The sequence below is a fragment of the Holophagales bacterium genome (assembly GCA_016699405.1).
In the GTDB taxonomy this organism is placed as follows: Bacteria; Acidobacteriota; Thermoanaerobaculia; order Multivoradales; family JAGPDF01; genus JAAYLR01.
The window spans coordinates 5,019,287-5,075,793 of sequence record CP064972.1 but is presented as its reverse complement, the minus strand read 5'-3'; the positions used below and the strand labels follow the sequence as shown (position 1 = coordinate 5,075,793).

Annotated in this window: 48 protein-coding genes and 2 pseudogenes (1 of these 50 cut by a window edge); 30 read left to right on the top strand and 20 right to left on the bottom strand. The window is 70.8% G+C overall.

From position 1 onward, the window contains the following. Positions 1-137: 137 nt before the first annotated feature. From IPJ17_21020 to IPJ17_21010, 3 genes are all read right to left on the bottom strand, one after another. Positions 138-473 (bottom strand): acyl-CoA thioesterase, encoded by a 336-nt coding sequence (locus tag IPJ17_21020; GenBank protein QQR76244.1) that lies wholly within the window; start codon positions 471-473, stop codon positions 138-140. A gap of 80 nt (positions 474-553) precedes the next feature. Then, positions 554-1,048: a TIGR00725 family protein gene (locus IPJ17_21015; protein ID QQR76243.1), complete on the bottom strand. Its 495-nt coding sequence runs from the start codon at positions 1,046-1,048 to the stop codon at positions 554-556. Between the two features lie 29 nt (positions 1,049-1,077). Then, positions 1,078-1,704, bottom strand: coding sequence for a DUF4410 domain-containing protein (locus IPJ17_21010; GenBank protein ID QQR73914.1), 627 nt, complete (start codon positions 1,702-1,704; stop codon positions 1,078-1,080). A gap of 229 nt (positions 1,705-1,933) precedes the next feature. Between IPJ17_21010 and IPJ17_21005 the strand changes: the two genes are divergently transcribed. The 4 genes from IPJ17_21005 to IPJ17_20990 all read left to right on the top strand — a co-directional run bounded on the left by IPJ17_21005 (position 1,934) and on the right by IPJ17_20990 (position 8,582). After that, positions 1,934-2,332 carry a hypothetical protein gene (locus tag IPJ17_21005; GenBank protein ID QQR73913.1) on the top strand — a complete coding sequence of 133 codons (399 nt, stop codon included), beginning with the start codon at positions 1,934-1,936 and terminating at the stop codon, positions 2,330-2,332. A gap of 78 nt (positions 2,333-2,410) precedes the next feature. Next, positions 2,411-3,793 (top strand): TolC family protein, encoded by a 1,383-nt coding sequence (locus tag IPJ17_21000; protein ID QQR73912.1) that lies wholly within the window; start codon positions 2,411-2,413, stop codon positions 3,791-3,793. Next, on the top strand, positions 3,790-5,331 hold the full coding sequence (locus tag IPJ17_20995; protein QQR73911.1) for an efflux RND transporter periplasmic adaptor subunit: 1,542 nt from the start codon (positions 3,790-3,792) through the stop codon (positions 5,329-5,331). The genes IPJ17_21000 and IPJ17_20995 overlap by 4 nt, the downstream gene beginning before the upstream one ends. Next, the gene (locus tag IPJ17_20990; GenBank protein ID QQR73910.1) at positions 5,328-8,582 is read left to right on the top strand and encodes an efflux RND transporter permease subunit; all 3,255 of its coding nucleotides are present in this window, start codon (positions 5,328-5,330) and stop codon (positions 8,580-8,582) included. Before IPJ17_20995 ends, IPJ17_20990 begins: the two co-directional genes overlap by 4 nt. Positions 8,583-8,597: 15 nt before the next feature. Here IPJ17_20990 and IPJ17_20985 read toward each other — a convergent pair whose 3' ends face one another. The 5 genes from IPJ17_20985 to IPJ17_20965 form a co-directional block, all read right to left on the bottom strand. Continuing rightward, positions 8,598-8,825: a type II toxin-antitoxin system HicA family toxin gene (locus tag IPJ17_20985; GenBank protein QQR76242.1), complete on the bottom strand. Its 228-nt coding sequence runs from the start codon at positions 8,823-8,825 to the stop codon at positions 8,598-8,600. Beyond that, complete coding sequence (locus IPJ17_20980) at positions 8,822-9,025, bottom strand: type II toxin-antitoxin system HicB family antitoxin (GenBank protein ID QQR73909.1); 204 nt, start codon at positions 9,023-9,025, stop codon at positions 8,822-8,824. The genes IPJ17_20985 and IPJ17_20980 overlap by 4 nt, the downstream gene beginning before the upstream one ends. 9 nt (positions 9,026-9,034) lie before the next feature. Continuing rightward, complete coding sequence (locus tag IPJ17_20975) at positions 9,035-11,866, bottom strand: N-6 DNA methylase (protein ID QQR73908.1); 2,832 nt, start codon at positions 11,864-11,866, stop codon at positions 9,035-9,037. A gap of 110 nt (positions 11,867-11,976) precedes the next feature. Beyond that, entirely contained in the window at positions 11,977-12,489 is a 513-nt protein-coding gene (locus IPJ17_20970; GenBank protein ID QQR73907.1) for a hypothetical protein, read from the bottom strand. Beyond that, positions 12,489-13,784: an ImmA/IrrE family metallo-endopeptidase gene (locus IPJ17_20965; GenBank protein ID QQR73906.1), complete on the bottom strand. Its 1,296-nt coding sequence runs from the start codon at positions 13,782-13,784 to the stop codon at positions 12,489-12,491. The genes IPJ17_20970 and IPJ17_20965 overlap by 1 nt, the downstream gene beginning before the upstream one ends. Positions 13,785-14,020: 236 nt before the next feature. Between IPJ17_20965 and IPJ17_20960 the strand changes: the two genes are divergently transcribed. Both IPJ17_20960 and IPJ17_20955 read left to right on the top strand, forming a co-directional pair. Then, a complete protein-coding gene (locus IPJ17_20960; protein ID QQR73905.1) occupies positions 14,021-14,266 on the top strand; it encodes an antitoxin in 246 nt (81 codons plus the stop codon). Between the two features lie 321 nt (positions 14,267-14,587). Continuing rightward, a complete protein-coding gene (locus tag IPJ17_20955; protein QQR73904.1) occupies positions 14,588-15,379 on the top strand; it encodes an N-acetylmuramoyl-L-alanine amidase in 792 nt (263 codons plus the stop codon). A 47-nt stretch (positions 15,380-15,426) separates the two neighbouring features. Here the strand turns inward: IPJ17_20955 and IPJ17_20950 are convergent, their stop codons facing one another. Both IPJ17_20950 and IPJ17_20945 read right to left on the bottom strand, forming a co-directional pair. Next, positions 15,427-15,915: a nuclear transport factor 2 family protein gene (locus IPJ17_20950; protein QQR73903.1), complete on the bottom strand. Its 489-nt coding sequence runs from the start codon at positions 15,913-15,915 to the stop codon at positions 15,427-15,429. Between the two features lie 92 nt (positions 15,916-16,007). Next, positions 16,008-17,030: a hypothetical protein gene (locus IPJ17_20945; protein ID QQR73902.1), complete on the bottom strand. Its 1,023-nt coding sequence runs from the start codon at positions 17,028-17,030 to the stop codon at positions 16,008-16,010. A gap of 108 nt (positions 17,031-17,138) precedes the next feature. Between IPJ17_20945 and IPJ17_20940 the strand changes: the two genes are divergently transcribed. From IPJ17_20940 to IPJ17_20925, 4 genes are all read left to right on the top strand, one after another. Then, positions 17,139-17,609: an SRPBCC family protein gene (locus IPJ17_20940; GenBank protein ID QQR73901.1), complete on the top strand. Its 471-nt coding sequence runs from the start codon at positions 17,139-17,141 to the stop codon at positions 17,607-17,609. Between the two features lie 90 nt (positions 17,610-17,699). Continuing rightward, positions 17,700-19,106: a hypothetical protein gene (locus IPJ17_20935; GenBank protein ID QQR73900.1), complete on the top strand. Its 1,407-nt coding sequence runs from the start codon at positions 17,700-17,702 to the stop codon at positions 19,104-19,106. Positions 19,107-19,183: 77 nt separating this feature from the next. Then, complete coding sequence (locus IPJ17_20930; GenBank protein ID QQR73899.1) at positions 19,184-19,813, top strand: hypothetical protein; 630 nt, start codon at positions 19,184-19,186, stop codon at positions 19,811-19,813. A gap of 20 nt (positions 19,814-19,833) precedes the next feature. Next, positions 19,834-20,139 carry a YhbY family RNA-binding protein gene (locus tag IPJ17_20925; GenBank protein ID QQR73898.1) on the top strand — a complete coding sequence of 102 codons (306 nt, stop codon included), beginning with the start codon at positions 19,834-19,836 and terminating at the stop codon, positions 20,137-20,139. On the opposite strand, the gene IPJ17_20920 is transcribed toward IPJ17_20925, so the two are convergent. The 8 genes and pseudogenes from IPJ17_20920 to IPJ17_20885 form a co-directional block, all read right to left on the bottom strand. Beyond that, positions 20,136-20,822 carry a response regulator transcription factor gene (locus IPJ17_20920; GenBank protein QQR73897.1) on the bottom strand — a complete coding sequence of 229 codons (687 nt, stop codon included), beginning with the start codon at positions 20,820-20,822 and terminating at the stop codon, positions 20,136-20,138. The genes IPJ17_20925 and IPJ17_20920 overlap by 4 nt on opposite strands. A 42-nt stretch (positions 20,823-20,864) precedes the next feature. Further along, entirely contained in the window at positions 20,865-22,931 is a 2,067-nt protein-coding gene (locus IPJ17_20915) for a HAMP domain-containing protein (GenBank protein ID QQR73896.1), read from the bottom strand. Between the two features lie 2 nt (positions 22,932-22,933). Beyond that, complete coding sequence (gene cysW / locus IPJ17_20910; GenBank protein QQR73895.1) at positions 22,934-23,812, bottom strand: sulfate ABC transporter permease subunit CysW; 879 nt, start codon at positions 23,810-23,812, stop codon at positions 22,934-22,936. Then, on the bottom strand, positions 23,809-24,639 hold the full coding sequence (gene cysT / locus IPJ17_20905) for a sulfate ABC transporter permease subunit CysT (protein ID QQR73894.1): 831 nt from the start codon (positions 24,637-24,639) through the stop codon (positions 23,809-23,811). The genes cysW and cysT overlap by 4 nt, the downstream gene beginning before the upstream one ends. Positions 24,640-24,997: 358 nt before the next feature. Then, positions 24,998-25,954 carry a sulfate ABC transporter substrate-binding protein gene (locus IPJ17_20900; GenBank protein QQR76241.1) on the bottom strand — a complete coding sequence of 319 codons (957 nt, stop codon included), beginning with the start codon at positions 25,952-25,954 and terminating at the stop codon, positions 24,998-25,000. Between the two features lie 67 nt (positions 25,955-26,021). After that, complete coding sequence (locus IPJ17_20895; GenBank protein ID QQR73893.1) at positions 26,022-27,416, bottom strand: porin; 1,395 nt, start codon at positions 27,414-27,416, stop codon at positions 26,022-26,024. Continuing rightward, positions 27,413-27,691 carry a YezD family protein gene (locus tag IPJ17_20890; protein ID QQR73892.1) on the bottom strand — a complete coding sequence of 93 codons (279 nt, stop codon included), beginning with the start codon at positions 27,689-27,691 and terminating at the stop codon, positions 27,413-27,415. Before IPJ17_20890 ends, IPJ17_20895 begins: the two co-directional genes overlap by 4 nt. Positions 27,692-28,449: 758 nt before the next feature. Next, positions 28,450-29,538, bottom strand: a pseudogene (locus IPJ17_20885) (ABC transporter ATP-binding protein). 177 nt (positions 29,539-29,715) lie between these two features. Here IPJ17_20885 and IPJ17_20880 point away from each other — a divergent pair. The 3 genes from IPJ17_20880 to IPJ17_20870 are packed head-to-tail and all read left to right on the top strand — an operon-like array spanning position 29,716 to position 33,458. Beyond that, entirely contained in the window at positions 29,716-30,930 is a 1,215-nt protein-coding gene (locus IPJ17_20880; GenBank protein QQR73891.1) for a bifunctional 3,4-dihydroxy-2-butanone-4-phosphate synthase/GTP cyclohydrolase II, read from the top strand. A 36-nt stretch (positions 30,931-30,966) separates the two neighbouring features. Beyond that, the gene (locus tag IPJ17_20875; protein ID QQR73890.1) at positions 30,967-32,232 is read left to right on the top strand and encodes a glycosyltransferase; all 1,266 of its coding nucleotides are present in this window, start codon (positions 30,967-30,969) and stop codon (positions 32,230-32,232) included. Continuing rightward, a complete protein-coding gene (locus IPJ17_20870) occupies positions 32,229-33,458 on the top strand; it encodes a glycosyltransferase (GenBank protein ID QQR73889.1) in 1,230 nt (409 codons plus the stop codon). Before IPJ17_20875 ends, IPJ17_20870 begins: the two co-directional genes overlap by 4 nt. Here IPJ17_20870 and IPJ17_20865 read toward each other — a convergent pair. Beyond that, positions 33,431-36,832 (bottom strand): PAS domain S-box protein, encoded by a 3,402-nt coding sequence (locus IPJ17_20865; protein ID QQR73888.1) that lies wholly within the window; start codon positions 36,830-36,832, stop codon positions 33,431-33,433. The genes IPJ17_20870 and IPJ17_20865 overlap by 28 nt on opposite strands. A 207-nt stretch (positions 36,833-37,039) precedes the next feature. On the opposite strand from IPJ17_20865, the gene IPJ17_20860 reads away from it, so the two are divergent. From IPJ17_20860 to groL, 5 genes are all read left to right on the top strand, one after another. Next, on the top strand, positions 37,040-37,405 hold the full coding sequence (locus tag IPJ17_20860; protein ID QQR73887.1) for a hypothetical protein: 366 nt from the start codon (positions 37,040-37,042) through the stop codon (positions 37,403-37,405). Between the two features lie 86 nt (positions 37,406-37,491). Next, positions 37,492-38,526 carry a hypothetical protein gene (locus IPJ17_20855; GenBank protein QQR73886.1) on the top strand — a complete coding sequence of 345 codons (1,035 nt, stop codon included), beginning with the start codon at positions 37,492-37,494 and terminating at the stop codon, positions 38,524-38,526. A 44-nt stretch (positions 38,527-38,570) separates the two neighbouring features. Next, entirely contained in the window at positions 38,571-39,197 is a 627-nt protein-coding gene (locus IPJ17_20850) for a hypothetical protein (protein QQR73885.1), read from the top strand. A gap of 111 nt (positions 39,198-39,308) precedes the next feature. Next, positions 39,309-39,683 (top strand): co-chaperone GroES, encoded by a 375-nt coding sequence (locus IPJ17_20845; GenBank protein QQR73884.1) that lies wholly within the window; start codon positions 39,309-39,311, stop codon positions 39,681-39,683. A gap of 48 nt (positions 39,684-39,731) precedes the next feature. After that, positions 39,732-41,372 (top strand): chaperonin GroEL, encoded by a 1,641-nt coding sequence (groL, locus tag IPJ17_20840; GenBank protein QQR73883.1) that lies wholly within the window; start codon positions 39,732-39,734, stop codon positions 41,370-41,372. 205 nt (positions 41,373-41,577) lie between these two features. On the opposite strand, the gene IPJ17_20835 is transcribed toward groL, so the two are convergent. Continuing rightward, positions 41,578-42,987: an O-antigen ligase family protein gene (locus IPJ17_20835; GenBank protein ID QQR73882.1), complete on the bottom strand. Its 1,410-nt coding sequence runs from the start codon at positions 42,985-42,987 to the stop codon at positions 41,578-41,580. Positions 42,988-43,041: 54 nt separating this feature from the next. Here IPJ17_20835 and IPJ17_20830 point away from each other — a divergent pair, with 54 nt between their 5' ends. From IPJ17_20830 to IPJ17_20775, 12 genes and pseudogenes are all read left to right on the top strand, one after another. After that, on the top strand, positions 43,042-44,328 hold the full coding sequence (locus IPJ17_20830; GenBank protein ID QQR73881.1) for a hypothetical protein: 1,287 nt from the start codon (positions 43,042-43,044) through the stop codon (positions 44,326-44,328). Positions 44,329-44,368: 40 nt separating this feature from the next. Next, on the top strand, positions 44,369-45,217 hold the full coding sequence (locus tag IPJ17_20825) for a polysaccharide biosynthesis/export family protein (protein QQR73880.1): 849 nt from the start codon (positions 44,369-44,371) through the stop codon (positions 45,215-45,217). Continuing rightward, on the top strand, positions 45,214-47,631 hold the full coding sequence (locus IPJ17_20820) for a polysaccharide biosynthesis tyrosine autokinase (GenBank protein QQR73879.1): 2,418 nt from the start codon (positions 45,214-45,216) through the stop codon (positions 47,629-47,631). Before IPJ17_20825 ends, IPJ17_20820 begins: the two co-directional genes overlap by 4 nt. Next, entirely contained in the window at positions 47,628-48,365 is a 738-nt protein-coding gene (locus IPJ17_20815) for a hypothetical protein (protein ID QQR73878.1), read from the top strand. Before IPJ17_20820 ends, IPJ17_20815 begins: the two co-directional genes overlap by 4 nt. 11 nt (positions 48,366-48,376) lie before the next feature. Beyond that, positions 48,377-49,933 (top strand): tetratricopeptide repeat protein, encoded by a 1,557-nt coding sequence (locus IPJ17_20810; protein QQR73877.1) that lies wholly within the window; start codon positions 48,377-48,379, stop codon positions 49,931-49,933. A 100-nt stretch (positions 49,934-50,033) separates the two neighbouring features. Next, positions 50,034-50,900 (top strand): hypothetical protein, encoded by an 867-nt coding sequence (locus IPJ17_20805; protein ID QQR73876.1) that lies wholly within the window; start codon positions 50,034-50,036, stop codon positions 50,898-50,900. Between the two features lie 86 nt (positions 50,901-50,986). Beyond that, entirely contained in the window at positions 50,987-51,565 is a 579-nt protein-coding gene (locus IPJ17_20800; protein QQR73875.1) for a UpxY family transcription antiterminator, read from the top strand. 176 nt (positions 51,566-51,741) lie between these two features. Then, complete coding sequence (locus tag IPJ17_20795; protein QQR73874.1) at positions 51,742-53,058, top strand: nucleotide sugar dehydrogenase; 1,317 nt, start codon at positions 51,742-51,744, stop codon at positions 53,056-53,058. A gap of 149 nt (positions 53,059-53,207) precedes the next feature. Continuing rightward, positions 53,208-54,270: pseudogene (locus IPJ17_20790) on the top strand (IS110 family transposase). Between the two features lie 317 nt (positions 54,271-54,587). Beyond that, complete coding sequence (locus tag IPJ17_20785; protein QQR73873.1) at positions 54,588-55,568, top strand: NAD-dependent epimerase/dehydratase family protein; 981 nt, start codon at positions 54,588-54,590, stop codon at positions 55,566-55,568. A 78-nt stretch (positions 55,569-55,646) separates the two neighbouring features. Next, the gene (locus IPJ17_20780) at positions 55,647-56,039 is read left to right on the top strand and encodes a capsular biosynthesis protein (protein QQR73872.1); all 393 of its coding nucleotides are present in this window, start codon (positions 55,647-55,649) and stop codon (positions 56,037-56,039) included. After that, a protein-coding gene (locus IPJ17_20775; protein ID QQR73871.1) for an N-acetylneuraminate synthase family protein crosses the window boundary here: on the top strand, positions 56,039-56,507 show its 5' portion. 590 nt of this gene lie beyond the right edge of the window; only the first 469 of its 1,059 coding nucleotides appear in the window; its start codon is at positions 56,039-56,041; its stop codon lies beyond the right edge, outside the window. Before IPJ17_20780 ends, IPJ17_20775 begins: the two co-directional genes overlap by 1 nt.

The window sequence follows — 56,507 nt, the reverse complement described above, 5'->3', positions numbered from 1 at the left end:
CCTCGGCCGTTCGGTGGCCCCCCGCCCCGGAAGGTCGCTCCACGCCCCAGAGTCGCCGGTTCGCTCGGCTGCTGCGCCGCCGCTCGCCCCACGCGAGAGCGAGCGACCTGAGAGGCGTGGGGCGCGGCGTGCGCCCGCTACTGCGGGATCGGCGTCGGGCGCCCACCCTGGTCGACGTGGACGTAGACGACCTCGGCCTGGGTGACGTGGACCTTCGCCCCGCCACTCTGGCCGCGTTCGACCTCGACCGAGACGTCGACCGTGACCGACGTGTTTCCCAGCCGCTTGGTCGAGGTATAGAAGCTCACCAGGTCGCCGACGAAGACCGGCTGGTGGAAGACCACCTCGCGCATGGCGACGGTCACCAGCCTGCCGGTGCAATGGCGATGGGCCTCGACCGCGCCGGCGAGGTCGATGTAGGAGAGGATCACGCCGCCGAAGATCGTGCCGAGGGCGTTGGTGTCCTTCGGCATCAGGATCACGCGGATGGCCGGCTCGCGGCGGGCCGTCTCGGCCGCCGTCGTCGCGGCGGCCGCTGGTTCTTTCGGGTTGCTCACGTTCGTCCCTCCCTTCGCAGCTCTCCCATCCGCACCGCCATCTCGACCGCATCGTGGGGTGAGGTCGCCTGCCGCAGGAGCGGGTCGACCAAGCCGTCCGGACGCACCAGGTCCCAGCTCTCGAGCAGCACGACCGGGATGCGCTGCTTGAGCGCCATGGCGATCTCCGAGAGCGTCCCCCAGCCGCCGCCGATCGCCAGCACGGCGTGCGCCGAGAGCGTCAGCACGACGTTGCGCGCCTGCCCGAGGCCGGTGAAGAGCGTCACGTCGAGGTGCGGGTTCGGCGGCGTGGCCGTGGCGTCGGCGCCCGGCAGCAGGCCGACGACGAGCCCGCCGGCCTCACGCGCTCCGGCGCTCGCCGCGGCCATCACCCCGCCGCGGCCGCCGCAGAGCAGCACCGCCCCGGCTGCGGCCACGTCGCGACCGACGCGGCGAGCGAGCGCTTCGAGCGAACCGTCACAAGAGGCCGCACCGACGACCGCGAGTTGCAGTCGGCCGGGGGGATGGGTCGGCCTGTCGGTCACTTCTTCGGTTTCTTGCCGTGGGCGTAGTCGGAGAAGTTGCTCCGGTAGCCGGGGATGAACCCCTCGTCGAGCCACTTGACGATCTTGTCCTCGATGTCCGACATCGCCGTGCCACTGATTGCCCGGTGGTGGATCGCCACCAGGACCTCGCCACTCGCGGCGTCGGCGATCTTGAGATTCCAGGTCGCGCTCGCCGAGCCGGCTCCCATGCCGACCAGCCACTTGGCCGCCTTGCTGCCGGCCGTGCAGTCGACGAGTTGGCCGGAGAGCACCAGCTCACCCGCGTCGCTCGATACCTTGGCGACCGGGGCGAGCGCGCCCTTGAAGCGCGAGGGCATCATCTCGGTCAGCTCGTAGGCCTTGGCGGAGTCCTTGCTGTCCCGCTTCTCCCCGAGGAAGACCGGGTCGCTCCATTTGGCGAGCTTCAGTGTCTTGCCCTCGGTCGAGAAGCCGGGCTTGACCCAGAGGTAGTCGATCTCCTCCGTCGAGCGGAACTCGACGCTCTTCCCGAACCAGGCCGGGTCGAGGAGCCCTTCGTCGTGGCCGCCGCCGGCGTGGAGCGGCAGAGGAAAGGCGACGGCGAGCAGCGCGAGGGCGGCCAGCGGGAGCATCCGGAAGCGCATGAGGATCTCCTTCATCAGTCGAGGTGCTGGGAACGGGTCGCGCGGGAGGCGCGGGGTCCACCGGTGAGTCTAGCGCTACGCCGGCAGGTGGAAGGGGGGAGCTCGGTTCGCCGTCGAGCCGGGCAGGAGTTGGCGGAGAGCGCCCCCGAGCCGGCTCTCGAACCCTCGGTCGGAGCCGCCACCGGTCCCGGGGGCCGGCCGTCGGCGAGGGCGGCGTATACTCCCGGCGATGAAACGCCGGTCCGTCGCGCTCGCGCTGCTCGCTCTCCTCGCTTTCGCGGGAGCGCTTGCCTCGGCGAGCGAGCGTTCCGGCCGGGCCTGCTGCCGGATGGGCAGAGCCTGCCCGATGATGGCCTCGCGCGGTGCCGTCCGTTGTCCGGTCAGCGCCGCGTGGAGCGTCCAGCTTGGCTGCTGCGCTCCGGCACCCGCCGCCCCGGCGCCGACGGTGCCGACCCTCGCCGCCCCGGCCGAAGGCAGCGCCGCCCCGGCTCCGCTCGTCGCCACGTCGCGCCTGGCGTCGGCGTTGCCAGCGGCGCCACTCGAGGCCTGGGCGCGGAGCGAGCGCGCTTGCGCGGCACGATTGCACGATCTCGGTCTCTTCACCCTCCTTTCCGTCCTGCTGATCTGAGACCCCTCCTCGGCGAGGTGTGTCTGCCCGCAGCGCGTGGTGCGCCGCGGGATGCTCGACGTTTCCGAGGAGGCTGGCGTGAGATCGAAGGCGGTCGTTGCCGGGTTGGTCTGGTTTCTCGTGGGGAGCGCGGTGCTCCGGGCGGAGTCGCCCGCCGCGCCGGCGAGCGATGAGCTGCCGGCTCACCCCGGGATGGCGGGGGTCGAAGCGCCGCCGCTCGCCGAGCTGCTGAGCCTCGCCGAGCGCCGATCACCGCGCCTCGTCGCGTTGGCGGCGCGGCTCGCGGCGGCCGAGGAGCGCGTCGGGCCGGAAGGAGCGCTCGCCAATCCGATGGTCGAAGCGCGGCTGCAGAACGTCGGCCTCGGCCGCTGGTCGCTCGGCGACGAAGAGATGTCGATGCTCGAGCTCGGCGTGCGGCAAACGCTCCCCTGGCCGGGCAAACGCCAGGCGCGCCGCGACCTGGCGCGCGCCGAGACCGCGACGGTCGCCGCCGAGCTGGCGTCGGCCCGTCGCGAGCTGGTTCGCGAGGTGACGACCCTCGTGGCCCGCCTCTATGCCCTCGACCGCGAGCGCGGGGTGCTCGAGGAGGCGCACGAGTTGCTCGAGCTGCTGGCGGCGACGGTGACCGCTCGCTACGGCGCGGGCGAGGGCGAGCAGGAGGCCGTGCTCAAGGTCCAGCTCGAGCTGGCGATGCACGACGAGCGGCGGATCGAGGTCGCCGGCGAGCGCGCCGAAGTCGAAGCCGACCTTCGCGGGCTCCTCGATCTGCCGGCCGGCTCGCCGATCGGCGTCGTGACCACCCTGCCGCCGGTCTCGCCGCTGCCCGAGGGCGTGGCGCGACTCGCCGCGGAGCGGGCGGCCGAGGTGGCGGTTCGCCGGGCGATGGAGACGGCGAGCGAGCGGCGCCTCGCCACGGAACGGAACGAGCTCCGCCCGGACTTCACCGCCGCCGGCGGGGTCGGGCTGCGCGGCGCCAACGACCCGGTGCTGCTGCTCGGGCTCGGCATCGAGCTGCCCTTCTGGCGCAAGAGCCGCCAGGAGCCGCGGATCCGCGCCGCCGAGCACGATCTCGACGCGGTGCGGGCGGAGCGACGCGAGGCCGAGATCAGCGCTCGCGCCGCGGGCGAACGCCTGCTCGGATCCTGGTGGAGGCTCGACGGCCAGCTCCGCCTGTCGAGCGAGGCGATCCTGCCGCAGAGCTCGGCGGCCTTCGATGCCGCTCGCACCGCGTATCTCCACGGGCAGGGCGACTTCTCGACCGTGGTCGAGGACTACGGCCGCTGGCTCGACGCTCGGGTCGCCCAGGCGCGCCTCGAGGCCGAACGCCTCGCGGTTCGTGTCCAGATCGCCGCGCTGCTCGGCGAGGAAGGCGACGCTGCATCGCCTTCCCCGACCTCCCCCGCCGCGAGCCCGACCGGCTCCGGCGCCAACCGTTCTCTCGTCGAAGGACTCGTGCCATGAGCCGTCGCCCCGTCCGCCCCTTCCGCGTCGTCGTCGTGGCGCTCGTCGTTCTCGGCGCGCTGTTCGCCCTCGGCTGTCCGAGCCGCACGAGCGGCGCCGTCTACTACTGCCCGATGCATCCGACCTACGTCGCGGACCGCCCGGGCTCGTGTCCGATCTGCAACATGGACCTGGTCGCGAAGGTGCCTGCCGCGACGCCCGCGGCGACCCCGGCCGCCGCGACCTGGACCTGTCCGATGCACCCGGAGGTGGTTTCCGCCACCGCCGGCATCTGCCCGAAGTGCAAGATGGACCTGGTGCGGCGTGAGCCCGTCCCCGAGCGAGGGACGCCCTCCCCGGGTGAGCGCCACGTCCTCTTCTATCGCAATCCGATGGATCCGTCGGTCACCTCGCCGGTGCCGGCGAAGGACCCGATGGGCATGGACTACCTTCCGGTCTGGTCCGACGAGGTCGCCGGGGCGACGTCGGGGGGCGTCGCCGGCCACGCGACGGTCGACGCCGACGCGGCCGGTCTGCGCCTCGCCGGCGTGCGCAGCGAGCCGGCGCGGGCCGAGCGGCTGACGCGCTCGATCCGCACCGTCGGCTCGGTGGCGGCCGACGAGACGCGGCTCTACCGTGCGCAGGCGAAGACCTCCGGCTGGGTCGAGACGCTGCACGTCAACTTCACCGGCCAGTACGTGCGGCGCGGACAGCCGATGCTGTCGATCTACTCGCCCGAGCTCCTGGCCAGCCAGGAGGAGTACCTGCTGGCGCGACGCAACGCCGACCGCTTCCTCGCGTCCTCGATCCCCGAGGTGCGGCGCGGTGGGGAGGACCTGATGACGGCGGCACGGCGGCGCCTCGAGCTCTTCGACGTGCCGGAGAAGTTCCTCGCCGAGCTCGAGCGCAGCGGCAAGGCACGGCGCACCGTCGACCTGCTCGCCCCGGCCTCCGGCTTCGTCGTCTCCAAGGAGGTGCTGGCCGGTCGCCGGATCGAGCCCGGCATGGAGCTCTACACCGTCGCCGACCTCTCGCACGTCTGGGTCGAGGCCGACTTCTACGAATCGGAGGCGCGCTACCTCCGCGTCGGCCAGGAAGCGAAACTCACGCTCGCCTACGACCCGACCGCGGTGTTCCACGGGGTCGTCGCCTACGTCTATCCCGAGCTCAGTCCGGTGTCGCGCACGCTGCGGGTGCGCTTCGACCTGGCCAATCCGGAGATGAAGCTGCGCCCCGGGATGTTCGTCGACGTCGAGCAGACGATCGACCTCGGCGTGGGCGTGGTGGTACCGGACTCGGCGGTTCTCGACACCGGCGTCCGCCAGATCGTCTTCGTGGAGACCGCCCCCGGCCGCTACGAGCCGCGCCTCGTCACCGTCCTCTGGCGCGGCGAAGGCAAGGCGCAGCTCGCCGCCGGGGCGATCGGCGAAGGGGAGCGCGTGGCGGTGAAGGCGAACTTCCTGCTCGACTCCGAGTCGAGGTTGCGCAGCGCCCTCGCCGCTCTGGCGGGCGGCACGCCGGGGTCCGCGCCGCCGACCGAAGCCGGAGGGAGCCGATGATCGGTCGCATCATCGCCTTCTCGGCCGCCAACCGGATCCTGGTCCTGCTGGCGACGGTCGCGGCGCTGGTGGGCGCCGTCTACACCCTCGGCGTCATTCGCCTCGACGCCCTGCCCGACCTCTCCGACACCCAGGTGATCGTCTACTCGCGCTGGGACCGCTCGCCCGACATCCTCGAGGATCAGGTCACCTATCCGATCGTCTCGGCGCTGCTCGGGGCGCCGAAGGTCAAGGCGGTGCGGGGTTTCTCGGACTTCGGCTTCTCCTACGTCTACGTCATCTTCGAGGACGGCACCGATCTCTACTGGGCGCGCTCGCGGGTGCTCGAGTACCTGTCGAAGATCCAGGCCCGTCTGCCCGCCGGCGTGCAGACCGAGCTCGGGCCCGACGCCACCGGCGTCGGCTGGGTCTACCAGTACGTGCTGCGCGACCGCTCCGGCACGCACACGCTCGACGAGTTGCGCTCGTTCCAGGACTGGACGCTGCGCTACGCCCTGCAGAGCGTGCCGGGTGTCGCCGAGGTCGCCGCTCTCGGCGGCTACGGCAAGCAGTTCCAGATCACCGTCGATCCGAACCGCCTGTCGGCCGATGCGATTTCGATCGCGGATCTGGTCAAGGCGGTCACGGCATCGAACAACGAGACGGGCGGCCGGCTGATCGAGTGGAGCGGCGCCGAGTACATGGTGCGGGTCCGCGGCTATGCGCGGGAGCTCGCCGATTTCGAACAGATCGTCGTCAAGGTCGGGCCGGGCGGCGTGCCGGTGCTGCTGCGCGACGTGGCGCGGGTGGAGCTCGGGCCGGAGATCCGGCGCGGTGTCGCCGACTTCGACGGCGAGGGAGACGCGGTCGGCGGCATCGTCGTCATGCGCCATGGCGAGAACGCGCAGAACGTCATCGCCCGGGTGAAGGCGCGGCTCGAGGAGCTGGCGCCGTCGCTGCCGCCGGGCGTCGAGGTGGTTTCGACCTACGACCGCTCCGTCCTCATCGGCCGCGCCATCGAGACGCTCACCCACGAGCTCAAGGTGGCCATGATCATCGTCTCGCTGGTCATCCTGATCTTCCTCTGGCACGTGCCGTCGTCGATCGTCCCGATCCTGACCATCCCGATCTCGGTCCTGCTCGCCTTCATCCCGCTCTATCTGTTCGGCGTCTCGGTCAACATCATGTCGCTCGCCGGCATCGCCATCTCGATCGGCGTGCTGGTCGACGGCGCCATCGTCGAGGTGGAGAACGCCTACAACAAGATCCATCTCTGGCAGGTGGACGGGAGAAAGGGCGACTTCCACGCCGTGCGGCTCGCCGCCTTGCAGGAGGTCGGTCCGTCGGTCTTCTTCTCGCTCCTGGTGATCGCCGTCGCCTTCCTGCCGATCTTCGCCCTGGTGGATCAGGAAGGGCGTCTCTTCGGTCCGCTCGCCTGGTCGAAGAACCTGACCATGCTGCTCGCGGCGATCCTCGCGGTGACGCTCGACCCGGCAATGCGGATGATGTTCGCGCGCCTCGACCCGTACACCTTCCGGCCGCGCTGGCTGGCGAAGGTGGCGACCACGTTGCTGGTCGGGCGCTACTACGCCGAGGAGGAGCACCCGGTCTCGCGGGCCATCCACCGCGTCTACGAGCCGGTCTGCCGCTGGGTCCTGCGGCGGCCGAAGACGGTGATCGCCCTCGCTCTCCTCGTTCTCGCCCTCTCGCTGCCGATGTACTGGCGGCTCGGCTCGGAGTTCATGCCGCCGCTCAACGAGGGCTCCATCCTCTTCATGCCGACGACCCTGCCGGGCCTGTCGATCGCGCAGGCCCAGGAGCTGTTGCAGACCCAGGACCGCGTGCTCAAGAGCTTCCCGGAGGTCGAGTCGGTGCACGGCAAGGCCGGCCGCGCCGAGACCTCGACCGACCCGGCGCCGTTCTCGATGATGGAGACGACGGTGGTGCTCCGCCCCGAGAGCGCCTGGCGGGCGAAGAAGACCTGGTACTCGAGCTGGGCGCCGGACTTCTGCAAGCCGCTGCTGCGGCCGTTCTGGCCCGATCGCATCAGCTGGGACGAGCTGGTCGAGGAGATGGACCGGGCGCTGCGCATCCCGGGGGTCACCAACGCCTGGACGATGCCGATCAAGGCGAGGATCGACATGCTCTCGACCGGCGTGCGGACGCCGATCGGCATCAAGGTCTACGGACCCGATCTCGCCGAGATCCAGCGGCTCGGCGAGGAGCTCGAGCCGATCCTGAGCTCGGTCCGTGGCACGCGCAGCGTCTTCGCCGAGCGGGTGGCCGGCGGCTACTTCGTCGACATCGAGCCGCGCCGCGAGCGGTTGGCGCGCTACGGCCTCAGCGTCGAGGAGGTGCAGATGGTGATCGGCGCGGCGATCGGCGGCGAGAACATCACCACCGTGATCGCCGGACGCGAGCGCTACCCCGTCAACGTGCGGTATCCGCGCGAGCTCCGCGAGGACATGGACCGCCTGGCCCGGGTCCTGGTGCCGACGATGGGCGGGGCGCAGGTGCCGCTCGGCCAGCTCGCCGACATCCGGCTTGCCCAGGGTCCAGCGATGCTGCGCAACGAGAACGGCTTCCTCGCCGGCTACGTCTTCGTCGACGTCGCCGGGCGCGACATCGGCGGCTACGTCGACGAGGCCAAGGGCGTGGTGCGCGAGCGGCTGAAGCTGCCGCAGGGCTATACGCTCTCGTGGAGCGGCCAGTACGAGAACATGCTGCGGGTGCGCGAGCGCCTGCAGGTGATCGTGCCAATCACCCTCGCCCTGATCTTCATCCTGCTCTACGCCAACACGAAGTCGGCCTTCAAGGCCGGGCTGATCATGGTCGCCGTGCCGTTTTCGGCGGTCGGCGCCATCTGGCTCTTCCACCTGCTCGGCTACAACGTCTCGATCGCGGCGTGGGTCGGGATGATCGCGCTGCTCGGTCTCGACGCCGAGACGGCGGTCTTCATGCTGCTCTTCCTCGACCTGTCGTGGGAGGAGTACCGCAAGAAGGGCCTCCTGACCAGCCACGCGGGGGTCGACGAGGCGCTGATCCACGGCGCAGTCAAGCGGGCGCGGCCGAAGATGATGACCGTCGCGGCGGCCTTCATGGGCCTCGTGCCGATCCTCTTCTCGACCTCCGCCGGCGCGGACGTGATGAAGCGAGTCGCCGCGCCGATGATCGGCGGACTCGTCACCTCGTTCCTGCTCGAGCTGCTGATCTACCCGGCGGTCTACAAGCTCTGGAAGCTTCGCACGGAGCTGCGGCACCTCGACGGTTGAGAGTGTTCCCGTGTTCTAGAGCAGATTCAGGAAGGCCTCGGCGTCGAGCCGCGCCTGTTTCAGCAGGTGAGCGAGAGTCGAACGCTTGATCGGGCGATGGGCTGGTACCGTCAGCTTCATCTGCTCTGCGGCGGTGCGCTTCTGCATCCGGATGTGGCTGCCGCGCTGCCGCACGACGACCCATCCGTCGCGCTGGAACGCGCGCACCACCTCGAGATAGCCAAGGCTCGGGATCTTGGTCAGACGACAAGCTCGAGAATCTCGGCGCCGGGCTCGGCGACCATGTCGTCTTCGACCGGCTCGAGGTAGAGCTCGATCGCCTCCCGGATGTTGCCGAGCGCCTCCTCTGCCGTCTCACCTTCGCTGACGCAGCCCGGCAGCGACGGCACCCAGACGGTGTACCCACCCTCGCCGGAGGGCTCCAACACCACACGCAGCTTCATGGAAGAAGTCTACCCTTTCTCAACGATCGCGATCTCCTCCGGCGTCAGCTCGTAGAGGTCGTACACCAGCCGGTCGATCTCGGACTCTGTAGCTTCGACCGCTCGCGATATCGCGGCCCGATCATGCTGGGTCCTTGCTGCGCTGAGGCGCCGACGCGAGCCAGTTGCTTCCTGTGCAAGTCGCGTCAACTGGGACGAACCCTCCCTCCAGCGAGGTGGAAGAGGAATCCTGGAGACCTTGAAGCCACCCACCTCCATCAGCACGCCGTAGCGTTTCGAGAACCACCAATTGGCGGTTCGGGAGTTGAAGAGCGCAAGGACGGACCAGAGCGCATCGAGCGAGGTCTCAGGGCGTTGGATTAGGTTGGAGAGGGAGTGTCTATTGACCACGCCAGAAAGGTCAAGGGCTCCCACGAGTTGCACGGGCAGCTTCTTTCGTACGCGGTGAAAGAGGATCTTCGGCTGGCTGAAGAAGCGCTCGTCACGAGCACACCACAGCCACCGACCGTAGCGAATGAAGGCCTTCGCAGAGTCAATCTCGAATCGCCGCACCTGTGAAGCACTCTCCAGAAGCGGGCGCCAATCCGAGCCATGAGCGGTACCGGAGATGAAACGGTTTGCCGCGCCGTCGGCGCTGGTCTTGTAGGGGATCGCGCCTTGCGAATACTCGACCAGCGAAGCCAGGGTATCTCGCGAGCGCTCAAGCTTCTCGAGAAGAAGCGTCTGGGAGGGGTCGGCTTGTGTGTTGATGATCAGTGAATCGTCCCGTGACCAGTATCGTTGCGCAATACTGAATGCCGGTGTAAGCCGCCGGTCCCTGGTTCCGTGCAGCACTCGCACTTCATGGGCCGGACCCGCCGCTCCTTGCGCGAGGATCAGCGCTGCGGTGTCGACGACTGCGCCTGGGAACACTCGCGTTTGCTCGAGGTCGAGAACTTGAAGTATGCGACTCTCCCGGAACACGAGCTGCCGAACCTGCACGCCGTAGTGATTGGTGAGCCACGCATTCGGCATGATGAATCCAAGGAGCCCATCGGGGGCAAGTAGCAGGAGCCCCTTCTCGAGAAAGAAGAGATAGGTCTCCGGCTTGCCCTTCCTGTACGCAAAGTGAGACTGGAAGAACAACTTCCCTTGTTCGTCGTAGTCGGCCCCGTATGGTGGATTCCCGATGACGACATCGAAGCCGCCGGACTTGAAGACCTCGGGGAAGGCCTTCTGCCAGTCGAAGGGGTTGATGCGGCGGAGCTCGTCTTCGTCGGGGAAGAGGCCGCCGGTGTGGCGAAGGAGGGCGTCCGGCGAGATGAGGGAGTTGCCGCACTGGATATTCTTGTCGAGGCTGGGGAGAGCGCGCTCGCCGTAGAGGGTGAGCTGACGGAGCGATTCGTTGGTTTCGCCTTCGAGGCACTTCAAGAGCAGCGAGAGCTTGGTCACCTCGACCGCCTGCCGGTCGATGTCGACGCCGAAGATCGAGTTGAGCAGAACCTCTCGCTTCTTTGCGGTGGTCAGGCGCCAGTCGCTGCCCGGGCCTTCGAAGACCGCTTCCTTGTGCTTCTTCGGCTCGTGCTCCCGATACCAGGCGAGGTGGGCATCGAGCAGCTTCTGGTAGGCCGAGAGCAAGAAGGAACCTGATCCGCAGGCCGGGTCCACCACGCGGAGCTTCGCCATCTCTTTGGGTGACCTTCCTTCGAGCAGCTTGCCCACCGTGTTTTCCACGATGTAGTCGACGATGTAGCTGGGCGTGTAGTAGACGCCGCCCGCCTTCTTGACCTCAGGCTTCTCCTCGACCTTCGCCCGCCCGGCGGGCGTGAGACGGATGACCTTGCCGAGGAACTGCTCGTAGACGTTGCCGAGGATCTCGGCAGGTAGCACCGAGAACTCGTAGGGCGACTCCGGGTAGTAGAGGGCCTTGAGGAGTGGCCGAATGACCTTGTCGTCGAGCGCGAGCGTCAAGGTCAGCTTGTCGGCCTTGAAGTCGAAGATGCCGGAGTTATAGCGCTCGTCAGCCTCGCGATAAAGGGCTGTGAGGCGGCGATAGATCTCGCTGCCGTTGGTCAGCGCGAGGAGGCGCCCGTAGAGCTCGGCGCCGCGCCCTTCGGCGATGCGCAGGAAGAGGATGCGGTCGATCGTCGCCTGGACCGCATAGTTCAGCTCGTCGACGGTCAGTCCGGCGTTGCGGAGGGCGAGGTTCTTCGCGAGCTCCTCGCGCCACCCTTCGATCTCCTTGAGGAACTCGCCGTCGACTTCGCTTGTGCCGCGCTTCTTGAGATTCTCCTCGGCGTAAGTGTCGAACCGTCCCTCGAGCACGGCGCGCTTGGAGAAGACGCTCCAGATCTCCTCGGCGCGGCGCTCGTATTCCTCGTGGCGGAAGTAGAGCACGCGGGCTACCGAGGCCTTGTCCTTCTCCTCAGGCCGGATTCGCGTGTCGTAGACGGCCAGCTCTTCGAAGTCGGTGAGAATCGAGAGTGGCAGCTTCGCCGACCATGCGTAGCGGCGGAGCTGATAGGCGGGTGCAGAGTCGCTCTTGAGGTCGACGCCCGGTTTCTTGGCCTCGACGAAAAACTTGCGCTGGCCGCCGACGCGGAACGTGTAATCGGGTGCCTTGGTGGCATCGCCGACCTTGATCCCCTCTTCGTGGATGACGTCCCGGTACTGGAGCGCGTTGCCCTGGCGGTTGGCGAGGTCCCAGCCAAGTGCCTCGAAGAACGGCGAGATGAACTCGCTTCGGGCAGTCTCCTCGTTGTACGTCGGTGCGCGGTAGCGGGAGCTCTGGCGCGTAAAGCGCGCGGAAAGGTCTGCGAGATGCTCCCGGAACGAGTCGAGGTTTGCGCCGCCGTCAGTCATTGGCAGACTCTCCTGATCAACTGAGCGCAGCAACTCTATCCAAAGCAGGTGAGCGGAGTGGGGCGATGGTTCGCTCCAAATGGGAAGGCGCCCGTCGCCGGGTGCCCATCTCAGATGACTTCGGCGAAGGAGCGGAGCGGCATCCTGAATCGGTTCGCTTCCAGGATCGCCTTGAGCTCGTCGGCCCTGGAGACGTTGAGATGCCCCTCGCGAATCGATCGGACCAGGAGGCCCGAGGTGTTCAGGTGGCGGCCGGGACCGAGGCGCTCCTCTGCCAGTCTCGAGAAGCGGCCGCGCTCATCGCAGGCGACAGACCACCCGCGATGCTGGGCCATGGCGAGGCAGGCGGACTCCCCTCGGTCGAGGACGAGCCGAAGAGCAGCTGCCAACGCGATCTCGGCGGGCTCGGTCGACGGCTCGATCGAAAGCGATCGGAAAGCCGGAGCCTTGTCGAGTTGCCTCCGTTGTTCGGGTCGACGGATCTCCGCATCGACCTCCTGCGGGAGCACGAACCGGAGCCCTGGCCGGGTTTCGAGAAGGTCCAGTCGCTCGATGATGAGGAAGTTGATGAGGACACTGGCATCCACGACCACGACTTTCGAGGCTGCGGACGCCGCCTGCATCAGTCGGTCCCCAAGAGGATCATCGGTTCGCCGTCCGGCTCCTCGATTCCGACTTCGGAGAGGGTCGTGTCAACCTGGCCAGGGCTGACGCCGACCAGGCCAGCGAGCTCGTGGAGCTTCCCGCGCGAGATCTTGCCGCGGCGGAGGGCCTCGAAGGCCAGAGCGAGGAAGCGATGGCGAAATTCGTCACGGGCACCGTTGCCGTCGGGGTCGGTTAGGGCGAGTACGTCCGTCAGGTTCTTGCCGAAACCGGACTCTTCGAGCGTCCTGAGCTTCAGGAATTCGGGCTCGGTGATCAGCTTGAGGTTCTTCAGGCGATAGAGGGCTGACTGCCGGCTGACGCCGAAGCTGTGGGCGAGCAGCACGACGTCGTGAAGCTGGATCTTCTGGCTGCCCGGTTCCGGCCGGGACAGGACTGACACCGCTCCCTCGCCGTCGAAGACCTCGGTTCGCGAGCGGCTCGGAAGGCCCTTGGCCAAGCCGCCGAGGAACTCCTCGACTCCCTCCTTCGGCATCAGGAAGGCGGCCGCGAAGGCGTTGGCTCGGACCTCGATGAGGGAATCCCGGTCGCCGGTGCGGCTGATCGTCCCGCGCTTTTCGCGGTCGAGCAGGACGTGGCAGTACTCATGCGCGAAGGAAAACCGGCGGCGCACGAAGACATGGTCGCGGTTGGCCACGACAAAGAGGCCCACGCCGGGGTCCATGAGGGTCAGCCCGGAAACATCAGCAGGTAGTTCCGCCTGGGCGGTACGGACACCCTGCGTCTCGAGCAGTTCAGCGACGTTGGGCAATGGCGCGAGCCCCAGTCCGAGTCGGCGCCGCTCCTCGGCCGCAACCCGCTCGCCCTGTCGGATCGCCTCCCACTTCGAGCCTGACGCGCGAGCCGAGTACCTGGGAAGGGCGGCAAGGTCGCGGTCGATCTCGAGATGCTGTTCTAGATTACTGATCTCTCGCCCGAGGTTGAGGCACCGTCGCAGCGCCTCGAGGGTCTCGGCCGTCTCCTCGGTCCCGGTGTCTTCGGCGACCTCGTCTGCCGCGACGCTCTGGCGACGGAAGAGTGCGACCAAGGTGTCCTCAGCTCGGAACTCGTCTGCCAAGAGCTCCCGCAGGTCGCGACCATAGAAGTGAGCCAACCGGTCAAGCTCCAAGCTGTTGACGGCGCGGTTCCCCTGCTCGATCTGGACCACCGTCGGCCGCGAGACCCCAAGCCGTACGGCGACCTCTTCCTGAGTGAAGCCCCCGGCCTCGCGGGCGGCGCGCAGCCTGCGGGCGAGCTCCAGATGGTCAACGGGCATGACGACCTCCTGCGGAGTTGGCGAAGTCCCTTGGATTCGGTTCGCGTTCCGAGTGGCCCTGTATGTTAGGTTTCATGTCATTTCATGTCAAACTTGTCCCATCATGGAAGAACCTGATGGTCGAGCCGACTATTCCCGGCCAGCGGCCGAGGCGCGAGGGGCGGCTGTTGCGGAGGTCCAGGGCACGAGCGCCGATTGGGCAGGTCGCGGAGAATGCCCGAATGGGGAGGGGGCCGATGCGCACCTCGATCGATCTCGATGAGGACGTCCTGTTGGCGGTCAGAGAGCGGGCGCGGCGCGAAGGTCGGACCGCCGGGGCGGTCCTTTCCGAGCTCGCTCGACAGGTGCTCACCTTGGGGGCCCTGCCGACTGATCTCGACGCAGCGGAGAGCTTCTGCGGGTTCCAGCCTCTTCCGCATCGAGGGGGCGTGGTGTCGAACGAGCTGGTCGACCGCCTGCGTGAAGGCGAGCCCGCAGAGTGACCGTGCCGCCAGGCGTGAACGACCCAAGAGATCTGCTCGAGGCTCAGCTCGCGCAGCTCGGAAGCGCGCCAAGCGACGCCTGGCGTCTCCGAGCGAGTCGAGCGAGCGGGTGAAGGGGAGGCACTCGCCGAGCAGCACTTCGATTTCTTCGGCGCTCGCTCGAGGCGCTCGATCCCGGGGAAGCGGTCGGCGAACGCGTTGGGCCGCGTCCGCTGGCTCTTGGAGGTCCCTGTCCTCCGGTTGACGATCGCTCGCGATCGGCGAATCATCGGGCGGCTCGAGCGGCGCCGACTCGAGTCGCGCGAGGTCGAGGAGAGGCTCATGAACCGCACCGCTGTCGATCGTCGTCGATTCCTCGGTCTCGCTCGCGGAGCGGGCCTGGCGCTGATCCTCTTCGCCATCGGGTGCGCCGGCGTGCCGCACCGGCCCTGGGCCGGACCGGCGGTGCCGCCTACCGCCTGGTCGCCGCGGCTCGACGACGGGACGCGCGTCAGGATCCGACCGCTGCCGTTCGGCGACGATCGCGTGGCGGCGACGATCGACTACGTCCGCAGGCGCTGCGACCCGCAGGCCGCGGCGAGCCCGTCGTCGGTCTTGTACTCGCCGCGGATGATCGTCGTGCACTGGACGGCGATTCCGACGCGCCACCGCTCCTGGCAGGCGTTCGCGCCGGCGACCCTGCCGGGCTCCCGAGCCGACATCGTCCAAGCCGGCAACCTGAACGTTTCGGCGCACTTCCTCGTCGACCGCGACGGAACGATCGACCAGTTGCTTCCCGAGACGGTCATCGCCCGCCACTGCATCGGGCTCAATCGCGTGGCGGTCGGCATCGAGAACGTCGGCGGCCCGGACGCGCCGCTGACCGCGGCGCAACTGCGCGCCGACGCGGCGCTGGTCAACCATCTCGCGCACAAGTACCCGGCGATCCGCTACCTCGTCGGGCACTTCGAATCCACGCGCTGGGAGCGCTCGCCGCTCTGGGAGGAGCGCGATCCTGCCTACCGGACGATCAAGGTCGATCCTGGCGAGAGCTTTCTCGCGGCGTTGCGCGCTCGCGTGGCTGGCCTCGGTCTGCTCGCCACGGACGAGCCCTCGGCCGATCCGGCACGCTGAGGCGAAGTGTCCGGACCGCGAGATCGCCAGGGTCCGAAGAGCGAGCGCTATTTTTCCTTGGCGCCGCAGTCACACGGCGGACAGCCGGTGTCGAGCACGATCTTCCAGCTCCCGTCCTTCTCGCGACGCCAGGTCGAGGTGAAGGTGCCGGAGCGCGTACCGTCCGGGTCGTAGACCGGGCCGCTGGTCAGGCCGAGCGTCCCCGACGCGCCGACGACGGCGGTTGCCGGCTCCCAGGAAAACGGCGCCTCCTTGCCCTCGAAGAAGCGGCTCCAGCCTTCGACGACCGCTGCCTTGCCGCGGCGCACCGTGCCACCGACGAAGACCGTGTCCTCGGCGAGAAACGAGGCGAAGCCCGCCAAGTCGCGCTTGGCCATCGTCGCGGCGAAGGCGCGCTCGGTCTCGCGCAGCGACGTCTCGAGCTCGGCGATCGCCGGAGCCGGAGGCGTCGCCGGGGCCGGGGCCGGCTGTGCCGCCGCGAGCGGCAGGGCGGCAAACAGAGTGGCAAGCAGCGTGGACGTCGAGACTCTCCGCATGAACGTTCTCCTCGGCCGGCCGCACGGGCCGGAACCTGTCGGTGGACGTCTTTCGATACGTTGTCCGGCGGCCAGGGTTGCCCGGCAGGGTCTCAGAACGCCACGCCCTCGATCTCCAGCAGCAGCTCGGCGCGGCAGATTTCGGCCTGCAGCCAGAGCACCGGGACCTCCGGGCGCAGCCGGGCGGCAAGGCGGCGGCGAACCGGCTCGAGGTCGCCGGCGTGGCGCAGGTAGACCTTGACGAAGTCGAGATCGGCCAGACGTCCTCCCGGGCGCGGAGCGCGCCGGCGCTCGGCGTTCGCCCGTTCGAGGATCGCGCTCAGGTTGGCCAGCGTCTCGTCGAGCTGGGCGAGCAGATCGTCGTGATGACGGCTCTCGTGGCCGACGATGCTCGCCGTGCCGGAGACCAGCACGGCGCCGGCCAAGTTGGAGGAGGAGGACGGCGCGACCGTGGCGCGAGCGAAGCTCGGGCTCACCGGACCGTAGGTCGAGGGATATCGCCAGGCCGGGAGCTGTCGCGGATTCTCCAGGTGGTGTCCCTCGTCGCGGCCACAGAGCAGAAGCGTCACCAGATCCCGGCCGGGAGCGCCGACGGCCGACGACGCGCAGAAGCGGCCCTCCGCCTGGCCGGCGAAGCGCTCGACGAAGGCGGCGGCGCGCCCGGCGTTGAAGAGTCGGTAGCGTTCGAGACCCGCCTGGTCGTCGTTGATCCCTGGCAGGTAGTTCCAGAGTCGCAGCAGGCCAGGTCGACCCTGCTCGGCGGCGAGCCCGAGGAGCTCGCGGTAAAGGGCGTGTGTCTCGGCGCGCAGGTCGCCGTCGAGTGGCCAGTGACCGCCGGCGATGAGCAGGTCTCCGGCCTGGGCGATCTCGAAGCGTCCGCGCCGGCACGTTTCCACCGGCCCTTCCGCGCACCAGAGCTCCAGCCAGGGTTCGCCGGAGAGGACGGCATTCGGGATGTCGAGGACCGGGCAGGGCAGCGCCAGGTCCCCGCCGCCGTAGCGGATGGCCAGGAACGGCGTCACCCCCGACGGCAGAGCCGCGACGGCTTCGCTCTGTGGCCCGACCCAGATGGTGGCGGTGGCGGCCTGGGGCGGCGACGCGGTCGGGGTGCTCACCCGACTATTCTCTACTGAATTGCTCGTCTTTGCGCCGCGCCGCGGCAGTGGGGCTGGTGAGGTCATCCGGATTCGTCGGTTCGGCGTTGAGTGGGCGGAGGTTGCCCGATGGAGTTTCGCTTTCAGGCCCGACAGGTTCTCGCCCGCTCGCGCGAGCGGGTCTTCCCCTTCTTCGCCGATGCGGCCAACCTCGGACGAATCACCCCGCCCGAGCTCGGTTTTCGCATCCTCACGCCGTTGCCGATCGAGATGGCCGCCGGGACGATCATCGACTATCGGATCCGCCTCGCTCTCGTCCCGCTGGCCTGGCGGACCGAGATCACCCACTGGGATCCCCCCCATGTCTTCGTCGACGTCCAGCGGCGCGGTCCCTATGCCCAGTGGATTCACCGCCACACCTTCACTGACCTGCCGGGTGGACGGACGCTGATGGAGGACGAGGTGCGCTACCGCCTGCCGTTCGGCCCCCTGGGGCGGCTCGTCCATCCGCTGGTGCGCCGCGAGATCGAGCGGATCTTCGCGCACCGGCGTGCCGTCGTCGCCTCGCTCTTCGGGCAGGACGAGCCCACGCCGGGTTGAACGGCGGCCGCCAGGCGCTGGACCGGAAGCGGCCCCCCGATGGCCCCTTCCGGGGCACGACGACGGGAGTGGGGGTAGGAGAGAACCCCCATGTCTCGACCTTGGCGCATTCTGCGGCTTCTGCTTTGGACGGCGGCGATCCCATCGCTCTCGGCCCTCCCGGGTCCACTCGCGGCGAGTGACGGGCAGCTCGACCCCCGATTCGACGGCAACGGCGTGGCCGTCCGCGAGCTCACCGGTCTCGCCGGACCGACGCCGCGCACCCTGGCGGTGGCGCGGGGCGATCTGGCCTACACGCTGGCGGCGAGGACGGATCTCGACGGCAAACCGACGCTGCACCGGATCACCTGCGACGACGCCCCGGCCACCGGAGTGGACATCCGCTTCGATCCGGCGGTGCCGAACCCGCCGCCGCCTCCGGTGGCGCTCGACGCGGCGGCGTCGGCGGAGAGCCCGGGAACCGGGACCTGGTGGACGCTCTTCAGCATCCAACGCCTCGGCCAGCCGAGCCGGTTGGGCGTGATGATCCACGGCGGTTCCTACAACGACGACGTGGTGCCGGTGATGAACGGCGCCACGGCGCAGGAGCCGGCTGGAATCGAGGTCGTCGTCGAGGAGACCGGCAGTGGCCCCGAGACTCGTGCCGTCACCGCATCGAACGAGACCGGCCCCGGGGTGCGCTGGGCGGTGCTGCGGCGGTTCGGCGCCTCGTTCGGCGAGGTGCCGACGGAACGTCTGTGGCCGAACGGCCAAGCCGCTGTGGCCTTCGCCGACGCCGAGGCGCTCGGGGTGGTCGCCGATCCCCAGGGGAGGCTGCTCGTCTTTGGGCGCTCCCAGGAGCTCGCCTGGATCGCGCGAGTCCTGCCGTCGGGGGACCCCGACCCGAGTTGGGACGGCGACGGTCAGCTGACCCTGACCCTGGGGGCGAGCGGTTCGTGGGTGCGCGACGAGATCCGCCGCCTGGTGATCGGCGAGCAAGGTGAGATGGTGCTGCTCGGCGCCCGGACGGACGGCGACGGCTTCGGCCGGATGGTGCTCGGCAAGCTGCGCGCGGACGGAACACCCGAGACCTCGTTCGGGGCGCCCCCGCCCCTGCCGGGCACCGGCTTCCTGATGCGACCGGAGGGCGATCTGCTCGCCGGCCTCGCCCTGCAGAGCGACGGCAGGATCGTCGTCGCGGGTCAGCGGGGGACCGCGCAACGACCGCTGCGTCCGGCGCCCGATCTCGTCGGGGTGGTGCTCGTCGAGCGTCATCTCGCCGACGGTTCGCTCGATCCGACGTTCGGCACCGGCGGCGAGACCCTGATCGACCTCGCGCGCCTCGATCCGCCGCAGGACGGCGCCATCGACGTCACCCTCCAGGGTGGCCGGGCGATGGTGTACGGCTTCTCGACGGCCGAGTCGCAGAACGGGCTGCTCTTCGCGCGGCTGACCTCCGATCTCATCGTCTGGCGCGACTTCGAAGCGGGATCGCTCGCCGGCTGGCTGAATCCGTGAAACCTGCGGTCGGGGCGCCGGCGCCTCGGCCGCGCCGACCGCACCCGCACGGAGCGTGTGAGAGGATCCGGCGGGTGATGGAACTCCCCGCGACGCGACTCGAGCTGCCCGGTTGGGAGCTCTTCTGGGCTGGCCTCGCGCCGCGGCCGGAAGGCGTCGAGGAGCTCGCCGCCCTGCGACACCGCGTTGCCGAGGAGGCGCGAGCCGCATTGCGCCTCGAGCAGCTTGCCGCTCACCCGACGGTGGCGGCGATGCGCCGCCTCTTCCGCGCTGCCGGGTGCGACCCGACGCGCTATCGCCCGTCCTCCGAGGCGCTTCTGCGACGGCTGCTGCCCGCCGGGGAGTTGCCGGCGATCGACCCGCTCGTCGATCTCAACAACTGCCTCTCGGTGGCGTTGCGGCTGCCGTGCTGCGTGCTCGACGCGGCGGCGCTCCGTCCGCCGGTGACCGTGCGCGCCGGGTGCGCCGGCGAGCTCCTCGACTCGATGCGCGGGCCGCTCGATCTGGCGGGCAAGCCGCTGCTCGCCGACCGCGACGGACCGTTCGGTACCCCGATCACCGACAGCCACCGGGTGAAGGTGCGTGCCGAGACGGCCGAGGCGCTGCTCGTCGTCTACCTGCCGGCGGGAGAGGTCTCCGCCGCCAAGGCGTCGGAGACCCTCGACACCCTGCTCGCCGCCGCACCGGCGGCATACCGCACGGCCTGAACGGCCGGATCGGAGCTCCCATGCCCCCTCTCGTCCTTTCGAGCGCGCAGCGCAAGCGACTGCGCGGCCTCGCCCACGACCTCGACCCGACCGTGATGATCGGCAAGCAGGGACTCACCGACGCGGTGCTCGGCGAGATCGACCAGGCGCTCGCGCTGCGCGAGCTGATCAAGGCCCGCTTCGTCGTCGCCCGCGAAGAGAAGAAGGAGCTCGCCGCCGAGATCGAGTCGCGTCTCGGCTGCGCCTGCGCCGGACTCGTCGGCCACATCGCCATCCTCTATCGGCCCCACGCCGAGGAGGAGAAGCGGCAGATCGACCTCGGCTAGCCGCCGAGTCGATAGCCGCCGCCGGCGACCGTCTGCACCCAGCGCGGCGCCGCCGGGTCGACCGCAAGACCGACCTCGAGCTTCTGGCGCAGGCGGTGGACGAGCTGCTTGAGCAGTTGCCGGTCGCCGCTGCCCCGCGTGCCCCACACGTGCAAGAGGATGCGCTCGGTCGGCACCGGGGCACCCGCGTGCGAGAAGAGTAACTGCAGGAAGCGCAGCTCGAGCGGCGTCAGGTGGAGCGGCTCGAGGCCCGGCCGGGAGAGCGTCGCGAGCTCGAGATCGAGCGCCAGCTCGCCGTGGACGAGGGGCGCCTGTCGCTCCTGGGCCCCCGAGCGCCGCAGCAGCGCGCGGACGCGAGCGAGCAGGGTGCGCGGCGAGAACGGCTTGGCGAGGTAGTCGTCGGCGCCCAGGTCGAGCCCGCGCACCTGGTCTTCCTCGGCAGCGCGAACGGTCAGCATCATCACCGGCGTCGAGCCGGCGGCGCGAATTCGCCGCAGCACCTCGAACCCGTCGAACCCCGGCAGATTGACGTCGAGCACCACGAGATCCGGCCGCTCTCGTTCGAAGGCCGCCACCGCCGTCCCTCCGTCCGCCGCCTCGACCGGCAGATACCCCGCCTGCCGCAGGGCGAAGGCCACCAACGTCCGCAGCTCGACGTCGTCGTCGACGACGAGGATCTTCATCGGCCCGTCCTCTTCTCCCGTCGGCGGTGCATCGGGCCGATGTTAGCGCGTGGGCGGGGCGTCCCCTCGGCGGAGGCGCACGGTGAAGCGGGAGCCGGCGCCGGTGTCGCGGGCTTCGACGGTGCCGCCGTGGCGTTCGACGATCGAGCGGACGACCCAGAGGCCGAGGCCGACGCCGCTCGTCTCCGACTCGTCGCCGACGGCGCGGACGAACGGCTGAAAAAGGCTGCCGGGATCGGCGCCGCGCAGGCCCGGGCCGCGGTCTTCGACGAAGAGCGCCACGCTGTCCCCTCCGACCTCGCCGCCGAGAACGATCGGCGTGCCCTCAGGGGCGAACTTGTTGGCGTTGGCGAGCAGGTTGACGAGCACCTGGACGAGCCGCGCCGCGTCGCCGTCGACCGGTGGCAACGGTGCGGGAAGCGCCAGGTCGAGCTCCTGGTTGCGCTGGTGGAGGAGCGGGGTGACCTGCTGCACGGCCTCCTCGACGACCTCCTCGAGATCGACCGGACGTCGCCGGATCGCATCGCGGCCGGCCTCGATGCTGACGCTCTCGAGCAGGTTGTCGACCAGGCGCGTCAGCCGCGCCGTGCCACGACCGAGCGCCTCGACCAGGGTGTCGGCGGCGGTCGAGTCGCCGGTCGCCAGCGCGTCGCGCAGCATCTCGAGCGAGGCGAGCTGGGCGGCGAGCGGCGTCTTGAACTCGTGCGACACGTTGGCGAGCAGCGCGTCGCGCAGGCGCCGGCCGGCCTCGACCTCGCTCTCCTCGCGCAGCACGACGACCTGGAGCTCGCCGACCGGCGTTGCCGCGGCGACGACGGCGCGGCGCGATCCGGCGGCGAGGGCGAGGGTCTCGGTCGCCTGGGCGGCGCCGCGGAACCGCGCGTGGAGGATCGGGCAGCGCTCCTCGCAGGGGCGGCTCTCCGGCGCCAGCTCGGGGTAGAGCAGGTCGCCGCAGAAACGGCCGATCGCGGTGCTCGCCGCGTCGCTGTCGAGCCCGAGCGTGCGGGCCGCCGGGGGGTTGAGGTAGCGCACGCGACGGTCGCGATCGACGGTGAAGACGCCCTCGGAGATCCCCTCGAGCACGGCACGCGCCTCACCTTCGCGGCTCGCCAGCCGGCCGGAGAGCTGGGCGAGCTGTCGTCGCATCCCCTCCATCGCCCGGGCGAGCAGGCCGATCTCGCCGGGACCGGCGATCGCCACCGGGGTCGCGAGATCGCCGCCGCCGATCCGGCGCGCCGCGGTCGAGAGCTCGGCGAGCGGTGCCGCGAGACGCCGGGCGAGCAGTCCGCTTGCCAGCGCGGCGACCACCGCGAGCGCGCCGGCGAGCAGCAGCAGCCGGCGGCGCAACTCGGCGACCGAGCGGTCGACCTCGTCGATCGCCAGGCGCGTCTCGAGCACCGCCGCCACCTCTCCCGAGGCAAGCGGCAGCGGTTGGAGCGCGCAGAAGCAACCCGCCTCTTCCGATCGCAGAGATTCGGGCTGGCCGTCGGCCACGACCCGGGCGAGCCGCGCGGCGTGGCTCTCGCCATAGCCGGCGAGCGCTTCGCGGCGGCCGACCAGGGCGACCGGCAGGCCGATCCGCCGCCCGATCGCCGCGAGCAGTGCCACGTCGACCTCGCGTGCCATCAGCGCGGTCGCGCGCGTTCCGGAGGGGACCGGTGCCTCGGCGACGAGGAACAGCTTCGTCCCGTCGACGGCGAAGGCCCAACCCTGCCCGGCCGGCAGCGCGCGGCGCAGCACCGGCCAGGGGAGCGGGGGTGTGCTTTGCCGCACCAGGCGTGCGTCGATGGCGAGCGCCGCGCCGGTGGTTTCGCCGGCCTCCTGGAAGCTCTCGAGCAGGCGGGCCACGCCGGCAAGGTCGCTCGCGCCGAGTCGAGAGCCGAGCTCCGGGCTCGCGGCGAGGAGACGTGCGCTGACCGCGAGCGTCTCGCCTTCGTGCACCAGCGCCTCGCGTGCCGCCGTCCCGGCAAGCTCGACGCGGGCGAGCGCCTGCTGGCGACCGAGCCGTTCGAGCAGTCGCTCCGAGACGCCGGCGACGCCGGTGACGGCGACGGCGACGAAGAAGGCGCCGGTCAGGGCGAGCAGCCAGGCGAGCGTCGAACGGCGCACGTTCAACTCCCCTCGCGTCCGGCGGGAGAGGCGCCGCGCCGCCGGGACTGCCAGTCGAGCAGGGTCTGCGCCACGAGCGTCAAGACGCCGAGCAGGGCGAGCAGCGAGGCGACGGCAAAGGCCGCCTGGAACTGGTACTCGTTGTAGAGGATCTCGACGTGGAGCGGCAGCGTGTTCGTCTTGCCGCGGATGTGGCCCGAGACCACCGAGACGGCGCCGAACTCGCCCATCGCCCGGGCGTTGCAGAGCACCACGCCGTAGAGCAGCCCCCAGCGGATCTTCGGCAGCGAGACGCGGAAGAACATCTGCCACGGAGTGGCGCCGAGCGTCAGCGCCGCCTGCTCCTCGTCGCTCCCCTGAGCCTGCATCAGCGGGATGAGCTGCCGCGCCACGAGCGGCATGGTGACGAACGCCGTGGCGAGCACGATGCCGGGCAGCGAGAAGAGCACCTTGATGCCGCGCTCGAGCAGCCAGGGCCCGAAGAGCCCCTGGGCGCCGAAGAGCAGCACGAAGAGCAGACCGGCCACCACCGGCGAGACGGAGAACGGGGCGTCGATCAGCGTCACGAGCAGATTCTTGCCGCGGAACTCGAAGCGCGTCACCGCCCAGGCGGCGGCGAGACCGAAGAGCAGGTTGGCGGGCACCACCAGCAGGGCGACCTTGAGCGTGAGCAGCGCCGCGGCGCGCGCCATCGGATCGGCCAGGGCCGCCGCATAGCCGGCGAGACCCTTCTCGAAGGCGCGAGCGAACACCACGGCGAGCGGCAGGACGAGGAAGAAGAGCAGGAACGCGAGGGCCAGCCCGGTGAGCGCCCAGCGCACCGCCGGCGGCTCGGTGAGCGGGTCGCGCCAGCGCGCGGTCGCGGGAGGTTCGGCGCTCATGCCGTCGCCATGCGGCGGCCGCGCCGCCAGGAGAGCACGTTGACCAGGAAGAGCAGGGCGAGCGACGCCGCGAGGAAGGTCGCGGCGATCGCCGTGGCGCCCGCCACGTCGTACTCCTCGAGGCGGATCATGATGAGCAGCGGCGTGATCTCGGTGATCCCCGGCAGATTGCCGGCGATGAAGATCACCGAGCCGTACTCGCCGAGGCCGCGGGCGAGCGCCAGCACGAAGCCGGTTGCCGCGGCCGGCGCGAGCTCGGGCAGCAGAACGCGCCGGATCGCCTGGGCGCGCGTCGCGCCGAGGCTCGCCGCCGCCTCCTCGATCGCCGCGTCGAGATCGCGCAGCACCGGCTGGACGGTGCGCACGACGAACGGCAGGCCGATGAACACGAGCGCCACGGTGACTCCGAGAGGAGTGTAGGCGACCTTGACGCCGAGCGGTGCGACGAGGCTGCCGATCCAGCCGCGCTCGTCGTAGAGCGCGGTCAGCGCGATGCCGGCCACGGCCGTCGGCAGGGCGAACGGCAGGTCGACGAGCCCGTCGATCAGCCGTTTTCCGGGGAAGCGGTACCGTTCGAGCACCCAGGCGACGAGCAGCCCGAAGACGAGGTTCACCGCCGCCGCGACGAACGCGGCGCCGAAGGAGAGCTTGAAGGCACCGAGAGCGCGCGGTGCCGAGACGAGCTCCCAGAACCGGGCCGGCGTCAGGCTCGCCGCGCGCAAGACGAGCGCCGCGATCGGCAGCAGCACCAGGGCGCCGAGATAGGCCAGGGTGAACCCCAGCGAGATCCCGAATCCGGGCAGCGGACCGCGGCGCCGCGGACTCATCGAGCCACTCCGCAGGCGAGAGGCAGGGCCGGGAGCGTCTTGTGACGCCATGCGGAGGCGGTGTTGCCCTTCCCCCAAGTCCCTCGCCCCCGCTCGGGGCGACGACGGGAACGTCGGGGGAAGGTGCCGTCCGCGCAGGCGAGGCGGATTCGTCCCCTCGTCGTGGTCGCGATCCGGTTTGGACAGAGGCAGGCACCGCCGGCGCATGCACGGCCGGGTCGGCTGCCCCTCGGCGTCCGGGACGAGAGGGAGGGACGCGGGCAGGGGGTGGCGCGGCGAACCTGGGGAACTCCTGCCCCCCTGCCCCCAGGTCCCGCGCTCGCCCGCGGGACGACGAGCGGCGCCGCGCTCAGGTTCGTCACTTCGCCGCCATCGCCTGGTCGAATTCGCCGCCGTCGCCGAAGAAACGCTTCTGCGCCTTGGCCCAACCGCCGAACTGCGCGTCGACGGTGAAGAGCTCGAGCTTGGGGAACTGTTTCTCGTAGCGGGCCGCGACCGCGGCGGAGCGCGGCCGGTAGTAGTGCTTGGCCGCGAGCTCCTGCCCTTCGGGCGAGTAGAGGAACTCGAGATAGGCCTGCGCCGCCGCCCGGCTCTTCTTGCGGTCGACCACCTGGTCGACGACCGCGACCGGCGGCTCGGCGAGAATCGACACCGACGGCACGACGATCTCGAACTTGTCCGGTCCGAGCTCGCGGGTGGCGAGCAGCGCCTCGTTCTCCCAGGCGACGAGCACGTCGCCGATGCCGCGCTCGACGAAGGTCACGGTCGCACCCCGCGCTCCGGTGTCGAGGATCGGCACGTTGCGGAAGATGCCACGCAGGAGCGCGCGCGCCTGCTCCTCGCTGCCGGTCTTGCGCACCGCGTAGCCCCAGGCGGCGAGCACGTTCCAGCGCGCACCCCCGGAGGTCTTCGGGTTCGGAGTGACGACGGCGACGCCCGGTCGCGCGAGGTCGTTCCAGTCGAGGATCTTCTTTGGGTTCCCCTTGCGCACCAGGAAGACGATCGTCGAGGTGTAGGGGCAGCTGTTGTCCGGCAGCCGGCTCTGCCAGGTGCGCGGCAGCAGGCCGGCGGCGGCGATCGCGTCGATGTCGTAGGCGAGCGCGAGCGTCACGACGTCGGCGTCGAGGCCGTCGATCACCGAGCGCGCCTGCTTGCCGGAGCCACCGTGCGACTGCTGGATCTCGAGGCGTGGGCCGCCCTTGGCCTGCCACTGCTTGGCGAAGGCGGCGTTGACCTCCTGGTAGAGCTCGCGGGTCGGATCGTAGGAGACGTTGAGCAGCGTCACCTGGGCAACGGCCGGTGCGGTGGCGACCATCCAGGTCAGCAGCGCGGCGACGAGAAGATGGAATCGGATGCGGTTCATGGCCGGGCTCCGCGAACGGTCAGAAGGTGAGCTGAATGCGCCCAAGCAGCACCTGCTCGGTTTCGCGATCCACGGCGGTCGTGCCGAGCTTGTCGCCGCCGTCGAAGGCGGTGCGCTCGTAGTCGAGAACGAGCTTGGCATTGCGGTTGAGGATCCAGTTGGCGCTGGCGCCGAGGTTCATGGCGCGGCGAGCCGAGCGGGTCGGGTCGGCGAAGAGCGGGAAGGCGCCGGCGTCGACGGTGAGCACGCCGGCTCGTGCCGCCAGGGCGAGCGCTCCATGCCCCTTGCCCAGGGCGAACGGACGACGCGGTGCCACGCCGCGCTCCGACATCCGTTCTCCGGTCGCGACCCAGGCGAGCGCCACCTGCCAACCGTCGTTGGCGAGCGTCGCTCGCGTCGTGCCGCGCGCCGTCTCCTGCTCCGAGCGGGTCCACTCGGCGGTGAGGCCGAGCGGGCCGACGTAGAGCGAGGCCTGAGGGGCGATCCGCCGCCGCGTGCCGTCGGCGATCGCCGTGCCGGCAGCCGTCGAGTCGCTGCGGAAGGAGAAGAAGGTCTGGTTGCCGGCGGTGCGGTACGACGGCAGGCCGGTCGCCGCGGTCGTGCCAGAGGCCTTGCCGGCGGAGAACGCGATACCGAGCGTCAGGTCGATCACCGCCGGCTCGGCTCCCGGCCGGCGGAACGGACGGAAGAGGAGGCGGCCCGCGATCTCCTTGTCGTCGTCGCTGTCACCATCGCCGGTGACGCCGTCGGCCTGGCCGTTGAAGGCGCCGACGGTCCAGGAGAAGCGACCGCCTCGCGGCTCGCCGCTCGCCTGCACCCCGACGTCGCGCACCGGGGCGACGGCCGAGGCGGCGCCCCGTTCGACGAACGGCAGATGGGCGTCGGCGGCGAGCGCCTCGAGACCGATCGGCACCTTGAACTTGCCGGCTCGCAGCGTCAGCCACGGGCTCACCCGCCAGTCGAGCGAGGCGTCGAGCAGCTGGCTCTTGCCGTCGCCGAAATCGGGCATCAGCCGCAGCTCGAAGTCCTTGAAGAACACCGCTTCGACGATCGGCCGGGCGCGGCGGACGAGCAGCGTGTCGCTCACCGGCTTGCGGTCGTCGCCGACGTAGAAGCGGCCGTCGGTCTGCAGCAGGCCGCGCAGCTTGAGCTGGAAGGCACCGTCGGCAGACTTCCAGCCGAAGCCGTCGGCGCCGACGAGCGACGTGGGGGTGGTCTTGGCCTTCTCGGCTGCGGCTTCGTCGGCGAGCTCGAGCTTGCGCTCGAGGATGCGGATCCGCTGCTCGAGCTCTTCGGTGGTCGGTGGGGCCGGCGTGGCGGCGGCGGGCGGAGTCTGCGCGCCGGCCTCTCGAGTGAACGCGGTGGTCAGGAGGAGCGCGACGGCGGTCGTCGCGGCACGGGAACGGCGGATCATGCGGAGTCTCCGGTGGAGGTTTCTCGGCGCAGGCTCCGGCGGTCCGGTCGCGGGCGGTCGGGGGCGGATGGGACGATGCGGCTCGCCTCTCCCGGTTCCGGGTCGGCGGTGAGGCGCAAGCGTTCGCGGCGTTCGATCTGCACGACGCGGCCATCGTGCACCACGAGCTCGACGGCGCCGAAGCGCAGCTCGGCGAGGGCGCGGGCGAGCTGCGGCGCGAGCGCGGCGACGAGCTCGCGCGCCGCAGCCGTCGGCGGCAGCGCCGGCGCGGTCATCACTCGCGCTCCTCGAGGCTGCGCACGACGAGGAGTGGCAGCGTTCCGGTGCGCGAGAGCAGGCGGCGGACGATGCCGTCGAGGCGGACCTCGCCGCCGACGGCCGGGAGCGGAGCGCCGAGCACCGCCAGATCGTGCCCCTCGCCGATCGCGGCGAGCACCTGCTCTTCGAGCTCGCCGAGACCGAGTCGGGTCTCGGTGGCGACGCCCAGGGGCTCGAGCGTGCGGGCGCTCGCCTCGAGGAAACGCTGGGCCTGGGCGCGCTCGGTCGCGGCGCTCGCGGCTTCGAGGACGGTGAGCACGGTGACCCGGGCGCCGAAGTGACGGACCAGTCGGCCGGTGAAGGCGACGTCTTCCTTGCCCGGTTCGCCGACGGTGGCGCTGACCAGCACCCGCGTCGGCACGACCGGTTCGCCACGCACGAGCAGCAGGTGATGGTCGCCGGCCGCCAGCAGCCCTTCGGCGAGCGCCACCCCACTGCCGGCCGGCGCGCCGGCGATGACCAGGTCGGGATCGCCGAGCGCGGCCGCCTCGTAGGCGCCGACGCCGGAGGGCGTCGGGGCGCGTCGCACGGTGATCGGAGTCGGACTGCCGCCGAGAATCTCGCGTGCCTTGGCCTCGGCCAGGCCGGCAAGGACCAGGGTCAGGCGGGCGTGGGCCCGTCGCGCCAGCTCGCCGGCAAGGGCGAGAGCGGAGCGTCCCTCGGTCGAGGGCTCGGCGAGCGCGACGAAATGCAGACCGGGGTGGACGAGGGCATGCAGGCGCCGCACGGCGACGCGCGCCCGGTCGCCGGGGGCGAGCGGCAGGCGGCGCGACTCGTGAGGCGGGCGGCTGGCATCGACGGCGAAGGTGCCGGCGCCGAACGGCACCGGTGGGGCGATCGCGCGCACCCCGCGAAAGGGAGGGAGGTTGAAGCGAAGGTGCTCGAGCGCCCCGGCGAAGGCGCAGCTCTCGACCGTGCCGACCCCGAGACTCGGGTGGGGGCATTCCTCGGACTCGCCGAAGAGCGCGACGTCCTCGGGACGGAAGAGCACCTGGACGCGCCGCCGGGCCGGTTCGTCGCCGGCGCGCGTGGCGAGGGGGAACTCGACCGGGCCGATGCGGACGCCGGAGGTCGTCGCCTCGCCGACCAGCAGGTTGGCGCTGCCGAGGAATGTGGCGACGAACTCGGTCTGTGGCCGGCGATAGAGCTCGCGCGGTGGGCCGATCTCGACGAGTCGGCCGAGCGCCATCACCGCGATGCGGTCGCCAAGCTCGAACGCCTCCTCCTGGTCGTGGGTGACGAAGAGCGTGGCGATGCCGAGCTCGCGCTGGATCTCGCGCAGGCTTCGCCGCAGCTCGAGGCGGATGCGCGCGTCGAGCGCGCCGAACGGCTCGTCGAGCAGCAGGACCTCCGGCCGGTGAGCGAGAGCGCGGGCGAGGGCGACGCGCTGCTGCTGGCCGCCGGAGAGCTGGCGCGGCAGACGTCGTCCGAGCCCGCCGAGGCCGACGAGCTCGAGCAGCTCGGCGACCCGGGCGCGGCGCTCCGGCTTCGGCACCCGGCGCACCGAGAGGGCGAACTCGACGTTCTCGGCCACGGTCATGCTGCGGAAGAGGGCGTAGTTCTGGAAGACGAAGCCGGCGCCGCGGGCCTGCGGCGGCAGGCCCGTGACGTCGCGGCCGTGCAACACGACGCGGCCGGCGTCGGCGGCAAGCAGCCCGGCGATGATCCGCAGCACGGTGCTCTTGCCGCTGCCCGAGGGGCCGAGCAGCACGCACATCTCCCCCGGGGCGACCTCGAGCGAGAAGTCGGCCACCACCGGGTGGGAGTCGTAGAGCTTGGTCAGGCCTTCGAGGCGGATCGACATCGGCGTCTCTCGGAAGGGTGCAGGCTACCGCGCCGGCGGTCGCCTCGTCAGTCGCCCGGCGGTAACGGCGGAGCGGGGAAATGTCACCGGACCTTCCTTGCCGCCCTTTCCGGGCGGCGAGTAGGATGCCTGGACGCCGCAACGCCCGTGAGGGCGCCGCCTCGACCCGAGACCCCGATGAGCCAGCCGAGCCCCTTCTCGCCGATCGAGGACGCCATCGCCGCCTTCCAGGCCGGGAGGATGGTGATCATCGTCGACGACGAGGACCGCGAGAACGAAGGCGACCTGGCAATCGCCGCCGAGAAGGTCACCGCGGAGGCGATCGCCTTCATGGCCTCGCAGGGGCGCGGTCTGGTTTGTCTGGCACTGACCGAGGAGCGCTGCGACGAGCTCGGCCTGCCCCCGATGGTGGCCGACAACACCTCGTCCTACGGCACCGCCTTCACCGTGTCGATCGAGGCGCGTGGCAAGACGACCACCGGGATCTCCGCCGCCGACCGCGCCGCGACCGTGCGGACGGCGATCGATCCGGCGACCCGGCCGGAGGATCTGTTGCGGCCGGGCCACATGTTCCCGCTGCGCGCTCGTCGCGGCGGCGTGCTCAAGCGCACCGGACAGACCGAAGCGTCGGTCGACCTCGCACGTCTCGCGGGGCTCGTTCCGGCGGCGGTGATCTGCGAGGTGATGAAGGAGGACGGGACGATGGCGCGCGTCGGAGACCTCGCGCCGTTCGCCGCCCGTCACGGCCTCCCGGTGATCACCGTCGCCGACCTGATCGGTTATCGACTGCGACACGAGACGATCGTCAGCCGGATCGCCGCGCCGCGTCTGCCGACGCCGTGGGGCGAGATGCGCCTTCACGCCTACCGCTCGGACGTGACGGGGGAGGAGCACGTCGCCCTGGTGCTCGGCGAGGTGCGACCGGACGAAGCGATCCTGGTGCGCGTCCACTCCCAGTGCCTGACCGGCGACGTCTTCGGCTCGGGGCGGTGCGACTGCGGGCTGCAGCTTCACCTGGCGCTCGACCGGATCGCCGAGGCCGGTGCGGGGGTGGTGCTCTACCTCCTGCAAGAGGGGCGAGGCATCGGCCTGGTGAACAAGCTGCGCGCCTATGAGCTGCAGGAGGCCGGACACGACACCGTCGAGGCCAACGCGCGGCTCGGGTTCCGTCCGGACCTGCGCGACTACGGCGTCGGAGCGCAGATCCTCCGCGACCTCGGCGTCCGCCGCATGCGGCTGATGACGAACAACCCGGCCAAGTACGTCGGCCTCGCCGGCTATGGCCTCGAGATCGTCGAGCGGTTGCCGCTGGAGATCGCGCCGACGGACGAGTCGCGACGCTACCTGCGCGCCAAGCGCGAGAAGCTCGGGCACCTCCTGAACCTCGTCTGAGGGCGGCGCGCCGTCCGTTCCGGGTCCCGCCCGCGCATGCGCCTTCTCTGGATCGCCACCAAGTGCCCCTGGCCGCCGATCGACGGCGGTCGGCGGCTGTTGCTTTCCGAGCTCGAGGCGCTCGCCGCGGCCGGTGTGGCGCTCACCCTCGTCGCCCCCTGTCCGGGGCCGGACGCGCGCCGGGCCGAGGCGCGCCGCCGGCTCTCGCCGATCTGCCGCCCGGTTCTGTTGCCGGTCGGCCCACGTCCGTGGCCGGTCGCCCTCGCGCTCGCCGCGGGACGCGGCCTGCCGACCAGCGTGGTGCGCCACACCCATGCGGCGGTCCGGTTGGAGGCGGCGAGAATCGTCGTCGGCGAAGCGCCGGACGCCGTGGTGGCGCAGCCGTTGCAGGCCTGGATCGCGGCGGCGACCGCCGTGCGCCGGCGCCTTGCTCCGGCCGGCACGAGCGCAGCGCCGGTACCCCTCCTGTTGCGCGCCGAGAACGTCGAGAGCGAGCTCTGGGCCGCGCGGGCGGCGAGCGAGAGCGGGTGGCGCGCGGCGCTGTTCCGTCGCGAGGCTCGACGCTTGGCGCGCTTCGAGGCGGCGGCGGTGCGCGGCAGCCGCGCGACGCTGGCGCTCTCCCCGGAAGATGCCGCCGGTCTCGCCGCCCTGCTCGGCGGCGGTGCACCGGGGATCTCCGATTCCGCGCGTGTGGAAACGCCGCGGGTGCACGTCCTGCGGCCGGCGTTTCCCGCGACCCTTCCCGCCGGCGAAGCTCTCGCCGGCTCGCCGCCGATCGTGCTCTTCGGCAGCGCCGGGTGGGGGCCGAATCGCGAGGCGGAACGCTGGTTCCTCACCGAGGTCTGGCCGCGCATCCGGGCGCTCTCGCCCGCGGCCGTCCTTCATCGCTTCGCCGCCGACGCTCGGAACGAAGCCGCCGGCGAGGGGGTCGTCGACCATCCCGCGCCCCGGGAGAGCGCCGAGGCGTTCGCTGCCGGCGCGGTGCTGGTGTTGCCCCTGCGCTCCGGCTCGGGGGTGCGGATTCGACTCCTCGAAGCCTGGGCGCGGGGCGTCGCGGTCGTCGGCACCGCCGCGGCGGTGCGAGGCCTCGCCGGAGTCGACGGTCGGGACTGGCTCCTCGCTGCTGACGCCGACGGCTTTGCCGAGGCGATCCGTCGGCTCCGCGAAGCGCCGGAGCTCGCTGGGCGGCTGATCGCCGGGGGGCGGAAGCAGTTGGGCAGCGATCACGATCCGAGCGCCATGGCGGCGGCGCTCCGCGGGCTGGTCGAGGGGTTCGTCGACCGGCCGGGAGCGGCGCGATGAAGATCCTCCTCGTCGTCGGCCGTCCCCCGTGGCCGCCGCGTCGCGGTGATCAGATCCGCGCCGGCCAGGCGCTCGCCGCGCTCGCCGGAGATCACGAGGTGACGCTCCTGGCGCCGCGAGCGCGCGGCGCGGACGCGGACCTGCATCCGCGAGGCGTCGCCGCGTCCGAGAGCTACCGCCTCTCGTCCTGGCCGCGGCGGCTCGTGGCGTGCGTCGTCAACGGCCTTCGCGGAGCGCCGCTGCAGCAGGCGCTGTTCGCCTCGAGCGACCTCGCCCGGCGTCTGCCGCCGCTCGCCCGCCGCGCCGATCTGGTGATCCTCCAGCTCTCGCGGCTCGAGCGCTACGCCGACTGCGTGGCGGAGACGCCGCTGCTCGTCGACCTGATCGACAGCCTGGGGCTCAATCTCGCGTCTCGGGCGAGCCGCGATCGCGCCTGGTTGCGGCCGCTCTGGCGCGCGGAGGCGAAGCGCCTCGCGGCGAGTGAAGACCGCCTCGTGGCGCGAGCCGCTCACAGTGTCGTGGTGAGCGATCGGGACCGGGCGGCGATCCTCTTGCGCCGCCCCGAGCTCGCCGCGCGGCTCGGTGTCCTGCCGCTGGCGGTGCCGCAGGCCGGGCGCGCGGTCGCCCCCTCGCCCTCCGGCCGGCCGCGCCTCCTCTTCACCGGCAACCTCGGCTACTTTCCCAATCGCGACGCGGCACGCTGGCTGTTTGCCGAAATCTGGCCGGCCTTGCGCGCCGCTCGCCCGGAGCTCGAGCTCCTCGTCGCCGGCGATCGCCCCGGCCGCGAGCTGCGGGCCGCTGCCGCTCGCGCCGGAGCGACGCTGGTTGCTTCGCCGCCTTCGCTCGTCGAGCTGCTGGCCGGAGCTTCTGTCGCATTGGCGCCGCTGCGCGGCGGCTCGGGGGTCCCGGTGAAGGTGCTCGAGGCCTGGGCGGCCGGGGTGCCGGTGGTGGTCTCACCCGGGGCCGTCGCCGGTCTGGCCGCCGAGGGCGAGGCAGCGACGCTCGGGGGCGCCGTCCGCGTCGCCGACGCTCCGGCGGACTGGGTGGCCGCCGTGGGGCAACTGCTCGACGACGCCGGCGGACGCGAGCGGCAGGTGGCGGCCGGTCGCGCTCGGCTTCTCCAGCGGCACTCGCCGGCGCAGGTCGACGCGGCGTGGCGTGAGGCGGTGGATCGCGCCTCGCGGGCGAAGCGAGACGTTCAGGCGGAATTCGGCAGCGTGAAATAGAAGCAGGCCCCTTCGCCGAGCACGCCGCGGGCCCAGACTCTGCCGCCGTGGCGCGTCACGACGCGCTGCACGAGCGCGAGGCCGACGCCGTTGCCTTCGAAGCGTTCGCTCCCCGGCAGGCGCTGGAAGACGCCGAAGAGACTCTCGGCATCGTGATCCGAGAAGCCGATCCCGTTGTCCCGCACGAAGTAGCGAACCTCGCCGTCGGCGGTGTCGGCACCGATCTCGATGCGGCGTTCCGCTCGCTCGGCGGAGAACTTCACGGCATTCGAGATCAGGTTGACCCAGACCTGGCGCAGCAGCGACGGATCGCCCCAGGCGTCGGGCAGGCTCCCCCAGACGATCTCGAGCCCTTCGCTGTCGCCGGTGAGTGATTCGAGCAGCGCGGCCGAGGCGAGCGGGCGCATGGCGATCCGTTCGTGCGAGAGCCCCTTGCGCCCGGCTCGGGAGAGCGCCAGGAGGTCGGTGAGCAGGGCCGACAGGCGGCTCGAGTTGGAGCGGACGCCGGCGAGCAGCCGTCGGCCCTCGGCTTCGAGTCGGCTGCCGTGGTCCTTCTCGAGCAGACTCGAGAAACCGTCGATGGCGCGCAGCGGGGCGCGCAGGTCGTGCGACACGGAATAGGTGAACGCTTCGAGCTCGCGATTGGCCGCCTCGAGCTCGGCGGTGCGCTGGCGGACGCGATCCTCGAGCTCGACGGCCAGGCGGCGGGCCTCCTCTTCGGCGCGCTTGCGGGCGGTCACGTCGGTGGCCAAGGCGACGACGCCGGTGACTGCGCCGCCCGAGTCGCAGAGCGGTGCAGCTGCCAGGTCGAGGACGATCAGCGAGCCGTCGCGACGGTGGCGGACGAGCTCGACCTCGCGCAGTGCCTCGCCGGCGCGGACGCGGGCGAGCAGCTGGCGGAACTCCGGCTCGGATTCCGCTTGGACGATCGGAAGCGGTTTGCCGAGCACCTCCGCGGCGGTCCAGCCGAACGTCTCTTCGGCGGCGCGATTCCACGAGGTGACGCTCCCGCCGAGCGAGATCGTGTAGATCGGCGCCGGCGACTGCTCGACGACGCCGCGCAGCAGCGCGTGCGTCTGCTGCAGCTCGGCCTCCGCTCGTACCTGCTCGGTGACGTCGGTAGCGAGCACCAGCTCGGCGGCCCGATTCTCGAACTCCAGGGTGTGCGTCGTGACGTGGACGTGGATCGCCTTCCCGTCTTTGCGACGATGGCGCCGGATGCCGTCGTCGTCGAGGCCGTGCTCGCCACACGACCCCTTCTCGGGCGTGTCGCACGGCGCGTCCGGCGGACGGAGGTCGGCGAGGGTCATGGCGAGGAGCTCGTCGCGCGACCAGCCGTAGCAGCGGACGGCGGCGTCGTTGACGGCGAGAAAGCGGAGCGTCGCGACGTCGTGGACCCACATCGGCTGCGGGCTGCTCTCGAAGAGCGCGCGGTAGCGTGCGGCGCTCTCGGCGAGCGCGGCCTCGGCTTCGATCGCGGTCAGCGCCAGCTCGAGGTCGCCGGCGAGATCCTCGAGCATCGCGAGACTGTCGGCGTGGAAGAAGTCCGGAACCTCGGAGTAGACGGCGATCACCCCGGCGATCTGTCCGGCTCGGCTCATCGGCGCGGCGGCGCTCGAACGGAAGCCGCGCTGCTCGGCGGCGCGGCTCCAGGCCTCGGGGCGCATCCCGGGGCCGCTGCGTGTGACCGCTCGCCCTTCGAGGATCGACTGGCGGGCCGGGCCGATCTCGGCCGCGTCGAGGGGCAGGTCGGCGGTGGCGAGATAGCCGCTCTCGAGGCCGGCCCACGCCACCGGGACGACCCGCGACGGCTCGCCGGGCGTCGCCGCGGCGACCCGACCGATCCAGGCCATGCGCAGGCCGGCCGAGTCGACGAAGATGCGGCAGGCTTCGCGCAGCAGGCGGTCGCGGTCGCGCTCGTGAGCGATGAGCTGGTTGATCTGCGACGTCGTCGAGAGGGTCCGGTTCAACCGCTCGATCCGCTCGATGGCGGCCCAGCGCTCGCGCGTGTCGCGGACCACCTCGAGCAGCACCGTCTCGCCGCCCACCTCGGCCGGGCCGATGCTCACCTCGACCGGGAAGGTGCGGCCCTCGGCGTCGCGATGGACGGTCTCTTGCACGAGCCGGCCGGGCGGTGCGAGGGCCGCTGCAGCCGCGAGCGTGGTCAGTCCCTCGGCGCGCTCGGCCGGGGCGTGCAGCCCGGCGAGCGAAAGCTCGCGCAGCGCTTCGCCGGATAGACCGTACATCCGCTCGGCAGCGCGGTTGGCTTCGAGAATCCGTCCGTCGGCGGGCCGCACGAAGAAGATGGCGTCGCCGGCCTGCTCCATCAGCAGGCGGTACTTGGCATCGCGGTCGGCGCTCTCCTCGATCATCTGCAGCCGGCGACTGCGCTGGCGACCCCAGAGCAGGAGCAGCGTCGCGGCGAGCGCCATCGCCCAGGTGGCGAGCCGGCGAATCGTCGCTGCCCGCCAGACGGCGAGGGCTTCGCGTCGGTCGATCTTCACCAGGAGTCCCCAGGGCGCTTCGCTGAGGCGACGGGTCGCGACCAGGGTGGTGATGCCCCGGTAGTCGGCGCGCTCGCCCCTTCCGATGCCGGGAGCCAAAGCGATCTCCGCGGCCGGATCGAGGCTGACCGCGACCTCGCGCCACGCTCCGGAGTGGGGCGGCGCATGGCGCAGGGGAGAGAGATAGACGGCGGCGGCGCCGCGTCGGGCGACGAGCAGGCTCTCGCCGCTGCCGGAGATCGACAGGTCGCGGCCGAGCAGGGCGAAGAGGCGCTCTCCCGGGTCGACCGTGGCGACCAGCGATCCGACGGGGAGGTCTCCGCTCGCGGAGGCGGCGCTCGGCGCGAGGGCGTCGGGAGTCTCGGGCTCGAGGTCGACCGGGGTGAGAAAGGCGAGTCGCAGCCTGCCCTTCGGGCCGCGGATCGACGCGATCCGTGGCGAACCGGGGGGAGAGTTGGCAATGGCCGTCCAGCCCGGCGGCAGCTCCTCGGTCGGGATCTTCTCGACGCCGAGAGTGATCCGTGCCGCCCCCGTGCGATCGAAGAGGGCGAAGCTCTCGAACGAGCCCGCGCTGACCGTGCTCTGGAGGATCTGGCGCAGGCGGTGATCGACCTCGCCGTGCCCGCCGAGCATGGCGCGAATGGACGGGTAGGTCGCGACCAGCTCGAGGTCGTGGCGTCGTTCGGCGAGCCAGGTGTCGATGGCGCGCTCACGATCGTCGGCCGTGGCCTCGAGGCGGCTCTGCCAGTCGTCGAGCGCGGCCTGCCGTTCGCGGACGAGGTTGTCGCCCTCCCAGAGCCCGAAGCCGACGAAGGCGACGGCGCAGGCGAGACGAAGGGCGTAGTCGGCGCGGCGGGCGACGGCGGTCATCGGTGGGGCGCGGCCTCCACACCCGCCGCCGGCGGAAGGTCGCGGCGGCAGGCACGCGACGGAACCGAGCTCGGTTTGCAGGCGGGTGGCGCGAGCGAGCCTACTCGCGCCGGATCGCCGCGGCAATGTCCCTGCAAGCGTTTGCTGTAGTAATCTTCGACGAATCGGGAGACCATCATGCCCAAAGAACCGCTGTCAGAAACCAGGATGATTCGTGCAAGCACCGAGCAGGTCGAGCGGTGGAAGGAAGCCGCCGAGCGGGCCGGCTACTGGTCCGTCTCGGAGTGGATCCGCGATTCGCTCGACGAGGCCGCCGGCGCCGGCGGGCGCGGCGAAGTGATCGGTGACGAGAAGGCCGTCTGCATCTACGTCCCGGATCGCACGCTCGACAAACGCCCCTTCGTGGTCGAGCTCGCCCGCCACGATTCGCCGGACAAGCTCCTCAAGATGGTCTTCGAGGTGGCGGACCGGCCGTGGTGCAGCCCGCCGCTGCTGCGAGCGTTCCTCTTCGAGCTGGCGCGAGTGCTTGCTCAGGCCGAGGCCGCCGAGCCGACGAAGCGGCGGAAGGGTTGAGAAAGTCTCTGAGCTCCCTTGCCGGCTGAGGGAGCTGGGCTCCGGTAGCCGCTCCCCGCGGCCGGCCGGAGCCCGATCGCCGGGCCATGGCGACCGATCGCGGCGACACCGCCGACCGCAACGATCCGCTCCTGCAACGATTTCTCGCCGCCGCCGACGAGCGGCTGGCCGAGGAGGAGCTCGGCCGCCTGCTCGGGGCCGATGCGGTGCCGGTGCTCGACCGGGTGCTCCGAGGTCAGCTCCGCGGGGACAGCTTTCCGGACGCCGATCTGGAGGATCTGCGGAGCTCGGCCCTCCTGCGGCTGGCGCGGCAGCTGCAATCGCTGAGGCAGGGACAGGCCGAGCCGATCGCCAGCTTCGCCGGCTACGTCGCCGTGACCGGCTTCAACGCTTGGCGCGCCTGGCTGCGTCAGCGTCATCCGGAGCGAGCGCGCCTGCAGGATCGCCTGCGCTACGTCCTCACCCATGACCGCGACCTCGGGCTCTGGGCGAGCCGGGGGGGAGAGTGGCACTGCGGACGGCGCTCCTTGCGGCCGCAAGGGCCGTTTTCGTGGCCGGCGGTCGACTCGGCGGACCTGGCCGATGCGCTGGCCGCCGCTCCGGACGGGTGGGAGGGGCTCGGCTTCGCCGCCCAGGTGCGGAGCGTGTTGACGATCCTGCCGCGGCCTTGCCGTCTGGCGGATCTGACCGCGCTGCTCGCCGAGCGCCTCGGGCTTCTCGACCGCGAGGTCGGTGCGGCGGCCGGTGAGGGCGTGGTCGAGTCGCTGGCCGATCCAGGGAAGGGGCCGGTCGAGCAGTTGATGGGGCGTGAGTATCTCGCTCGGCTCTGGGCGGAGATCGTCGAGCTGCCACGGGCGCAGCGCGTCGCCCTCCTGCTGAATCTGCGCGACGAACAGGGGCGAGAGATGCTCGGGCTCCTGCCGCTGACCGGGGTGGCCGCCCCCCCGGCGATCGCCGCCGCGCTCGAGCTCTCCCCTGGAGAGCTCGCCGCAATCTGGCCGGACCTGCCGCGAGACGACCTCTGGATCGCCGAACGACTCGGTCTGACCCGCCGGCAGGTCATCAACCTGCGCAAGAGCGCGCGCGCCCGCCTCGCCCGCCGGGTGGGGGGAGCGGGTTGACCTCGGGTGGTATCACGCGGCCGGTTTCCGCATCCTCGAGGGCGATGAGAGGGAAGAACGAGGCGATCCGCACCCCGGCCGGGGATCTCGAGCGTCGATTCCGCGCCGACCTCGCTGCCGCCGAACCGGTAGCTTTCGAGGATCTGGCCGCCTACGTCGACGGCTCGCTCTCTCCTCTGGAGTACGAGGCCTTCGTCGCCTGGGAAGCGGTCGACCCGGAGCTCTCGGCGGAGGTGCGCGATCTGGCCAGCCTGCGCCTGGAGCTCGCCTCCTCCGGACACCTGCGCGCGACCGAGGAAGCGATGCCGAGCTCCCGGCGCCTCCCCCGGCGCTACCTCGCCGCCGCGGCGGCCCTCGCGCTCGCCCTCGGCAGCTCCTGGCTGGCGACGCGGATCGAACCGCGGCAGCACGACTTCCCGACCGCCTCTGCGGCCGTGGCGGTCCTCCCGGTCGCGCCGCCGCCGGCTGAAGTCGCCGTGGTGCCCTTGTCGGAGCCGGCACCCCGCTCCATTCCTCGGGTCTCGGAGACCCCGGCGGGGTCGGCGATGGTGGCTTCCGGTCAGCCCGGCTCGTTCGAGACGGGCACGCTTCAGGGGTGGCAGCTCCCTGAGACCCGTCTCGACTTCGAAGACGGTCGAGTCGGTCCGTTGGCGTCCAATCCGGGCGCCTGATCCTTCCCAGGTCAATTTTTCGCCTTCCTTGCGCCGTTCTGGGCGCCATGATGCTCGTCTTCGACGAAGACTTGACGGGAATACGCTCAGGCTTTATCGTGTTAGCACTCAATGCGGGCGAGTGCTAACGGCGCTTCGCCTTTCGAACATGACAACGCAGGACCCTCAACCCCCAGCTGGAAGGAGAGTCGACCCGTGAAGATTCGTCCTCTGCACGATCGCGTCGTGGTCAAGCGAATCGAAGCCCAGGAGCAGGTTCGCGGCGGAATCATCATTCCCGATACCGCCAAGGAGAAGCCGCAGGAGGCCGAGGTCATCGCCGTCGGCCCCGGCAAGGTCAACGACAACGGTCAGCGGGCGCCGATGGACGTCAAGGCCGGCGACCGCATCCTCATCGGCAAGTACTCGGGCAGCGAGATCAAGCTGGCTGACGACGAGCTCGTCATCCTGCGCGAGGACGAGATCCTCGCCGTTCTCGACAAGTGATCGCCCTTCCCCCTACTGACCTGACTTCATCCGAATAGGAACCACCCAATGCCTGCCAAGCAGATCATCTACTCCGAAGAGGCGCGCGCCGCGATTCTCCGCGGCGTCAACAAGCTGGCCGACGCGGTCAAGGTCACGCTCGGCCCCAAGGGCCGCAACGTGGTCATCGAGAAGAAGTTCGGCTCGCCGTCGATCACCAAGGACGGCGTGACCGTCGCCAAGGAGATCGAGCTCGCCGACCCGGTCGAGAACATGGGCGCGCAGATGGTGCGCGAGGTCGCTTCGAAGACCTCCGACGTCGCCGGCGACGGCACCACCACCGCCACCGTGCTCGCCCAGGCGATCTACCGCGAGGGCGCCAAGAACGTCACCGCCGGTGCCAACCCGATGGAGCTCAAGCGCGGCATCGACCTCGCCGTCAAGGCCGCCAACGGTGCCATCGACAAGCTCGCCAAGCCGGTCGAGGGCAAGGAGATCGCGCACGTCGGCACGATCTCGGCCAACAACGACCCGGAGATCGGCCGGATCATCGCCGAGGCGATGGAGAAGGTCGGCAAGGACGGCGTGATCACCGTCGAGGAGGCCAAGGGCCTCGAGACGACCCTCGAGGTCGTCGAGGGCATGCAGTTCGACCGCGGCTACCTGTCGCCCTACTTCGTCACCGACGCCGAGCGGATGGAGTCGGTGCTCGAGGGCGCGAAGATCCTCATCTACGAGAAGAAGATCAGCTCGATGAAGGACCTGCTCCCGATCCTCGAGCAGGTCGCCCGCCAGGGCAAGCCGTTCCTCATCCTCGCCGAGGACGTCGAGGGCGAGGCGCTGGCCACGCTGGTGGTCAACAAGCTGCGCGGCACGCTGCAGATCTCGGCGGTCAAGGCCCCGGGCTTCGGCGACCGCCGCAAGGCCATGCTCGAGGACATCGCCATCCTCACCGGTGGCAAGCTGATCTCCGAGGACCTCGGCATCAAGCTCGAGAACGTCAAGTGGGAAGACCTCGGCGACGCGAAGAAGGTCTCGATCACCAAGGACGACACGACGATCGTCACCGACACCGACGACAAGAAGCGCCGCGAGGCGATCGCCGGCCGCGTCAAGCAGATCCGCGCCCAGATCGAGGAGACCACCTCGGACTACGACCGCGAGAAGCTGCAGGAGCGGTTGGCCAAGCTCGTCGGCGGTGTGGCGGTGATCAAGGTCGGTGCTGCCACCGAGACCGAGATGAAGGAGCGCAAGGCCCGCGTCGAGGACGCCATGCACGCCACGAAGGCGGCGGTGGAAGAGGGCATCGTCGCCGGCGGCGGCGTGGCCCTGCTGCGCGCCATCAAGGCGGTCGACGACGTCAAGGCCGAGGGCGACGTCGCGGTCGGGGTGAAGATCGTGCGCCGCGCGCTCGAGGAGCCGTCGCGCCAGATCGCCATCAACGCCGGTGAAGAGGGCTCGATCGTCGTCCGCGACATCCTCTCGCGCGAGGGCAACGTCGGCTACAACGCGGCGACCGACAAGTACGAGGACCTGGTCAAGGCCGGCGTCATCGACCCGGCGAAGGTGACCAAGACCGCGCTGGTCAACGCGGCCTCGATCGCTGGCCTGATGCTCACCACCGAGGCGATGATCAGCGAGATCAAGGAGAAGGAGCCCAAGGCGGGCGGCCCGGGCGGCATGCCGGGCGGCATGGGCGGGATGTACTGAGGCGGAAGGTCGCACTCGACGGAGGGCCTCGGCCCTCCGTGTTTCGATCACGGGGCCGGTGGAAGCGATTCCGCCGGCCCTTCGCGCTTCGAAGGACGCCGGCCCCCGAGGCCGGCATCCGTACCGCGATCGCGCTCGGGCGGATGGACGACGCGACCCGCCGGCCGCGGCGAAGCCAGGTGCGTCCGAGGAAGATGCTCGTCGGCTATCCCTGATCTTGGGGCTCTTCGACCGTTCGCCTGGGGATGTCTCCCGCCCGCGCCCCGGCGGCGGCACCGACGACGATCGCCAGCGTCGCCGCGTTGGCGGGCATCGTCAGGCCGAAATCGAGCAGCGAGTGGAACGCCACGGCGGCGAGCGCGCCGAGGGCGGCGATGGCGGCGGCGCGGTCCTCGCTGCGGTGCCCCTGGCGGAGGACGACGACCAGCCGCCGGACGAGCGGGATCAATCCGCCGAGGAATGCCGCCAAGCCCAGCGCGCCGGTCGTCAGCGCGAGCTCGAGCCAGTCGTTGTGCAGATGTCCCCAGACGAGACCGTCGCGTGGCTGGACGGCGGCGAAGACGTCGGCGAAGGCGCCGAGCCCCGTCCCGAGCGCCGGGTAGGCGGCCCACAGCGAGGCTGCGGCGAGATCGGCCTCGAGCCGCACGTTCAGCGTGAGCTCGTAGGCCGAGGTGCCGAGCCAGCGCCCGAAGGCCTGTTCGAAGCCGAGCGTCGCCGCCGCGGCGATGCCGACGCCGAGCAGCGCCGCGCCGACCATCACCCAACGTCGCCGGCCGTGCCGCCGAAACGTCAACAGCCCCTGCAGCAGCGTGGCGCCGACCGCCGCGGCGAGGCCGGCACGCGAAGCCGTGAAGGTCAGGCCGGCGAAGAGCAGCGCCCAGACGGCGAGTGGCGGCGCCAGGCGTAACAGGCGCCGCTCGACCGTCGGCTCGTCGCGAGACCGTCGCAGCGTCCAGTAGGTCCAGGCGAACGCGACGGCGAGGGCGATCTCGAGGTAGAGCGCGAGATGGTCGGCGTTGACGAAGGTGCCGCGCAGCCGTGCCGTGGTGTTGGGCACCTCGACGCCCCAGATGCTGGTCGACGAGGCGAACCAGCCCTGAGCACCGTAGAGGACCTCGAAAACGGCGGCGGCGAGCAGCGTGGCGAGCAGCAGGCGCCGATGGCGACGCTCGTCGCCGACCAGGGTGGCGGCCGCCAGCAGGGCCGCGCAGGAGATCCACCCGAGGGCGGTCCGGCGGGACGTCGCCGGATCGAAGGAGAGCGGGACGAGCGTCGCCGGCTCGGTGCTCCCGAGCACCGCCCGGCTCGGCTCGACCGTCGCGAGATGCTGCGGCGAGATCGCGTGCACCAGGCCGCGCGGCCAGGAGATCGACTGCACGAGCCCCAGGAGGGCCACGGCGACGAGCGCCGCGGCGCCCCAGCCGGAGCGGCGAACTGGCGCCAGCGAGGCGGCGCGGCTGGCGGCGAGGGCGAGGGCGAGAAAGCCGCCGATCTCCAGTGCGGCCGCTGCCCGCGGTGTGATGCTGGCGAACGGCAGCGGTGCCCAGAGGAGCAACGCGCCGAGGGCGAGCGCCGGGATGCGGTGCCGGGCGTCGGCAAGGGCCTGTCGTATCATCGCGCCATCGATCGGACGTGGGTAGCGAGTGGCGCGCGCGCCGCGGGAGGAAGCATGAAGAGCCGGATCGGGATCACGGGCGCCATGGTGCTCGCGTCATTGGCGGTCGCTCCGCCGTTGCTCGCGCAATACAGTGCCTATACGACTCCTGGAAGTCTTTCCCAGTTGCCGGAGGACCGCAAGGCGGGCGTCGCCCAGGCTGCCGAGAAGGCTCGCTGGCGCCTGGGACCGTTCCGCATCGAGCCGTGGATCGGCGTGCGTGACATGGCCTGGGTCGACGACGGGCAGCTCGATGCCGAGGGTCGACCGCTCGACGCCGACCTCACCACCACGGTGGGGGCCGGGGCGCGTGCCTACGTGCGCAACGGCTCGCGAGTGACCTGGGCCTTCCACTTCCTTCCCGAGTACGTCTACTGGCAGAAGCGCGACGCCCAGCGGCGGGCGCTCGGACGCTACGGCGCCGGGATCTTCGCCGACTTCAACCGCCTCGGCATCGAGATCACCGCGAGCCGGCGAGACGACGAGGGCATCGCCCTCGCCGAGTCGTTCGCTCGCATCCCGACGCGGTCCGACGAAGCGCTGGTGGGGCTCGAGCTCAAGCTCACCGGGGCGCTCTCGCTCTATGCCGGCGGGCGAGAGTCTCGCGTGCGCTCGCTCGGCGACGAGAACGGCGATGTCCGGCTGGGGGCGCTCGACCGGGACGAGAACGCCCTGCGGGGCGGCCTGCGCTTCCGCTTCCGCTCCGGGCTGATGCTCGGCGCCGGCTACGAGAAGACCGAGTCGACGTCGCAGGACTCCACCTTCGCGACCTCGAACACCGGCGACGCCGTCTACGTCGAGGCGAGCCGCACGCGGGGGGGCTACGCCATCTCCGCCCAGGTTGCCCGCCGCCAGCTCGAGCCGAGCGCCGGCTCGAGCTTCCAGGCGACGGAGGACGACTTCGGGAGGATCCAGCTGCAGCTCCGACCGGAGGCGAAGATCTCGCCCGTGCTCTATGCCTCGCGCGACCTGCTGGTGGCGGTCGACGCGTCGAGCCGCGACATCGTCGAGGACCGGCGCGGCGCGAGCCTGGTGGTCCGTCTCGGCTGGCGGACGTCGCTCACCCTCTTCGGCGAGCAGGGCGAGCAGGAGTACCGCTCGGCCCTGCCGGGCCTGACCGTGCGCCGGGACGACCTCACCGCCTACGGGGCCGAGCTGAGGATGGAGCTCGGTCGCGGCTTCACGCTGCGCGCCGGCTACGGCGAGTCGCGATACGACTCGAACATCCCCGAGCTCGACCGCGACACGACGGTGCTGCGCGTCGGTCTCGACCTCGGCGTCGGCGCCTCGGGCTGGTACTGAACCGGCGCGGCGCGCGCGCTGCCACTATAATCGCCGGCAGATGAGCCGTTTCTCGTTCACTGCGCTGGCGGTGTCGGCGTTGCTGTCGCTCGCCGGTCCTGCCGCGTCGCAGACCCCGCTCACCTCGACGGCGTCGTACCGGATCGGTCCGAAGGACCTGCTCGACATCAAGGTCTTCGAAGTCGCCGAGCTCAACGTCGAGCGCCGCGTCGCCGAGGACGGCTCGGTAAACCTGCCCCTGATCGGCGACGTGCCGGCCCAGGGCCTGACCGACAGCGAGTTCGCGCGGCGGCTCAAGGACCTGCTCGAAGCCAAGTACGTCCAGCGTGCCTCGGTGGCCGTCCAGGTGCGCGAGTTCCGCTCGCGACCGATCGTCGTCCTCGGCGCGGTGAAGAGCCCCGGCAACCTCGCCTTCTCCGGCCGCTGGACCCTGCTCGAAGCGCTCTCTGCCGCCGGCGGGCTCTCGGGGGAGCACGGCGACCTGATCTACATCCTGCGCCGTGCCGACAACGGCCTCACCGATCAGGTCGCGGTGCGCGTCAGCGACCTGCTGGTCAAGGCCGATCCCAAGGCGAACCTGCCGATCTTCGCCAACGACCTGATCAACGTCCCCGGGGTGACGACGGTCACCGTCTTCTTCCTCGGGGAGGTGACGACCCGCGGCGCGATCGCCTTCCGCAGCGACGAGCGAATCACCCTTCTCGCCGGCGTGGCCCGGGCCGGCGGTCTCTCGGACCGGGCCTCGAGCGACATCGCCATCAAGCGCAAGGGCTCCGAAGGCGGCCAGATCGAGATCAAGGCCAACTTCAAGCGGATCCTCGCCGGCAAGGAAACCGATCCCGAGCTCCTCGAGGGGGATGTCGTCGTCGTCAAGGAGTCCTTCTTTTGAACCAACCGGTTCCACCGCTCTCCCCGGCCCAGGGCAGCCTGCCGCTCGCTTCGCCGCCGCCGATGGCGCCGTTCGACCCGTCGCGCGAGCTCGGCGCGCCGGAGCCCGAGATCCACCTCGCCGACTACCTGCGCATCGTCCAGGAGCGCTGGCGTCTCATCGCCCTGCTCACTGCCATCTGCGCCCTGCTCGGCTTCGTCTCCTATCTGGTCACCCCGAAGCTCTACAGCGGCACGACGACGATCCTCATCGAACGCCGGCTCTCCGTGCCGGTCAAGAACGCCGCCGAGGGTGCCTGGGAGAACTACTACAACATCGAGTTCTATCCGACCCAGTACAAGCTGCTGCAGAGCCGCGGTCTCGCCGAGCGGGTGGTGCAGAATCTGCGGCTCGACCAGGACCCGCTGTTCAATCCGGGACGCGCGGCGCTCGCCGCCACCGCCGCCGGCTCGGCCGCGGCCGACGAGGCGGCGCTCGGCGCGCTCGCCGGGCGCGTCCTCGGGGGACTGGCGGTCAATCCGGTCCGCAACACCCAGATGGTCGACATCACCTTCGTCTCGACGTCGCCGGAGCTGGCGGCACGGGTGGCCAACGGCGTCGCCGAGACCTACATCGACTGGGGCATCGAGACGCGCTCGGCGCTCGCCGGCAAGGCCTCGGTCTTCTACGGCTCGCAGGTCGAGGCGATCAAGCAGGAGATCCAGGACAAGGAGAACCAGCTCGTCGCCTACAGCCGGCGCAACGACATCGTCACGCTCGACTCCGGCGGCAACGTGGTGCTCTCGCGGCTCGAGTCGCTCAACCAGGACCTCGCCAAGGCGGCGTCGGAGCGGATCGGCAAAGGGGCACGCCTCGCCGAGCTCCAGGCGGCGACCGAAGAGAGCGCCGCCGAGATCCTCGACGACACCTTCGTCGTCCAGCTGCGCACCGAGCTGATCTCGATGGAGCGCGACTACTCGACGCGGCTCAACACCTACAAGCCCGAGTGGCCCGCGATGGTCGAGCTCAAGACCAAGATCGAGACCGCGCGGCGGAACCTCAAACAAGCCGCTCGCGATGCGCTGGAGAAGGCGCGCGAATCGGCGCGCGCCGACTACCAGACGGCGCAACGCCGCGAAGGCTCGCTCACCGCCGAGATCAATCAGCTCAAGGCCGAGAACCGCACGATCAACTCGGCGGCGATCGAGTACAACAACCTCAAGGTGGAGATCTCGACGCGCCGCGCCCTGCTCGACGACCTGCTGCGGCAACAGTCCTCGACCGACGTCACCTCGCGCTTGCAGGCCACCCGCGAGTCGAACGTCCGGGTCGTGGACCGCGCGCTGGTGCCGGGCGGACCGTTCCGTCCGTCGCTGCGGCGCAACCTCTCGCTCGGCGGCGGCGTCGGTCTGCTGCTCGGCCTGGGGCTCGCCTTCCTCCTCCACTACATGGACCGCACGGTCAAGACGAGCGAGCAGGTGGAGCGCGAGCTCGGGATCCCCGTGCTCGCCGTGGTGCCGGACATCGCCTCGGCCACCCGGAGCTACGGTTACGGTCTGCTGGGTCGGTACGGTGGCGCCTACGGCTACGGCTACGGCTACGGGACCTACGGCTACGGGGCGACGAAGGGCGGCGGCAAACGCCGTCCGATCGCCACGCGGACGGGCAAGCAAGCGAAGTCCGGCGACGAGGACACCCGCATCGAGCTGGTGCCGCACCTGCGTCCCCGACTCCCGGTCTCGGAGGCCTATCGGGCGCTCCGCACGGCGCTGCTGCTCTCCTCGGCCCGGGAGCTGCGCGTCGTGGTGGTGACCTCGGCCGTTCCCGGAGAGGGCAAGACCTCGACCGCCGCCAACCTCGCGGTGGTGCTGTCGCAGCTCGGCAAGCAGGTGTTGCTGGTGGACGGCGACCTGCGCAAGCCGCGCTTGCACGAGGTGTTCAAGGCGTCGAACCGGTCGGGGCTGGTCAACATCCTCACCGGCAGCGCCGAGCCCGAGAAGACGATCTTCCGCACCGAGATTCCGAACCTCTACTTCACCCCGTCCGGTCCGACGCCGCCGAACCCCTCCGAGCTCCTCTCCTCGGAGCGGATGCGGGACTTCGTCAACCTCGTGCGCTCGCGCTTCGACATCGTGCTGATCGACTCGGCGCCGGTGCTCGCCGTCACCGACTCGACGCTGCTCGGGTCGATGTCGGACGGCGTCGTGCTCTGCCTCTGTGTCGGCTACGTCCTGCGCCAGGATGCTCGCGCCTGCCGCGACCGCCTCGGGATGGCCGACGTGCGGATCCTCGGTGCGGTGCTCAACCGCTTCCGCATCGGCGCCGGGACCTCTCGCGGCGGCTATTCGAGCTACCAGGCGTACGCCGCCGCCGGCTACGGTGACGAAGAGGCCGTTCGAGGCGGCCGGAAGTCGGGCACCGAGGCGGCACTTTGATCGACCTCCACGGTCACTACCTGCCGGGGCTCGACGACGGAGCCGCCGATCTTTCCATTGCCGTGGCGATGTGCCGGATGGCCGTCGCCGACGGCTGCGAGGCGATCGTCGCCACGCCGCATCTGCGCCGCGACGAGTGGCCCGGGGTGACGAGCGAGCGCATCGCGAGGGCGGTCGAGACTCTCCAGGCGGCGGTCGGCTCGTCGTTGCGCGTGCTGGCCGGCGCCGAGGTGCGGGTCGACTCCGATCTGCTCGACGACCTGGAACGCCAGGGAGCGATCGTCCCCCTCGCCGGTTCGCGCTACCTCCTGCTCGAGCTCGATCCGTGGGGGATCGGTCCGGAGCCGGTCGAGCTGGTCCAGGAGCTGGCCCTCGCCGGGTGGCGCCCGATCGTCGCCCACCCGGAGGTGACGCCGTTCCTGATCCGCGAACCGCAGCTCCTCGAGCGGATCGTCGAGGCCGGAGGGCACCTGCAGATCACCGCGGCGAGCGTCACCGGGGAGTACGGGCGCGGTCCCCGCGACCAGGCGCACGCCCTCCTCGATGCCGATCTCGTCCACTTCGTGGCGAGCGACACGCACGCGCCCGACTTCCGGCCGCCGGGGCTGCGCCGTGCCCACGACGAGATCGTCCGGACCTGGGGCGAGGCCCTGGCGCGCCGCCTCTTCGTCGAACACCCGCGATCGGTGCTCGAAGACCGGCCGATCGCTTCGGCCCAAGGGGGCGTCCGATGATCGCCGGCCGGATGTCCGCGCTCGTTCTCGTCGGGGGGCTCGCCGCGGCGCCTCTCGTCGCCCAGCAGCCCGCCGACCCGTTCTACCTGAACCTCCTGCGCGACGGCCAGCACGAGCTCGAGCGCGGTGACCCTCGGGCGGCGGCGCGCGATCTGCGCCTGGCCTGTTTCGGTTTGCTCGACCTGCCGCCGCAGCTCGGTGCCTGTCTGGTTCATCTCGGCCTCGCCCAGGCGGCGCTCGACGATCGCGAGGCGTTCCGCGGGACCTTCACCCGTCTGCTCGAAGTCGAGGAGCGCTTCGAGGGCTATGCCAAGGCCACCCTCTCCGAGGCGGTCCGCTCGAGCTTCGAGGATCGCGTCGCCGCCTGGATCGAGCCGTCCCTGCTCGAGAGCGCGCCGCGCTTCTCCCGCGTCGCCGAGAAGCGGGCCGCCACCGAGCTGGCGAAGCTGCCGGAGCGCGAGCGCCTGCGTGAGCTCGAGCGCCGGGCCGCCGCCGATCCCGGAGACGCCCGCGCGAGGTTGCAACTGGCCGAGCTCGAGCTGGCTCGGGGGCGCGGCGAGCGCGCCGTCGACCGTCTCGCCGGCCTCGCCGACCAGGTCGACGGCGGGCGGGTCGGCTGCCTGCGCGGAGAGGCGCTGGCGCTCGCCGACCGTTGCCCGGAGGCGCTGGCGGCCTTTGCCCAGTGCCCCGACCTGTCGCCGGCAGCCCGCCCGGCTGCGCGCCGGCTGCGCTGCCTGATCGAGACGTCGCGGCTTGACGATGCCGCCGCGTTCCTCGATCACCTCGCACCTGCTGCCTCCGGCAGCGCCGAGGTGGCCGGGCTGCGTCGCGACCTCGAGCGCCGGCGGGCCGCGGCCGGCAGAAGCACTGTCCCGACCCCGGCCTCGCCGCCGAAAGTGATGGCCACCGCCACCCCCGTGCCGCCCCCGGCGACCGAGCCGGGCTCGCGCGAGTCCCAGCGGCTGACGGTCCAGTCGGCGGCGAAACCTGCCCAGGCGGCTGGCACTCCGGCCGGCACGAACGTCGCCGCCCCGTCGAGCGCGCCGCCGACCCAGCGACAGCCCACCCTCGCGGCGCCAACCCCGGCGCCGACGCCGGCCCCGACAAGGATGCCAGCCCCGACGAGGACGCCGGCCCCGACGCCGACGCCGGTCCCGATGCCGCCGCCGGCCCCTGCCTCGCCCGGGGTGGCGACGCCGGCGCCGGCGGATGTCGAAGCGCTCCAGGCCTACCGCGCGGCCTTCCGGGCCGCGACGCGGATCGGCGAGCTGGAAGGACTGCTGCGGCAGGTCGTTCCGCTGGCCGAGCGCTTGCCGTCCTACGGGCCGGCTCAGGAGCTGGCGGGGGAGGTGGCGTATCGCGCTTCGCGCTGGCAGGACGCCGTGACCTACCTCGAACGCGCCGGCCCGAGCCCCGACCGGCGGCCCGAGCTCGTGTTCTATCTCGCCGTCTCGCGTTTCGAGTCCGGCGATGTCGCCGGCGCCCGCGACACGCTGCGGCCGGCGCTCGCGCGACTCGCTCGCAGCCCGTTCGTCGATGGCTATGTGAAGAAGATTCTCGGCGAATGAGCCCCCGAAGAGGGCGCGCGATGAAGTCGTCCGGGCCGCTCCTTGACGCTGATCGCCGCAGCGGACTAGTCTGTACACACTGTTGGATCAGGAGGTTGCCATGCGCAGGACCCTGAGTCTCGGAGCTCTCGTGTTGGCCGCGATCGCGTGGCCAGCGACCGCCCAGAGCTCGAAGATCACGGTAGGGGAATTGCCCTGTCTGCCGCTCGATGGCAACGGCGTGGTCACCGCGACGGTGACGCCCGACCTCGGCAGCCTGAGTGTCCGTCTCTATTTCCGTCGTCTGAGCATCGAAGTCGAGGACTTCTACTACATCGAGATGCGGCCCGGTGGGAACGGCTCCTACTGGAGCCCCTTCCCGGATCCCGAAGACCAGCCGGCGACGAAGAAGTCGCTCAAGAACGCCAGCGAGGAAGAGTGGGCGAAGTGGTGGAAGGCCAAGGAGGCCTCCGATCACCGTGACCCGAACGACGACCTCAACAAGCAGACGATTCGCGAGCGCGCCTCGCTCGGCAAGATCGAGAAGCGAGCCTGGATGACCCGCCAGCAGGATGCGGACCTCCAGCGGTGGCTCGACCGCCTGAAGAACGAGCCGGCCGAGTACTACGTCGCCGTCTACGACACCAGCGGACGCCTCCTCGACAAGTCCGAGATGCGGGTGGTCGAGGTCAAGAAGGACAACTGCCCGGTCTCCCTGACGCCGCAGCAGGAGGGCTACGCCCAGAACCTGGTGGTCGGCGAGACGCGAGACTGGCAGGCCGGCAAGAGCGTGTTCCACTGGGAGTGCGACGGCATCGTCACGCGGATCGACCCGCAGGGTGTGATGCGCCCGGACGACGCGTGTCGTGCCTGTGTCATCGCCTGGTGGGCGAATCCGAAGGTGATCGTCCCCGCTGCGATGGGGACGCTCACGCTCGTGGCGATCACCACCGACAATCCGCAGCCCGCGTCGCCGTCGGCCCCGTAGAGCCGGCTTCCGTCGTTGATTCGGCCCCGGTCCGTCCGGCGCGAGCCGCGGGCCCGGATCGCAGAGCGAGTCGTCGAGCCGTGCCATTGCTGAAGCGAGAGCCCGACCTCTTTCCCGGCGATCTCTTCCTCGTCCGCGACGGCCGCCTCCCGTGGTGGGTGGCCCACGTCCGCAGCCGCCAGGAAAAGGGGCTTGCTCGCCACCTGCTCGAACGCCAGGCGCCGTTCTACCTGCCGCTTGCCGAAAAGCACGTGCAGCGTCACGGGCGGGAGCGTGTCTCGTTTCTGCCGCTGTTCCCCGGCTATGTCTTCTTCCGTGGCAGCGCCGAAGAGCGGCTTGCCGCGCTGCGCAGCCAGCTCGTCGTGCGCACCCTCGACGTGCGCGACCAGGACCTGCTCCACGCCGAGCTCGAGCGGATCTGGCGCCTCCAGCAGGCCGGTGAACGGCTGGTTCCTCATCCCTATCTCGGGCCCGGCGACGAGGTCGACGTCGTCGACGGGCCGCTCAAGGGATTTTCCGGCGTCGTGCTCCGCGAAGCGGGGCAGACGCGACTCGTGGTCTCGGTCACCCTCCTGCGCCGCTCGGTCGCGGCTGTCGTCGAGCGCGATGCCATCGCGCCCGGCATCGGTAGTGGAGCCGGGACGATCCATCGCGTCGCGGGCTGAGGCCCGCGACGAGCCGACTCGGCCCCCTGGCGGTGTTCTCCGGACACCGAAGGGGGCGGAGCCCGTCAGGCCAACATGCCCCCCGGTCGTCCCGGGCAGGGCCGAGGGACTCGGGCGGAAAGGTAGCTGCAGGGAGCTGCGCACCCCGACCCCCTGATTTCGAAAGAAGAGCGTCCATGCCAACCCATCCTTTCCTCGAAAAGCTCGCCGCCCACCAGACCAAGGTCGGCATCCTCGGCCTCGGCTACGTCGGTCTGCCGCTCGCCCTCGTCTTCGGCGAGGGCGGCTACGACGTGCTCGGCTTCGACGTCGATCCCGCGAAGGTCGCCGCGCTTTCCCGCGGCGAGTGCTACATCCGCCATCTGGAGGCGGCGCGCTTCGCCGCGCTCGGCGCCGCCGGCAAGTTCTCGGCGACCACCGACTTCGCGCGCCTCGCCGAAGCCGATGCGCTGTTGATCTGCGTGCCGACGCCGCTGACGCCCCAGCGCGAGCCCGACCTGAGCTATGTCGTCAAGACCGCCGAGCAGATCGCCGCGACGCTGCGTCCGGGGCAACTCGTCATCCTCGAGTCGACCACCTACCCCGGCACCACCGACGAGGTGGTGCGCGGCATCCTCGATCGCACCGGGCTCGTCGCCGGTCGCGACTACTTCCTCGCCTTCTCCCCGGAGCGCGAGGACCCGGGCAACCCCAAGTACGGCACCGCGAACATTCCGAAGGTGGTGGGGGGCGTCGACGCGCTCTCGGGCGACCTCGCCGAGGCGCTGTACGGTGCCGTGTTGCCGCGGGTCGTGCGCGTCAGCACGTCGCGCGCCGCCGAGGCGACGAAGCTCGTCGAGAACATCTTCCGCGCCGTCAACATCGCCCTGGTCAACGAGCTGAAGATCGTCTACGACCGGATGGGCATCGACGTCTGGGAGGTGCTCGACGCCGCCGCCACCAAGCCGTTCGGCTTCATGCGCTTCTCGCCGGGCCCCGGACTGGGAGGGCACTGCATCCCGCTCGATCCCTTCTACCTCTCGTGGAAGGCCCGCGAGTTCGGGGTGGTCCCGAAGTTCATCGAGCTCGCCGGCGAGGTCAACACCGGGATGCCGGAGTACGTCGTCGCCAAGCTCGCCAGCGGGCTCAACCGGCAGGGCAAGCCGGTGAAGGGAAGCCGAGTCCTCGTCCTCGGGCTCGCCTACAAGAAAGACATCGACGATCCGCGCGAGAGCCCGGCCTTCGAGGTGATCGAGAAGCTCCTGCACCTCGAGGCGGTGGTGAGCTACCACGACCCGCACATCCCGGTGGCGCCGAAGATGCGCTCCTGGCCCGATCTGCCCGAGATGCGTTCGATCGCGCTCGATGCCGCGACGCTCGCGGCGCAGGATGCGGTGATGATCGTCACCGACCATGGCGCCGTCGACTACGATCTCGTGGCGACGCACGCGGCCCTGGTCGTCGACACGCGGGGTGTCTACCGCACCCCCCGGGCGAACGTGGTGAAGGCCTGATGCCTCAGCCGACGCGACCCCCCGCCCGAGCCCTCTCCCCGCGGTCATCCCAAGCCAGAGCGAGATTGGAATGAGAAGGCCAACCCCCCTGTCGCAGTACCTTTACGGTCTGCAGAGTGACGGGCTGGGGCCCAGAAAGGAGGTTGGCCGTGAAGAAGAATAGCAAGCGCGAGGGAGGGTGGACGGCGGGACTGGACGTGGGGGACCGCTGGACGCAGGTGGTGGTGCTCGACCGGGTGAGTGGGGAGCAGGCAGGGCAGGAGCGGATCGGGAGCTCGGAGGCCGCGTTGCGAGCCTGGTCGGCGCGCTGGGGCCCGATGCAGGTGGTGCTGGAGACGGGAGCGCAGTCGCCGTGGATGAGCCGGCTGCTGTCGAGTCTGGGACACGAGGTGATCGTGGCGGATTCGCGTCAGCTGCCGCTGATCGGCAAGAGCCGGAAGAAGACGGACGTGCTGGACGCCGAGACACTGGCGCGCTTGGCGCGTGTCGAGCCGAAGCTGCTGCATCCGGTGCGGCATCGAAGCGAAGCCGCTCAGCGAGAGCTCGAGGTGATGCGGGCGCGGGATGTCCTGGTGCGGATGCGCACGATGGCGGTCAATCACGTGCGCGGCGCGGTCAAGGCGATTGGAGGACGTCTGCCCAAGTGTTCGACGGAGGCCTTCCCTACACGTGCCGTGTCGGCCTTGCCGGAGAGCCTGCGGCCCTCGCTGCTGAGGATTCTCGAAACGGTGATGGAGCTGACGGAGCGGATCAAGGGCTTCGACCGTGAGGTCGAGGAGCCTCGGCCGTCGTCATCCCGAGACCGAGCGCTTGCGTCAGGTCCCGGGCGTGGGCGTCGTCACGGCGGTCAGCTACGTGCTGACGATCGAAACCCCCGAGCGCTTCCGCCGCAGTCGAGAGGTCGGGGCCTACCTGGGACTGGTCCCCGGCGTCCGGGACTCGGGCGAGAGCCAGCCCCAGCTGCGGATCACCAAGCAAGGTGACCCCTTCCTGCGCAAGCTGCTCGTCCAAGCGGCCCAGTACATCCTGGGTCCCCTCGCACCCGACAGCGATCTGCGGCGATTTGGCGAAGCGCTGTCGAAACGCGGCGGCAAAGCGGCGAAGAAACGGGCGATCGTCGCCATCGCCCGCAAGCTCGCCGTCCTCCTGCATCGGCTCTGGGTGAGCGGCGAACCCTACGAGGCTCTGCGCACCGCCGCCGGGACTGCATGAAACGGCAACGACATCTCGGGTAGGAGAGGAGTCGACGACTTTGGGCCAGGGTCCGACCCGGGTCCGGGTGACTGCGACAGGTCCCTAGGCCTCGCAGGCCGCGAGTGAGATGGCAGCACCCGGCTCCGATCGGACACCAAAAGGCACCGAGCCCCACGCGGGCTCCTCGAGAGTGCGGATGGAAGCGTGGCACCGGACCCTCGCCCAAGACCTCGAGCGCGGCCGACAAGTCGGCCGATTGACACCACATGGCCTTCTCATGGAAGGGACCTGGGGGCAGGGCGGCACCGAGTCCCCGGGCCCACGAGCTCCTCTCCATGCCCATCCCTGACCTGACCGACGTCCCCGTCCTCGTCACCGGCGGTGCCGGCTTCATCGGTTCGCACCTCGTCGACGCCCTCGTCGAGCGCGGTGCCCGGGTCCGCGTGCTCGACAACTTCTCGACCGGGCGGCGGGCCAACCTCGCCCGCGCGCGCGAGCGCATCGAGCTCCTGAACGCCGACCTCCGCGACCTTGCCGTCTGCCGGCAGGCCTGCGAGGGCGTGGCCTTCGTCTTCCATCAGGCCGCACTCGGTTCGGTCCCGCGCTCGATGGAGGATCCGGCGACCACGATCGCCGTCAACGTCACCGGCACCGCCAATCTCTTCGCCGCGGCTCGCGAAGCCGGCGTTCGCCGCCTCGTCTACGCCTCCTCCTCGAGCGTCTACGGCGACAGCGAACGCCTCCCGAAGCGCGAGGGCGAAGAGGGCCGGCCGCTCTCTCCCTACGCCTTCTCGAAGGTGGCGGGTGAACAGCTCGCAGCGACGTTCGATCGCTGCTTCGGCTTCGAGAGCGTCGGGCTGCGCTACTTCAACGTCTACGGTCCGCGCCAGGATCCACTCGGTGCCTATGCCGCGGTGATCCCGCGCTTCGCCGCCGCCTGTCTCGCCGGCGAGGCGCCGGTCATTTACGGAGACGGCGGGCAGACGCGTGACTTCACCTTTGTCGCCGACGTGATCGTGGCCAACCTCCTGGCGGCGGGGGCGCCCGCCGCGGCGAGCGGTCGCGCCTTCAACATCGGGGCCGGGTCGCGGACGTCCTTGCTCGACCTGGCGCGCGCTGTCGGCGCTGCCGCAGGCCGAGCGTTCGCGCCTCGCCACGAGCCGGCCCGGGCCGGCGACGTGCGCGACTCGCTCGCCGACCTCACGGTGGCGGCGGCGATCCTCGGATTCCGTGCCGCCGTCGACCTGCAGCAAGGCCTGCGCGACACGGTGGCGGCGTTCGCTGCACCTGCCGAAGGCGGTGCGACTCGTGATTGAGCACCTGAGCGAGAATCCCTTGCCCCCCGTTCGCCTCGCTCCTCCCCGACCGGGCGCGGCGGCGCGCCTGGAGGTCCCATGAGAATCTGCGTCGACCTCGACGGCGTCGTCTGCCAGCTCCGTCGCCCGGGGCAGCTCTACGCCGATCTCGAGCCGGTGCCTGGAGCGGTGGAGAAGCTCCGCGCCCTGCGCGCCGCCGGTCACTACGTCATCCTCCACACCGGCCGTCACATGAAGAGCTGCGACGGCAACGTCGCCAAGGTCCTCGCACGGCAGGGGGCCGTCACCTTCGACTGGCTGCGACGCCACGGCGTCGAGTACGACGAGATCCTCTTCGGCAAGCCCTGGGCCGACGTCTACCTCGACGACAACGCCGTGCGCTTCACCGGCTGGGAGGAGATCGGCGACGACGGGGAGGGGTTGCCGGCAAGCCGCGAGTCTGCGACCGCGGCGCGGAAGGAGACGACGTGATGAGCGACGCGACAGTCCCCTCCTTCGAGATCGCCGGCCGCCCGGTAGGCGGCGGCGCGGCGCCGCTCGTCATCGCCGAAGTCGCGCAGGCGCATGACGGTAGCCTCGGCAGCGCCCACGCCTTCGTCGACGCGGTCGCCCGCTCCGGTGCCGACGCCATCAAGTTCCAGGTCCACATCGCCGCCGAAGAGAGCACGTTGCGCGAGCCGTGGCGCGTCCGCTTCAGCTGGCAGGACGCAACGCGCTTCGACTACTGGAAGCGGATGGAGTTCAGCGAGGAGCAGTGGGCCGGCCTGGCCGCCCACGCCCGCGAGGCCAAGCTGATCTTCCTCGCGTCGCCCTTCTCGCTCGCCGCCTGCGAGTTGCTGGAACGCCTCGCCGTCCCGGCCTGGAAGATCGGTTCGGGAGAGGTCGGCAACACGCCGATGCTCGAGTGGGTGGCGAAGACCGGCAAGCCGGTGCTGCTGT

What these genes read in the sequence shown, in the direction of transcription:
- IPJ17_21020 (QQR76244.1), bottom strand. Translation starts at nt 473, where the DNA reads ATGCCGAAGGACACCAACGCCCTCGGCACGATCTTCGGCGGCGTGATC.
- IPJ17_21010 (QQR73914.1), bottom strand. Translation starts at nt 1,704, where the DNA reads ATGCGCTTCCGGATGCTCCCGCTGGCCGCCCTCGCGCTGCTCGCCGTC.
- IPJ17_21005 (QQR73913.1), top strand. Translation starts at nt 1,934, where the DNA reads ATGAAACGCCGGTCCGTCGCGCTCGCGCTGCTCGCTCTCCTCGCTTTC.
- IPJ17_20995 (QQR73911.1), top strand. Translation starts at nt 3,790, where the DNA reads ATGAGCCGTCGCCCCGTCCGCCCCTTCCGCGTCGTCGTCGTGGCGCTC.
- IPJ17_20990 (QQR73910.1), top strand. Translation starts at nt 5,328, where the DNA reads ATGATCGGTCGCATCATCGCCTTCTCGGCCGCCAACCGGATCCTGGTC.
- IPJ17_20980 (QQR73909.1), bottom strand. Translation starts at nt 9,025, where the DNA reads ATGAAGCTGCGTGTGGTGTTGGAGCCCTCCGGCGAGGGTGGGTACACC.
- IPJ17_20975 (QQR73908.1), bottom strand. Translation starts at nt 11,866, where the DNA reads ATGACTGACGGCGGCGCAAACCTCGACTCGTTCCGGGAGCATCTCGCA.
- IPJ17_20970 (QQR73907.1), bottom strand. Translation starts at nt 12,489, where the DNA reads ATGCAGGCGGCGTCCGCAGCCTCGAAAGTCGTGGTCGTGGATGCCAGT.
- IPJ17_20965 (QQR73906.1), bottom strand. Translation starts at nt 13,784, where the DNA reads ATGCCCGTTGACCATCTGGAGCTCGCCCGCAGGCTGCGCGCCGCCCGC.
- IPJ17_20960 (QQR73905.1), top strand. Translation starts at nt 14,021, where the DNA reads ATGCGCACCTCGATCGATCTCGATGAGGACGTCCTGTTGGCGGTCAGA.
- IPJ17_20955 (QQR73904.1), top strand. Translation starts at nt 14,588, where the DNA reads ATGAACCGCACCGCTGTCGATCGTCGTCGATTCCTCGGTCTCGCTCGC.
- IPJ17_20950 (QQR73903.1), bottom strand. Translation starts at nt 15,915, where the DNA reads ATGCGGAGAGTCTCGACGTCCACGCTGCTTGCCACTCTGTTTGCCGCC.
- IPJ17_20940 (QQR73901.1), top strand. Translation starts at nt 17,139, where the DNA reads ATGGAGTTTCGCTTTCAGGCCCGACAGGTTCTCGCCCGCTCGCGCGAG.
- IPJ17_20935 (QQR73900.1), top strand. Translation starts at nt 17,700, where the DNA reads ATGTCTCGACCTTGGCGCATTCTGCGGCTTCTGCTTTGGACGGCGGCG.
- IPJ17_20930 (QQR73899.1), top strand. Translation starts at nt 19,184, where the DNA reads ATGGAACTCCCCGCGACGCGACTCGAGCTGCCCGGTTGGGAGCTCTTC.
- IPJ17_20925 (QQR73898.1), top strand. Translation starts at nt 19,834, where the DNA reads ATGCCCCCTCTCGTCCTTTCGAGCGCGCAGCGCAAGCGACTGCGCGGC.
- IPJ17_20920 (QQR73897.1), bottom strand. Translation starts at nt 20,822, where the DNA reads ATGAAGATCCTCGTCGTCGACGACGACGTCGAGCTGCGGACGTTGGTG.
- cysW (QQR73895.1), bottom strand. Translation starts at nt 23,812, where the DNA reads ATGAGCGCCGAACCTCCCGCGACCGCGCGCTGGCGCGACCCGCTCACC.
- cysT (QQR73894.1), bottom strand. Translation starts at nt 24,639, where the DNA reads ATGAGTCCGCGGCGCCGCGGTCCGCTGCCCGGATTCGGGATCTCGCTG.
- IPJ17_20900 (QQR76241.1), bottom strand. Translation starts at nt 25,954, where the DNA reads ATGGTCGCCACCGCACCGGCCGTTGCCCAGGTGACGCTGCTCAACGTC.
- IPJ17_20895 (QQR73893.1), bottom strand. Translation starts at nt 27,416, where the DNA reads ATGATCCGCCGTTCCCGTGCCGCGACGACCGCCGTCGCGCTCCTCCTG.
- IPJ17_20890 (QQR73892.1), bottom strand. Translation starts at nt 27,691, where the DNA reads ATGACCGCGCCGGCGCTGCCGCCGACGGCTGCGGCGCGCGAGCTCGTC.
- IPJ17_20880 (QQR73891.1), top strand. Translation starts at nt 29,716, where the DNA reads ATGAGCCAGCCGAGCCCCTTCTCGCCGATCGAGGACGCCATCGCCGCC.
- IPJ17_20875 (QQR73890.1), top strand. Translation starts at nt 30,967, where the DNA reads ATGCGCCTTCTCTGGATCGCCACCAAGTGCCCCTGGCCGCCGATCGAC.
- IPJ17_20870 (QQR73889.1), top strand. Translation starts at nt 32,229, where the DNA reads ATGAAGATCCTCCTCGTCGTCGGCCGTCCCCCGTGGCCGCCGCGTCGC.
- IPJ17_20865 (QQR73888.1), bottom strand. Translation starts at nt 36,832, where the DNA reads ATGACCGCCGTCGCCCGCCGCGCCGACTACGCCCTTCGTCTCGCCTGC.
- IPJ17_20860 (QQR73887.1), top strand. Translation starts at nt 37,040, where the DNA reads ATGATTCGTGCAAGCACCGAGCAGGTCGAGCGGTGGAAGGAAGCCGCC.
- IPJ17_20855 (QQR73886.1), top strand. Translation starts at nt 37,492, where the DNA reads ATGGCGACCGATCGCGGCGACACCGCCGACCGCAACGATCCGCTCCTG.
- IPJ17_20850 (QQR73885.1), top strand. Translation starts at nt 38,571, where the DNA reads ATGAGAGGGAAGAACGAGGCGATCCGCACCCCGGCCGGGGATCTCGAG.
- IPJ17_20845 (QQR73884.1), top strand. Translation starts at nt 39,309, where the DNA reads ATGCGGGCGAGTGCTAACGGCGCTTCGCCTTTCGAACATGACAACGCA.
- groL (QQR73883.1), top strand. Translation starts at nt 39,732, where the DNA reads ATGCCTGCCAAGCAGATCATCTACTCCGAAGAGGCGCGCGCCGCGATT.
- IPJ17_20835 (QQR73882.1), bottom strand. Translation starts at nt 42,987, where the DNA reads ATGATACGACAGGCCCTTGCCGACGCCCGGCACCGCATCCCGGCGCTC.
- IPJ17_20830 (QQR73881.1), top strand. Translation starts at nt 43,042, where the DNA reads ATGAAGAGCCGGATCGGGATCACGGGCGCCATGGTGCTCGCGTCATTG.
- IPJ17_20825 (QQR73880.1), top strand. Translation starts at nt 44,369, where the DNA reads ATGAGCCGTTTCTCGTTCACTGCGCTGGCGGTGTCGGCGTTGCTGTCG.
- IPJ17_20810 (QQR73877.1), top strand. Translation starts at nt 48,377, where the DNA reads ATGTCCGCGCTCGTTCTCGTCGGGGGGCTCGCCGCGGCGCCTCTCGTC.
- IPJ17_20805 (QQR73876.1), top strand. Translation starts at nt 50,034, where the DNA reads ATGCGCAGGACCCTGAGTCTCGGAGCTCTCGTGTTGGCCGCGATCGCG.
- IPJ17_20795 (QQR73874.1), top strand. Translation starts at nt 51,742, where the DNA reads ATGCCAACCCATCCTTTCCTCGAAAAGCTCGCCGCCCACCAGACCAAG.
- IPJ17_20785 (QQR73873.1), top strand. Translation starts at nt 54,588, where the DNA reads ATGCCCATCCCTGACCTGACCGACGTCCCCGTCCTCGTCACCGGCGGT.
- IPJ17_20780 (QQR73872.1), top strand. Translation starts at nt 55,647, where the DNA reads ATGAGAATCTGCGTCGACCTCGACGGCGTCGTCTGCCAGCTCCGTCGC.